The 54887-nt window shown below is 59.4% G+C and carries 60 protein-coding genes, 1 tRNA gene and 3 pseudogenes (1 of these 64 cut by a window edge); 31 read left to right on the forward strand and 33 right to left on the reverse strand.

Features of this window, described 5'->3' with window-relative positions; all coding sequences use genetic code 11:
* Nucleotides 1–47 precede the first annotated feature (47 nt).
* From J1N02_RS29305 to J1N02_RS29345, 9 genes and pseudogenes are all read left to right on the forward strand, one after another.
* Nucleotides 48–1250, forward strand: a complete 1203-nt coding sequence (locus J1N02_RS29305; protein WP_027606626.1) for a trans-sulfuration enzyme family protein — start codon at nt 48–50, stop codon at nt 1248–1250.
* A 142-nt stretch (nt 1251–1392) separates the two neighbouring features.
* Nucleotides 1393–1710 carry a DMT family transporter gene (locus tag J1N02_RS29310; RefSeq protein ID WP_027606625.1) on the forward strand — a complete coding sequence of 106 codons (318 nt, stop codon included), beginning with the start codon at nt 1393–1395 and terminating at the stop codon, nt 1708–1710.
* Between the two features lie 173 nt (nt 1711–1883).
* Nucleotides 1884–2666, forward strand: coding sequence for a transporter substrate-binding domain-containing protein (locus tag J1N02_RS29315; protein ID WP_027606624.1), 783 nt, complete (start codon nt 1884–1886; stop codon nt 2664–2666).
* Between the two features lie 52 nt (nt 2667–2718).
* Nucleotides 2719–3447, forward strand: coding sequence for an ABC transporter permease (locus J1N02_RS29320; protein WP_027606623.1), 729 nt, complete (start codon nt 2719–2721; stop codon nt 3445–3447).
* The gene (locus J1N02_RS29325) at nt 3444–4154 is read left to right on the forward strand and encodes an ABC transporter permease (RefSeq protein WP_027606622.1); all 711 of its coding nucleotides are present in this window, start codon (nt 3444–3446) and stop codon (nt 4152–4154) included. The genes J1N02_RS29320 and J1N02_RS29325 overlap by 4 nt, the downstream gene beginning before the upstream one ends.
* 52 nt (nt 4155–4206) lie before the next feature.
* Nucleotides 4207–4968: an ABC transporter ATP-binding protein gene (locus tag J1N02_RS29330; RefSeq protein ID WP_027606621.1), complete on the forward strand. Its 762-nt coding sequence runs from the start codon at nt 4207–4209 to the stop codon at nt 4966–4968.
* Between the two features lie 12 nt (nt 4969–4980).
* Entirely contained in the window at nt 4981–5484 is a 504-nt protein-coding gene (locus J1N02_RS29335; protein ID WP_405126496.1) for an Lrp/AsnC family transcriptional regulator, read from the forward strand.
* Between the two features lie 35 nt (nt 5485–5519).
* Nucleotides 5520–6551, forward strand: a pseudogene (locus J1N02_RS29340) (cache domain-containing protein); the annotation flags it as partial.
* Nucleotides 6552–6644: 93 nt separating this feature from the next.
* Complete coding sequence (locus J1N02_RS29345) at nt 6645–7409, forward strand: methyl-accepting chemotaxis protein (protein ID WP_371263382.1); 765 nt, start codon at nt 6645–6647, stop codon at nt 7407–7409.
* A gap of 28 nt (nt 7410–7437) precedes the next feature.
* Here J1N02_RS29345 and J1N02_RS29350 read toward each other — a convergent pair whose 3' ends face one another.
* The 4 genes and pseudogenes from J1N02_RS29350 to J1N02_RS29365 all read right to left on the reverse strand — a co-directional run bounded on the left by J1N02_RS29350 (nt 7438) and on the right by J1N02_RS29365 (nt 9405).
* Nucleotides 7438–8073, reverse strand: coding sequence for a LysE family translocator (locus tag J1N02_RS29350; RefSeq protein ID WP_027606619.1), 636 nt, complete (start codon nt 8071–8073; stop codon nt 7438–7440).
* Between the two features lie 214 nt (nt 8074–8287).
* Nucleotides 8288–8410: pseudogene (locus J1N02_RS29355) on the reverse strand (transketolase family protein); the annotation flags it as partial.
* A gap of 345 nt (nt 8411–8755) precedes the next feature.
* A complete protein-coding gene (locus J1N02_RS29360; protein ID WP_092250824.1) occupies nt 8756–9112 on the reverse strand; it encodes a type II toxin-antitoxin system RelE/ParE family toxin in 357 nt (118 codons plus the stop codon).
* Nucleotides 9113–9114: 2 nt separating this feature from the next.
* Nucleotides 9115–9405, reverse strand: a complete 291-nt coding sequence (locus J1N02_RS29365; RefSeq protein WP_092357218.1) for a type II toxin-antitoxin system ParD family antitoxin — start codon at nt 9403–9405, stop codon at nt 9115–9117.
* 303 nt (nt 9406–9708) lie between these two features.
* On the opposite strand from J1N02_RS29365, the gene J1N02_RS29370 reads away from it, so the two are divergent.
* A complete protein-coding gene (locus J1N02_RS29370) occupies nt 9709–10692 on the forward strand; it encodes a 5'-nucleotidase (RefSeq protein ID WP_169899618.1) in 984 nt (327 codons plus the stop codon).
* A 498-nt stretch (nt 10693–11190) separates the two neighbouring features.
* Here the strand turns inward: J1N02_RS29370 and J1N02_RS29375 are convergent.
* Nucleotides 11191–11424, reverse strand: a pseudogene (locus J1N02_RS29375) (Arm DNA-binding domain-containing protein); the annotation flags it as partial.
* A gap of 162 nt (nt 11425–11586) precedes the next feature.
* Nucleotides 11587–11673, reverse strand: a tRNA-Leu gene (locus J1N02_RS29380).
* Between the two features lie 224 nt (nt 11674–11897).
* On the opposite strand from J1N02_RS29380, the gene J1N02_RS29385 reads away from it, so the two are divergent.
* Together J1N02_RS29385 and J1N02_RS29390 are read left to right on the forward strand one after the other, a co-directional pair.
* Nucleotides 11898–12362: a hypothetical protein gene (locus J1N02_RS29385; RefSeq protein WP_065941586.1), complete on the forward strand. Its 465-nt coding sequence runs from the start codon at nt 11898–11900 to the stop codon at nt 12360–12362.
* Nucleotides 12363–12456: 94 nt separating this feature from the next.
* Entirely contained in the window at nt 12457–12648 is a 192-nt protein-coding gene (locus tag J1N02_RS29390; RefSeq protein ID WP_027606617.1) for a hypothetical protein, read from the forward strand.
* Between the two features lie 45 nt (nt 12649–12693).
* Here the strand turns inward: J1N02_RS29390 and J1N02_RS29395 are convergent, their stop codons facing one another.
* Nucleotides 12694–12975, reverse strand: coding sequence for a hypothetical protein (locus tag J1N02_RS29395; RefSeq protein ID WP_027606616.1), 282 nt, complete (start codon nt 12973–12975; stop codon nt 12694–12696).
* Nucleotides 12976–13171: 196 nt separating this feature from the next.
* Between J1N02_RS29395 and J1N02_RS29400 the strand changes: the two genes are divergently transcribed.
* A complete protein-coding gene (locus tag J1N02_RS29400; protein ID WP_414887185.1) occupies nt 13172–13630 on the forward strand; it encodes a GFA family protein in 459 nt (152 codons plus the stop codon).
* Nucleotides 13631–13632: 2 nt separating this feature from the next.
* Here J1N02_RS29400 and J1N02_RS29405 read toward each other — a convergent pair whose 3' ends face one another.
* The 8 genes from J1N02_RS29405 to J1N02_RS29440 all read right to left on the reverse strand — a co-directional run bounded on the left by J1N02_RS29405 (nt 13633) and on the right by J1N02_RS29440 (nt 21803).
* The gene (locus J1N02_RS29405; protein WP_027606614.1) at nt 13633–14160 is read right to left on the reverse strand and encodes a DinB family protein; all 528 of its coding nucleotides are present in this window, start codon (nt 14158–14160) and stop codon (nt 13633–13635) included.
* A gap of 94 nt (nt 14161–14254) precedes the next feature.
* The gene (locus J1N02_RS29410) at nt 14255–15076 is read right to left on the reverse strand and encodes a hypothetical protein (RefSeq protein WP_414887186.1); all 822 of its coding nucleotides are present in this window, start codon (nt 15074–15076) and stop codon (nt 14255–14257) included.
* 19 nt (nt 15077–15095) lie between these two features.
* Nucleotides 15096–15443 (reverse strand): DUF2493 domain-containing protein, encoded by a 348-nt coding sequence (locus J1N02_RS29415; protein WP_027606612.1) that lies wholly within the window; start codon nt 15441–15443, stop codon nt 15096–15098.
* Between the two features lie 65 nt (nt 15444–15508).
* Complete coding sequence (gene mgtA, locus J1N02_RS29420) at nt 15509–18223, reverse strand: magnesium-translocating P-type ATPase (RefSeq protein WP_421148156.1); 2715 nt, start codon at nt 18221–18223, stop codon at nt 15509–15511.
* 725 nt (nt 18224–18948) lie between these two features.
* Complete coding sequence (locus tag J1N02_RS29425; protein ID WP_414887187.1) at nt 18949–19560, reverse strand: LysE family transporter; 612 nt, start codon at nt 19558–19560, stop codon at nt 18949–18951.
* A gap of 84 nt (nt 19561–19644) precedes the next feature.
* Entirely contained in the window at nt 19645–20130 is a 486-nt protein-coding gene (locus J1N02_RS29430) for an arsenate reductase ArsC (RefSeq protein WP_092357934.1), read from the reverse strand.
* A 13-nt stretch (nt 20131–20143) separates the two neighbouring features.
* Complete coding sequence (locus tag J1N02_RS29435) at nt 20144–21427, reverse strand: arsenic transporter (RefSeq protein WP_027606608.1); 1284 nt, start codon at nt 21425–21427, stop codon at nt 20144–20146.
* Nucleotides 21428–21446: 19 nt separating this feature from the next.
* Nucleotides 21447–21803 (reverse strand): metalloregulator ArsR/SmtB family transcription factor, encoded by a 357-nt coding sequence (locus J1N02_RS29440; RefSeq protein WP_092357936.1) that lies wholly within the window; start codon nt 21801–21803, stop codon nt 21447–21449.
* A gap of 176 nt (nt 21804–21979) precedes the next feature.
* Here J1N02_RS29440 and J1N02_RS29445 point away from each other — a divergent pair, with 176 nt between their 5' ends.
* The 4 genes from J1N02_RS29445 to J1N02_RS29460 all read left to right on the forward strand — a co-directional run bounded on the left by J1N02_RS29445 (nt 21980) and on the right by J1N02_RS29460 (nt 23794).
* Nucleotides 21980–22195, forward strand: coding sequence for a hypothetical protein (locus tag J1N02_RS29445; RefSeq protein ID WP_025856028.1), 216 nt, complete (start codon nt 21980–21982; stop codon nt 22193–22195).
* A gap of 71 nt (nt 22196–22266) precedes the next feature.
* Complete coding sequence (locus J1N02_RS29450; protein ID WP_027606606.1) at nt 22267–22962, forward strand: AzlC family ABC transporter permease; 696 nt, start codon at nt 22267–22269, stop codon at nt 22960–22962.
* Nucleotides 22959–23270, forward strand: coding sequence for an AzlD domain-containing protein (locus J1N02_RS29455; protein ID WP_027606605.1), 312 nt, complete (start codon nt 22959–22961; stop codon nt 23268–23270). Before J1N02_RS29450 ends, J1N02_RS29455 begins: the two co-directional genes overlap by 4 nt.
* Nucleotides 23271–23440: 170 nt before the next feature.
* Nucleotides 23441–23794, forward strand: coding sequence for a hypothetical protein (locus tag J1N02_RS29460; protein ID WP_027606604.1), 354 nt, complete (start codon nt 23441–23443; stop codon nt 23792–23794).
* 144 nt (nt 23795–23938) lie between these two features.
* Here J1N02_RS29460 and J1N02_RS29465 read toward each other — a convergent pair whose 3' ends face one another.
* The 6 genes from J1N02_RS29465 to modA form a co-directional block, all read right to left on the reverse strand.
* Nucleotides 23939–24643, reverse strand: a complete 705-nt coding sequence (locus tag J1N02_RS29465) for a YoaK family protein (RefSeq protein ID WP_027606603.1) — start codon at nt 24641–24643, stop codon at nt 23939–23941.
* Between the two features lie 69 nt (nt 24644–24712).
* Nucleotides 24713–26335: an ABC-F family ATP-binding cassette domain-containing protein gene (locus J1N02_RS29470; RefSeq protein ID WP_405125821.1), complete on the reverse strand. Its 1623-nt coding sequence runs from the start codon at nt 26333–26335 to the stop codon at nt 24713–24715.
* A gap of 123 nt (nt 26336–26458) precedes the next feature.
* Nucleotides 26459–27508 carry a DNA topoisomerase IB gene (locus J1N02_RS29475; protein WP_098479463.1) on the reverse strand — a complete coding sequence of 350 codons (1050 nt, stop codon included), beginning with the start codon at nt 27506–27508 and terminating at the stop codon, nt 26459–26461.
* A gap of 79 nt (nt 27509–27587) precedes the next feature.
* Nucleotides 27588–28667, reverse strand: a complete 1080-nt coding sequence (gene modC, locus J1N02_RS29480) for a molybdenum ABC transporter ATP-binding protein (RefSeq protein WP_027606600.1) — start codon at nt 28665–28667, stop codon at nt 27588–27590.
* Nucleotides 28668–28672: 5 nt separating this feature from the next.
* Nucleotides 28673–29353 carry a molybdate ABC transporter permease subunit gene (gene modB / locus J1N02_RS29485; RefSeq protein WP_027606599.1) on the reverse strand — a complete coding sequence of 227 codons (681 nt, stop codon included), beginning with the start codon at nt 29351–29353 and terminating at the stop codon, nt 28673–28675.
* Nucleotides 29354–30127 carry a molybdate ABC transporter substrate-binding protein gene (gene modA / locus J1N02_RS29490; RefSeq protein ID WP_405125822.1) on the reverse strand — a complete coding sequence of 258 codons (774 nt, stop codon included), beginning with the start codon at nt 30125–30127 and terminating at the stop codon, nt 29354–29356.
* A 231-nt stretch (nt 30128–30358) separates the two neighbouring features.
* Between modA and J1N02_RS29495 the strand changes: the two genes are divergently transcribed.
* Nucleotides 30359–34108, forward strand: a complete 3750-nt coding sequence (locus tag J1N02_RS29495) for a hypothetical protein (RefSeq protein WP_421148157.1) — start codon at nt 30359–30361, stop codon at nt 34106–34108.
* On the opposite strand, the gene J1N02_RS29500 is transcribed toward J1N02_RS29495, so the two are convergent.
* From J1N02_RS29500 to J1N02_RS29520, 5 genes are all read right to left on the reverse strand, one after another.
* Nucleotides 34105–35175 (reverse strand): NAD(P)H-dependent flavin oxidoreductase, encoded by a 1071-nt coding sequence (locus J1N02_RS29500; RefSeq protein ID WP_092357949.1) that lies wholly within the window; start codon nt 35173–35175, stop codon nt 34105–34107. The two genes, J1N02_RS29495 and J1N02_RS29500, sit on opposite strands and share 4 nt — an antisense overlap.
* Nucleotides 35176–35280: 105 nt before the next feature.
* The gene (ada, locus tag J1N02_RS29505) at nt 35281–36327 is read right to left on the reverse strand and encodes a bifunctional DNA-binding transcriptional regulator/O6-methylguanine-DNA methyltransferase Ada (protein WP_421148158.1); all 1047 of its coding nucleotides are present in this window, start codon (nt 36325–36327) and stop codon (nt 35281–35283) included.
* A gap of 75 nt (nt 36328–36402) precedes the next feature.
* Complete coding sequence (gene alkB / locus J1N02_RS29510; protein ID WP_027606594.1) at nt 36403–37068, reverse strand: DNA oxidative demethylase AlkB; 666 nt, start codon at nt 37066–37068, stop codon at nt 36403–36405.
* Between the two features lie 4 nt (nt 37069–37072).
* Nucleotides 37073–37240 carry a hypothetical protein gene (locus J1N02_RS29515; protein WP_092357951.1) on the reverse strand — a complete coding sequence of 56 codons (168 nt, stop codon included), beginning with the start codon at nt 37238–37240 and terminating at the stop codon, nt 37073–37075.
* Between the two features lie 25 nt (nt 37241–37265).
* Nucleotides 37266–37568 (reverse strand): DUF1883 domain-containing protein, encoded by a 303-nt coding sequence (locus J1N02_RS29520; protein WP_027606593.1) that lies wholly within the window; start codon nt 37566–37568, stop codon nt 37266–37268.
* Nucleotides 37569–37780: 212 nt separating this feature from the next.
* Here J1N02_RS29520 and J1N02_RS29525 point away from each other — a divergent pair, with 212 nt between their 5' ends.
* Nucleotides 37781–38131, forward strand: a complete 351-nt coding sequence (locus J1N02_RS29525) for a hypothetical protein (protein WP_027606592.1) — start codon at nt 37781–37783, stop codon at nt 38129–38131.
* Nucleotides 38132–38151: 20 nt separating this feature from the next.
* Entirely contained in the window at nt 38152–38382 is a 231-nt protein-coding gene (locus tag J1N02_RS29530) for a hypothetical protein (RefSeq protein WP_368960189.1), read from the forward strand.
* Between the two features lie 9 nt (nt 38383–38391).
* On the opposite strand, the gene J1N02_RS29535 is transcribed toward J1N02_RS29530, so the two are convergent.
* Complete coding sequence (locus J1N02_RS29535) at nt 38392–38673, reverse strand: hypothetical protein (RefSeq protein WP_027606590.1); 282 nt, start codon at nt 38671–38673, stop codon at nt 38392–38394.
* Nucleotides 38674–38814: 141 nt separating this feature from the next.
* Nucleotides 38815–39000 (reverse strand): hypothetical protein, encoded by a 186-nt coding sequence (locus tag J1N02_RS29540; RefSeq protein WP_017528082.1) that lies wholly within the window; start codon nt 38998–39000, stop codon nt 38815–38817.
* Between the two features lie 309 nt (nt 39001–39309).
* Between J1N02_RS29540 and galU the strand changes: the two genes are divergently transcribed.
* Together galU and gorA are read left to right on the forward strand one after the other, a co-directional pair.
* Nucleotides 39310–40149: a UTP--glucose-1-phosphate uridylyltransferase GalU gene (gene galU / locus J1N02_RS29545; protein WP_003212579.1), complete on the forward strand. Its 840-nt coding sequence runs from the start codon at nt 39310–39312 to the stop codon at nt 40147–40149.
* 100 nt (nt 40150–40249) lie between these two features.
* Nucleotides 40250–41608: a glutathione-disulfide reductase gene (gene gorA, locus J1N02_RS29550; protein WP_092357953.1), complete on the forward strand. Its 1359-nt coding sequence runs from the start codon at nt 40250–40252 to the stop codon at nt 41606–41608.
* On the opposite strand, the gene J1N02_RS29555 is transcribed toward gorA, so the two are convergent.
* A complete protein-coding gene (locus J1N02_RS29555) occupies nt 41609–42616 on the reverse strand; it encodes a DNA-binding protein (protein WP_027606588.1) in 1008 nt (335 codons plus the stop codon).
* A 170-nt stretch (nt 42617–42786) separates the two neighbouring features.
* Here J1N02_RS29555 and J1N02_RS29560 point away from each other — a divergent pair, with 170 nt between their 5' ends.
* The 3 genes from J1N02_RS29560 to ahpF all read left to right on the forward strand — a co-directional run bounded on the left by J1N02_RS29560 (nt 42787) and on the right by ahpF (nt 46112).
* Nucleotides 42787–43719, forward strand: a complete 933-nt coding sequence (locus J1N02_RS29560) for a site-specific integrase (protein WP_027606587.1) — start codon at nt 42787–42789, stop codon at nt 43717–43719.
* A 133-nt stretch (nt 43720–43852) separates the two neighbouring features.
* The gene (gene ahpC, locus J1N02_RS29565; protein WP_003173835.1) at nt 43853–44416 is read left to right on the forward strand and encodes an alkyl hydroperoxide reductase subunit C; all 564 of its coding nucleotides are present in this window, start codon (nt 43853–43855) and stop codon (nt 44414–44416) included.
* Between the two features lie 130 nt (nt 44417–44546).
* On the forward strand, nt 44547–46112 hold the full coding sequence (gene ahpF, locus J1N02_RS29570; RefSeq protein WP_027606586.1) for an alkyl hydroperoxide reductase subunit F: 1566 nt from the start codon (nt 44547–44549) through the stop codon (nt 46110–46112).
* A gap of 64 nt (nt 46113–46176) precedes the next feature.
* Here ahpF and gloA read toward each other — a convergent pair whose 3' ends face one another.
* Nucleotides 46177–46698 carry a lactoylglutathione lyase gene (gloA, locus tag J1N02_RS29575; protein ID WP_027606585.1) on the reverse strand — a complete coding sequence of 174 codons (522 nt, stop codon included), beginning with the start codon at nt 46696–46698 and terminating at the stop codon, nt 46177–46179.
* 199 nt (nt 46699–46897) lie between these two features.
* On the opposite strand from gloA, the gene J1N02_RS29580 reads away from it, so the two are divergent.
* The gene (locus J1N02_RS29580; RefSeq protein WP_092357960.1) at nt 46898–47434 is read left to right on the forward strand and encodes a DUF4946 domain-containing protein; all 537 of its coding nucleotides are present in this window, start codon (nt 46898–46900) and stop codon (nt 47432–47434) included.
* Nucleotides 47435–47545: 111 nt separating this feature from the next.
* Here the strand turns inward: J1N02_RS29580 and J1N02_RS29585 are convergent, their stop codons facing one another.
* The 3 genes from J1N02_RS29585 to J1N02_RS29595 form a co-directional block, all read right to left on the reverse strand.
* Nucleotides 47546–47911, reverse strand: a complete 366-nt coding sequence (locus J1N02_RS29585; RefSeq protein ID WP_027606583.1) for a histone-like nucleoid-structuring protein, MvaT/MvaU family — start codon at nt 47909–47911, stop codon at nt 47546–47548.
* A 194-nt stretch (nt 47912–48105) separates the two neighbouring features.
* Nucleotides 48106–49650, reverse strand: a complete 1545-nt coding sequence (locus tag J1N02_RS29590) for an EAL domain-containing protein (protein ID WP_421148159.1) — start codon at nt 49648–49650, stop codon at nt 48106–48108.
* Nucleotides 49651–49681: 31 nt separating this feature from the next.
* Nucleotides 49682–50608: a LysR family transcriptional regulator gene (locus J1N02_RS29595; protein ID WP_169899610.1), complete on the reverse strand. Its 927-nt coding sequence runs from the start codon at nt 50606–50608 to the stop codon at nt 49682–49684.
* Between the two features lie 77 nt (nt 50609–50685).
* Here J1N02_RS29595 and J1N02_RS29600 point away from each other — a divergent pair, with 77 nt between their 5' ends.
* The 5 genes from J1N02_RS29600 to J1N02_RS29620 all read left to right on the forward strand — a co-directional run.
* Nucleotides 50686–51609, forward strand: a complete 924-nt coding sequence (locus J1N02_RS29600; protein ID WP_368960201.1) for a DMT family transporter — start codon at nt 50686–50688, stop codon at nt 51607–51609.
* Between the two features lie 246 nt (nt 51610–51855).
* Complete coding sequence (gene hppD, locus J1N02_RS29605; protein ID WP_027606579.1) at nt 51856–52932, forward strand: 4-hydroxyphenylpyruvate dioxygenase; 1077 nt, start codon at nt 51856–51858, stop codon at nt 52930–52932.
* A 230-nt stretch (nt 52933–53162) separates the two neighbouring features.
* Entirely contained in the window at nt 53163–53726 is a 564-nt protein-coding gene (locus J1N02_RS29610) for a fimbrial protein (protein WP_027606578.1), read from the forward strand.
* A gap of 84 nt (nt 53727–53810) precedes the next feature.
* Nucleotides 53811–54602, forward strand: a complete 792-nt coding sequence (locus tag J1N02_RS29615) for a fimbrial biogenesis chaperone (RefSeq protein WP_414887193.1) — start codon at nt 53811–53813, stop codon at nt 54600–54602.
* A 167-nt stretch (nt 54603–54769) separates the two neighbouring features.
* A protein-coding gene (locus J1N02_RS29620; RefSeq protein WP_421148160.1) for a fimbria/pilus outer membrane usher protein crosses the window boundary here: on the forward strand, nt 54770–54887 show its beginning. Its footprint extends 2456 nt past the window's final position; only the first 118 of its 2574 coding nucleotides appear in the window; it begins with the start codon at nt 54770–54772; its stop codon lies off the right edge, out of view.

Genomic DNA, 54887 nt, shown 5'->3' on the forward strand with positions numbered 1-54887 from the left:
GCAACTCACTCAACTCAAGAATGAAACACACAACAAGAGGAAACGACATGCGCCCCGACAAGCACAATCTTTCGACATTATCTGCAGCGACGCTGGCTGTTCATGGCGGCAATGTCGCGGATGTCACCAGTGGCGCCGTCCGTACACCATTGGTCATGGCAAACTCCTATCTCTTGCCGGAAGATCCGGCGACCATGGACTGGTCGAGCCCGGACGGGCTCGTGTACACACGCAATCAAGGCCACAACCAGGTTTGCCTTGAGAAGAAACTCGCAGCCCTTGAAGGGTGTGAAGACGCGGTGGTATTCGCGACCGGTGTTGCTGCCTTGCACTCGGTATTTTTTTCATTCTTGAAAAGTGGTGATCACGTCATCGTCAGTGACATCACCTACCAGGCAGTCTGGCGGCTTTTCGCCGAACTACTGCCTGAACGTTACGGCATTGAGGCAACCTTCGTAGACGTCGGTGACCTGGAATCGGTACGTAACGCCATTCGCCCCAATACCAAGCTGATCCACACTGAAACGATTGCCAACCCCACCACGAAAGTTGCGGACATTGCCGCATTGGCTGAGATTGCACACGCCCATGGCGCGCTGATCTCTGTGGATGCCACATTCACGCCGCCTCCATTTTTTCGTGCAAGTCAACATGGTGTCGACTTCGTCATCCACTCATTGACCAAGTACATCAATGGCCATGGTGATGCCATGGGCGGGGTGGTGATCGGCTCCAATCCGTTGATCAACAAGATCAAGAATGATGCATTGGTTGACCTCGGCGCGACCATTTCGCCGTTCAACGCGTGGATGATCATGCGCGGTTCGGTCACGTTGCCACTGCGCTTGAAGCAATTGCTGAACACGGCCGAAAAGTTGGCCCAGTTTCTGGATGGCGACGATCGGATTGCCTATGTCTACTACCCCGGTTTGCCTTCCCACCCGCAGCATGAGTTGGCGCGCCGGCAATTTGCGGGCAAAGGCTATGGTGCTGTGATGGCGTTTGCCGTAGAGGGCGATCCTGACACCCAGAATCGCTTTGTCTCGAACCTGCGCATCATCACGTCGGCCGTTTCATTAGGGCATGACGAATCACTGATCGTGCACGTAGGGGCAGAGGGTCGAGGTGGCTTTGACAAGTACCCTGAAGAGTTCCGCGAGTATGGTCATTTGCGCTTTTCTGTCGGATTGGAAGATCCAGATGACTTGATCAAGGATATTGCGTTCGCGCTGGACGCAACATTCAAGTGATTTAGTTGATAGCGTCACGGAACTAGGGTTTGGTCAACCCGTCTTTACCCCCGTCGTCGCGGGGGTCTTTTTAATAACGTTGACGTTTTAATTGCGCCTGGCGCAGACAGTCTTTGCGTTTTTTATTGTTTGGGAGTTGCTCATGGCTTGGGTGAGTTTGATCATTGCAGGACTATTTGAAGTTGTGTGGGCTTTTTCGATGAAACAATCTGAAGGATTTACGCGGTTAGTGCCCACAGTCATTACATTTGTCACTGTGATTGCCAGTTTCGCGCTTTTATCCTTCTCGATGAAGAGCTTGCCGCTGGGTACGGCGTACACCATCTGGACGGGGATCGGCGCTGTGGGCGCTTTTGCGGCGGGTATTTTCTTCATGGGTGAACCCGCCACGCTGTTGCGTATCGTGGCGGCCGTATTGATTGTCAGTGGGTTGTTAATGATGAAGTTGGTGTCTGCTTGAAAGGCGAGCATTTTGCTCGTGATAACGTTCAATTTGCCATATTCGTAAAGTCGTCGTACTCAGGTAACGTTCAAGTCGAGACGCAGGTCTCGCTAAATAATAATGAGTGTCACGGTTAATGCTGACAGATGTTTACTGCCCTTAATCCAACTACAATATCTAGGGATGTAATTATGATTTCGCTAAAGAAACTGTATTTAGTAATGGGCTTGGCGTTGTGCACAAGTGCAGTGTCTGCCAAGGAATACTCCACCTTGCGTTTCGGCGTAGATGCCAACTACGCACCGTTTGAGTCCAAGGCCGCCGATGGCAGCCTCAAGGGATTTGATATTGACTTGGGCAACGCGATTTGCGCCAGGCTTTCAGTCAAATGCATCTGGGTGGAAAGCGATTTTGATGGCCTGATTCCGGGCCTCAGGGCCGGCAAGTTCGACGGCATCCTGTCATCCATGACCGTGACGGCCACTCGTGAAAAAGCCATTGATTTTTCAAACGAGCTTTTTTCCGGGTTCACGTCCTATGTGTTCAAGAAAGGTTCGGGCCTGAGCACAGATGTGGTGTCACTCAAAGGCAAAACGGTTGGCTATTTTCAAGGCAGTATCCAGGAAGCTTACGCCAAGGCCGTGCTGGACAAAGCCGGGGTAAAAATCCAGTCCTATCAGAACCAGGACCAGGTGTATTACGACCTGGTAGCGGGGCGGCTGGATGCATCCCTGCAGGATGCGCTTCAAGCTCAACTGGGTTTTATCAACTCACCCCAGGGCACTGATTACGAAATGAGCCCATCGGTAGAGAGCCCTTATCTTCCCTCCAAGACAGCCATCGGCATCGCCAAGGGCAATGCAGAGCTCAAGGCCCTGCTGGATAAAGCGATCCAGGCCCTTCACGACGATGGCACCTATGATTCGATCCAGAAGCAGCACTTTGGCGATCTGAATCTTTACAGCGGTAAATAACCACCCGGCGCTCGTCCGCTGGATGGGCGTTTTTCGCTATAGGTTGTTGATCATGTTCGAAACACTATTAGGCGCATTGGGGCTGTCTGCATTCAGCTTGCAAGGCTTCGGCCCACTGCTGCTCGAAGGCGCCTGGATGACCGTCAAGCTGTCCCTATCCGCCCTGGCGCTCAGCGTATTGCTCGGGCTGATTGGGGCCAGCGCCAAACTGTCCAGTCTTAGGCTGCTGCGCCTGCCAGCGCAGCTCTACACCACGCTGATTCGTGGGGTGCCCGATCTGGTACTGATGCTGTTGATTTTCTATAGCCTGCAAACCTGGCTGACGGTCATCACGGTGGCGTTGGGCTGGGAGTACATCGAAATCAATCCCTTCGTCGCAGGAATCATCACCCTTGGGTTTATCTACGGCGCCTATTTCACCGAAACTTTCCGCGGCGCCATGCTGGCGGTACCCCGTGGCCAGGTTGAAGCTGCTACCGCCTACGGGTTAAGTCGCACACAGCGTTTTCGCTTCGTGGTGTTCCCGCAAATGATGCGGTTTGCCTTACCGGGTCTTGGCAACAACTGGATGGTGATTCTCAAAGCCACCGCGTTGGTGTCGATCATTGGCCTCGCTGATTTGGTAAAGGCTGCCCAGGACGCAGGAAAAAGCACCTACCAATTGTTCTTTTTCCTGGTACTGGCTGCACTGACCTACCTGATCATCACCAGCGCCTCCAATTTCATCCTGCGCTGTCTGGAAAAATACTACGCCGCCGGTTCACGGGAGGCGGTGCGATGATCGAACTACTGCAGGAGTACTGGAGGTCATTCGTCTACAGCGATGGCCAGCAAATCACTGGTCTGGCCATGACATTGTGGTTGCTCAGTGCATCGCTTTTCATCGGATTTATCGTGTCTATCCCACTGTCCATCGCACGCGTGTCGTCCAGGTTTTATGTGCGCTGGCCGGTGCAGTTTTATACCTACCTGTTCAGGGGTACACCGCTCTATATCCAGCTGCTGATCTGCTACACCGGGATCTATAGCCTGGCCGCAATACGTGCTCAGCCTGTGTTGGATGCATTCTTTCGCGATGCGATGAACTGCACCATTCTTGCCTTCGCGCTGAACACCTGCGCCTACACCACGGAGATATTTGCCGGGGCTATTCGCAACATCGCCCATGGGGAGGTCGAGGCTGCAAAAGCGTATGGCCTCTCTGGATGGAAGCTCTACGCGTTTGTGATTATGCCGTCAGCCTTGCGTCGGTCGCTGCCGTATTACAGCAACGAGGTGATCCTGATGCTGCACTCGACCACTGTGGCATTCACCGCCACGGTTCCGGACATTCTCAAAGTCGCCCGTGACGCTAACTCTGCGACCTTCTTGACCTTTCAATCGTTTGGGATTGCGGCGCTGATTTACCTGGCGGTGACCTTTGCGCTGGTCGGTTTGTTCCGAATTGCCGAACGTCATTGGTTGGCTTTCTTAGGGCCGACTCACTGAGTCCTGTGTCTGACAGGGCCGCTCCCGAACTGCTTAGAGGAAGATTGCGAACATGTACAAATTGACGGTTGACGGGCTACACAAAAGTTACGGTACCCATGAAGTACTCAAGGGTGTTTCCCTGCAAGCCAAAACGGGCGATGTCATCAGCCTGATCGGCGCCAGTGGCTCGGGGAAGAGCACGTTCCTGCGCTGTATCAATTTCCTCGAAACACCCAACGACGGCGCCATGAGTTTGGATGGCAAGCAGATCTGCATGGTTAAAAATCATGCAGGATTACGTGTGGCGGATGACCGCGAGCTGCAACGGCTGCGTACCCGCTTGGCCATGGTCTTCCAGCATTTCAACCTGTGGGGACACATGACCGTGTTGGAAAACATCACCATTGCCCCGCGGCGGGTGCTAGGCGTCAGCAAAAAAGACGCAGAAGATCGTGCCCGGCGGTACTTGGATAAAGTCGGCTTGCCTGCCCGTGTTGCCGATCAGTTCCCTGCGTTTCTTTCCGGAGGTCAACAGCAGCGGGTAGCGATCGCCCGCGCCCTCGCCATGGAGCCCGAAGTCATGCTGTTCGACGAACCCACCTCGGCGCTCGACCCTGAGGTGGTGGGCGAGGTGCTCAAAGTCATCCAGGGCCTTGCTGAAGAGGGGCGCACCATGATCATGGTGACCCATGAAATGGGGTTCGCACGCAAAGTGTCAAACCAGCTGCTGTTTCTTCACCAGGGACTGGTTGAAGAGCAGGGCGGACCTGAGATTCTGGATAATCCCAGAAGCGAGCGCCTGCAGCAGTTTCTTTCCAACGGGCTGAAGTGAAATGCCTTGGCTATGACCTGCGAAAGAAAGAACCACGGGGCCTCTGAGTGTTTGGGACGCATCGACGAGGCCATCGTCGATGTGCTGCGCTGCAACGGGCGCATCACCTATAAAAAACTCGCCTCATTGGTGCACTTGAGCGAGAGCCCTTGTCAGCAACGCGTTCGTAAGCTGGAAAGGCTGGGCGTCATCCGCGGCTACGGGGCATTCATTGACGAGCATAAGCTATCGCCCGGTTTGTCACTGGTGGTTCTAGTGACACTGGCAGACGACAGAGGATGCCGCACGCAAAAGATGTTTGAGGCGCTTGTCAGTGCTTGCCCGCAAGTCATTGAGTGTCACCTGGTGAGTGGTGCGCTTGATTACTGCCTGCGGATACGCTGCCGGGATATGGAGCATTTCCGATCAGTCACTGAGTCCTGGCTGGAGAGCACTGAACTGCACATCGAGAAACTGGTGGCCTATCCACAGTTGGCCGTCATCAAGCCGTCATCAACGCACCTCGGTATCGAATAACAATTACAACACCCCAAGCCTATGGATAAACCATGATGATTGCGAACCTGAAGTTCAGTCATAAGGTATTGCTTGCGGCATCATTCGTTGTTGTCGCAGCGTTTTCGCTTTTTACGCTTTACAACGACTCGATTCAACGCAAAACCATCCGAACGAACCTTGAAAACCACCTCGAGGAAATGAGCAAGATCACTGCTGCAAGTGTTCAGTCCTGGCTCTCCGGGCGAATACTTCTGGTTGATCATGTCGCCCAGACGGTTGCCAATGATCCCGCGTCGCAACACATCACGCGGCTGCTGGAGCAGAAGTCGTTGCTCTCGACGTTCACCTTCACTTATCTAGGCAGTCGTGACGGCAGTTTCGTCATCAGGCCAGAGGACGATCTACCTGCTGATTACGATCCTCGCACCCGGCCTTGGTATACCGACGCAATGGCTGCCGGAGGGACAACGCTGACCGAACCTTACCTGGATGTGACGACAGGGCAACTGATGATGACCATTGCAACGCCGGTCAGTCACGATGGCCAGGCGCTTGGGGTGGTAGGCGGGGACCTGACACTTGAGACGCTGTCGACCATAGTCCGCTCGCTCGACCTGGGTGGAATGGGCTATGCCTTTCTGGTCAACGCAGATGGCAGGGTGCTGGTTCATCCCGAAAAAGAACGGGTGATGAAGCAATTGAACGATATTTACCCGCTGAACACGCCATCCCTTAGCTCTCATATCAGCGAGACGGAGCAGGACGGAAAACCTCAAGTTCTGATGTTCTCGCCGATCAAGGGACTGCCTTCGGTGAACTGGTATATCGGTTTGTGCATCGACAAAAGCAAAGCTTATGCGGCACTTGATGATTTTCGCACTTCCGCCATTTTATCGATGATTGTTGCCGTGGCGACCACGCTGCTTCTGCTGGGGCTGCTTATTCGCGTACTGATGCGGCCCCTGAGATTGATGGGTACAACCATGCGGGATATCGCCCAGGGAGAGGGCGACCTTACCCGCCGCTTGGGTGCACACTCGAAAGATGAGTTCGGAGAGTTGGCCGCAGACTTCAACCTTTTTGTGGAGCGAATCCAGCGCTCAATACGTGAGGTGTCTTCTGCCACCGAGCACGTCAATGAAGTGGTCAGGCACGTAACGCAGACCTCCAGTGCCTCCATGGCAAACTCGGACGACCAGGCCAATCGCACCAACAGTATTGCGGCCGCGATTAACCAACTCGGCGCGGCGGCCCAGGAAATCGCGCGTAACGCGGGTGATGCTTCCCTCCAGGCGTCGGATGCCCGGTGCCAGGCTGAAGATGGCCGCGAGGTAGTGACCCAAACGATAAATGCCATGGGTGCGCTCTCGGGGAAAATCCGCACGTCATGCAGCAACATAGAAGCGCTGAATGGTAAGACGGAAAATATCGGGCGGATTCTTGAAGTCATCAAAGGCATTTCCGAACAGACCAACCTGCTGGCACTTAATGCCGCGATCGAGGCCGCGCGGGCGGGTGAAGCCGGGCGTGGGTTTGCTGTTGTAGCGGACGAGGTCCGCAGCCTGGCTTACCGCACTCAGACCTCAGCCCAGGAGATCCATTCAATGATTGCAGAGCTTCAGATGGGCGCACGTGAGGCGGTACTCACCATGAACGAAAGCGAACGCTACAGTAAGGACGGTGTGATTATCGCCAACCAGGCCGGTGAGCGGCTGGGCAGTGTCAGTCAGCGCATCGGCGAGATTGACGGAATCAACCAGTCGGTAGCGACAGCAACGGAAGAGCAAACTTCAGTTATCGACTCACTGAACATGGACATCACCGAGATCAAAACCCTCAACCAGGAAGGGGTGGCAAACCTGCACGCCACACTGCTTGCCTGTGATGATCTTGAACGACAAGCCACACGACTCCAGCAGTTGGTGGATGGCTTTCGAACATAGGCCATCCCCCACAGAGGGAAGCGTTAAATCAGGTGCGGGAGAGTAGAAGCTTAAAACCTGCGGCGCCAAAGACCAACGCAAGGGTGCCTTCAATCCATCGACGCGCCCTGCGATAACCCCGAATCATCGGCGCCGTAGAGAAAACGATCGCATAACCGCAGAAAATAGAAATGCTCAACACGGCACAGCCAGCCAGGATGATCATAACTGTTTCAGGTGTCGCTTGTGGTCCCAGACCGAGCGTCATCGTGGCGATCCAACCCAGTAAAGCCTTTGGGTTGGTCAGGTGCATAAGCAAGCCCCGCCGATAGAGGCCAAAACCCGAGATAGGCGGTGCTGCGGCCAGCGCTTTCTCAATTTTCTCGTCAGGTGTCAGGGCAGAACGTCCCGCTTTCAGGGCTAGGAACAACAAGTATGCTCCGCCGACGATCTTGAGTACGAAGAGTGCCTCTGCGAATTGAAGCAGAATGGCCGAGACGCCTGTGGCGGCCATTGATCCCCAAAAAAAAGAACCACTGATGACTCCGGCTGCAAGCATCAGCGCAGGTTTTCTGCCTTGGTGCATGGCAACGCCCATGATTCGCATGTTGCTGGGGCCAGGGCTGGCAGCTCCCACAATGTAGGCTGTGAATACCAGCAGTAAGTGGTGCAGATCAAATGACATTGTTAGCCTCTGGAAGAATGCATGGCAGCCAGCAGCTTAAGTGGTTCCAACGTGCACGTCATTCCATCAGTTGCCCAAATCTGACCCGTTCTCCTCTAGTTCTTCTCGGAAATTTTTTGTTCGGTACAGCCTTTTCAGGCATAACGCTTACCCCAAAACAGACTGTCGGTGTTCAAGGGGGATGATTCAGCCCCTGCAGTTTTAAATCCTATAATCAACCCTTGATCTGCACGCGCACAGCATGGGTAGAAATACCGTAGCGATCGTGTAACGTCGGAAGCGCACCAACAACGAGAAACGTGTCCTGCAACACTATTTGTCTGAACGTCGGCGTAACCTGGCGTTAAAGGCTCTCAGGGTCGCCGAAGAACATTTTGACAGGGCTCTAGGACAATATTTTCAGCTCAAAAAATCTAAAATATGCCCCCAGATCCGCCCCCACTCGCATCGGGTGTGCGAGCGATCGCGAATGGTGACTTCTGACACGGACCTCGGTGGCCGTGGCGGGTATTCAGTGCGCCTCCGTATACTGGATGAGTAACCCGTATCTGGCAAACCCTTGCTCGTTCGGAAGAGGACATGGGTAATGAGTCGATACCTTTAAGCGGTGTTGTCGGGTCTGTTTTTCAGCATCTATCCTTCGCTGTTCATGGCCAGTTAACCTTTTGGGCTAGCTCGGTGATCAGTCATTAGGCAAGTGCAACTGCACTTCCATGGCGTCATGAAGGAGTCTGACGACCTCGATCACGTCGTCGTTTGCCACACGATAGAACACGATATGACGTGGGCTTTTGACCGTTCCATGGGTTTGTTTGGCCTGCTGGCGTGAATAGATGAGGTGATAGCTGCGAAGGCCCGGTGCAAGCTCATCGCGGTCGTGGCTGCCAATGCGATAAGGCGTGTCGGCAAGCGCTTGCAGCGCCGCGAGGATCAGTGCCTGGTAGCGCTGGCGTGCTTGATCGCCGAACTGTGTCTGGGAGAGCCTGAGGATGTCAACAATGTCGGCGCGCGCCGGGTTGGAAATCCGATACTGCGGCATGCTCAGTGTTTCTCGCGCGCGGGGAGGGTTGCCTCCAGGCTCAAGCCCTCGAGGTAGTGCTCCAGATCTCCTTCGTTCACCTGAGTAAAGCGCCCGCGCTCAAGATCCATGATGCCGATTGAGGTCGCCTGACGCAGTGCCTCAATTTTGGCGGTGTCTTCGGCGACGCGCTGTTCCAATAGCCGCAAACCTTCTCGCATCACTTCGCTGGCATTCTGATAACGGCCGGACTGTACCAAGTCATGGATAACCTGTTCCTGGTGAGGGGTGAGCACAACGTTTCGCGTCGCCATAACTAGCTCCAGTTCCATGCAAACAGGTACTTTTGATTGTTGGCATATTATGCCATTTTCGTTCAGGAGAATAGTTTGGGGCCGACATTCGGCGATCAGGTGATAGCTGACTCGGCGCTAATCAGCAAGATTCAAAGTGATCCACCCATTAATAAAACAACCTGTAGATTGATTTGAAGATTGATATGCCTGACTGTGCGTGGGAGGAGGCGCGCGATGTGTGCTTCTTGATCCGCCCTGAAATCGAGCGGCATGTTCGATGCCCATCAATATTTGCGTTTAGAGGCATCAAGAGAGGTTCCAATGCCCTACGAGTTAGAAAATCGCCTGGTGATCGGCGTCGCTTCCAGCGCTGTGTTTGATTTGCTGGCATCGGACGCAGTATTTCAGAGTCAGGGGGAGGAGGAGTACCGCAAGTTTCAGCAAAAAAATCTTCACGACCCGCTTCCTAAGGGGATAGCGTTCCCCTTCATCAAGCGCTTACTGTCAGTGAATGACCTTAGCGTCGATCCTACGGATCCGCTCGTCGAGGTAATACTTCTTTCGCGCAATGATCCCGACACTGGGCTGCGCGTGCTGAAGACTATCGAGCATTATGGCCTTGGGATGACAAGGGCGATTTTCATGCAGGGAAAATCCCCTTATGAATACATACCAGCACTGAATATCGCTTTATTTTTGTCGGGTGACAAAAAAGACGTGGAAGCGGCAATCAAGGCCGGGTACCCGGCTGGCCAGGTGCTCGATTCAAAATTTGAAGACGACGAAGCTGATAAAACCCTACGTATCGCATTCGACTTTGACGGCGTACTCGCCGGCGATGAGTCCGAAACAATCATGCAGGCCTCTGGGTTGTCTGAGTTCCATGCGCACGAAGTGAAAAACGTTATGCAGCCCCATAACCCGGGGCCGCTGAAGGAGTTCATGGTGCGGATATCCAAAATCCAGTCGGTCGAGGAGAAGCACAAAAAGCTCAATCCTAAATACGAAAACCGCATACGCGTCTCGATCGTCACAGCCCGCAATGCTCCGTCTCATGAGCGTGCGATGAATACACTCAAGAGTTGGGGTGTCATGGCCAATGACGCATTCTTCCTGGGTGGCATCGAGAAAGGCAAAATTTTAGGCGTATTGAAACCACACATCTTCTTCGATGACCAATCAGGGCACCTTAAATCGACTAGCGCCGTTGCTCCATCCGTGCACATTCCTTTCGGCATCACCAACCATGTCGCTACTGTGGATGCGCTAGAGCCTGAAGCGGATCAGGTCCAGCAGGTGGTGTAACACGGTGGCTTGAGCGCGTAGTACTACAGGAACTCGTATCGGTTCTGTACTGCGTACCCGTTCCAGCCTTGATGACGACGTTGTCTCGTCGATTTGCAACCAGTCACCAACGTGCTCGATAGCGAATCCATTTCCCGAACGATGAACCCCAAGGTGGATAGGGTACAACGTGAGTATCGATTCGGTAATTTCCGCCCGGTCTGGTCTGATCGGAGCGGTACCATTGACAGGTTGGGGGATGAGAGGACACGGGTGCATCCAGTGCCTTACTATGCCCCAACTGACATAGCGTTTTTTCCATCCATGGCCAAATTCTTTCCAGCACTCGATCATGCGGAATTCCGCAGCAAAGGCGAATTTACGCTTTTTCAGGAACTAGCGGCACTTGACGATGGGTTTGTCGTCATCCACTCGCTACCTTGGCTACGCGGCCGGACAAAGCGGGTGTACTCGCAGGATCTGCAGGACTACCTGCGAGTTTCTTTAGAGAGGAGGCACCTTGAGCTCCAAACGTTTGGCTCGTGCATCTGTCAGGCTGACAACAGGATAATTGCCGAAAGCCGTGAGTCCTTGCTTGCCATTGGGTTTGGTGTATCGAAAGCGCCATCCCTTTCGGCCGTTAGGCTGGATTAGCAGAAAAAGACCATCACCATCGAACAGACCGTATGGGTGATCTTTAGGCTTGGCCGTACGGCAAGCAGCGTCAGTGAGGGGAGCAGTGGTACGTGGCATAAGTATACAACCCATTATCGAACTGGCTTGTATCTCTAAAGCTATACCTAAAAAGCCTGGAACTCGACAGAAACCGACGGAACGCCATAAACGAAAAAACCCGCCAAGTGGCGGGTTTTAAAGGGTTCCATGGACTTTACTGGCTGTCAGTGGAACTAGAGATGGTGCCCGAACCCGGAATCGAACCGGGACGCCCTTACGAGCGGGGGATTTTAAGTCCCATGCGTCTACCAGTTTCGCCATTCGGGCGGTAGCGCGTTGTAACAGGGTTGGGAATATATAGATCCAGGCGCTTCGACGCAAGGTCGGTCTGCCGCTTTCTTGCATGGACTGCGCCTGAAAAAGCTTGGCAGATCAGTGGTCTACATCGGCTTTAACAGGCGAACCAGAGGATTCCTACGACACGGGAACAAGCGGCATAAATGACAGTCATAGCGATATGCCATCCCGGCAGTCTGGAAAGGAATCAGTTGATGCTCAGTGTTCGCAGGCGCTATTGGATGGTCATTGCAGGTGTCGTGGGACTGTTGGCCGGTACGGCACAGGCGGGGAGTGCGGTGAAGTGGGGGGATTTCAGCGCGTCAGGCGGCGACCGGTTGACGGGAGCTTCGCTGGAGGCGGGCAACCAGTATGTGTTGAAGGCGTCGAGCATTTCGGTGGGGGATATTGAACAGCTGCAGGCTGCGCAGAAACGTACCGAGAGTGAGGTACAAGGCCTGAAAGGCAAGCTGGAGGGGCAGGACCGCGCGTTCGATGAGTTCAAGCGCAGGGACGGTTCGAGCGCCAGTTCCAGTGACAGCCAGTTGGCGAGCCTCAAGCGCACAGTCGAGGATCAGAACAGCACGATCGAACGGCAGAAAAGCGATATCGACGGTTTGAAGCGCAGCCTGGATGATCTCAAGCGCAGCCTGGATACTTTGAGCAGCAAGGTCAAGTAGCCTGGCCGCCGCGACATGCGGTCAGTCATGAGCCTGGATGCGGGTGTAAGGTAGGGCGTGCAACGCTGGGAAATCTCAGGAAAGCGAGGTGACTATGAGCGCTCCACTGCTGAAGAAGCTGCACCTGAATGGGTACGACATCGTGCAGGTCAATTTCGGGCCATGGCGGGTGTGTACGCCCCAGGATCGGCTGGCGTCCTTCAATTCCCGTGAACAGGCACTGGCGTATGCCGCCACGTTGCCGGGTTACCAGGCACGCAACAGGCCGGTGTCCAATGATGATTGATTGAAAACGAAGCCCCGGTTTGTCCGGGGCTTCTGCGTTTCTGGCTTATACGAAAGGCTGTGCGCCGAAGCCGCGGGGCAGGCGTTGCCGCCCTGGCAGGTCGGTCAGGCGCTGCGTCCAGGCACTGCGCCAGTCGGTGCTGGTGTGGGTCTTGGCCTGGCGCGAAGCACGGCGTGCGGCGTTGCGCTGGTTGCGGCGCGCTTCCTTGTAGGCATCGGTGTTGCGGCAGGTGCGGCACTTGACCCGATTCAGCTCGGTGCTGGAGGGCAGGCTATTGCCGTGATGGCCGCAGGCCAAATGCCCGGCAACCTTGAAGTGAATGACCATGTAAGCGTCTCCTTCTTATTGGGTACGCACATCGGTAAACCCACAATGCACGCGGGGAGGGCGGGGCTGAAAAGTCCCGGCACCTGAGGTTACGACCCCATGGGCGCAGCAGCGTTCGGTTTTGCCCCCGGACCTGTTCAACACCCCCGCCTCGGCGCTACCCTGCCACGCCACTGATCATGAAAAGGAGTGTGTGATGAGCGTCGAAACCCTGCCCCTGGAAGGCAGTTGCCGTTGTAACCGGGTGCGCTTCAGCGTGAGCCAGGCGCCGGTGATTACCATGGCGTGCCACTGCACCGGCTGCCAGAAGATGACCGCCAGTGCGTTCTCCCTCAGTGCACTGATTCCCGCCAGCGCGTTCACGGTGACCCAGGGCTGCCCGGTGGTCGGCGGCCTGCACGGGGTCGATCGTCACTATTGCTGCCCGCACTGCATGAGCTGGCTGTTTACCCGCCCCCATGGCATCGATGAGTTCGTCAACGTGCGTGCGACGTTGTTGGATAATGCCGCGGAGTACGTGCCCTTTATGGAAACCTGGACCCGCGAAAAACTGGCCTGGGCTACCACGCCGGCAGTCGAAAGCTTCGAGCGGTTGCCGCAACCCGAGGACTTTGCACGGTTGCTGCAGGCCTATGCCGAATTCAGCGCTCGCTGAGTTCAGTCAATCAAGGCGAGCAGGTCCGTATCGCCCACGTCCTGCCCGGCCTGGGTCAGCAGCGTGGTGGCCTGGCCTCGATGGTGGGTCTGGTGATTGAAAAAATGCACCAGCAGGGCGCCGAACGGCTTGCTGGCCGCCGCGCCGCGCATGTTGTGGTAGTGCAGGCGATGGTCGAGGTCGGGTTCGCGCAGGGTGTGTACCCAATCGATGATCAATTGGTCCAGCCAACGCCGCCGGGCGGCGAGTTCATCCAAGTCGGTGAACGCCAGTTGCTTGAGGTCCGACGGCGCGGCGAAGCTGTTCAGCGGCGCCAGCGCCGCGTAGCCGGCGGGGTGCAGGGCAAAGCGTTTGAGCCAGACGGTGTCGCCCAACGTGAGATGGTTGAGCGTGCCGAAGACCGAACCGAAAAACGCTTGGCGGTCCACGCGCAACTCATCGTCCGTAAGCCTGGCAGCCGCGTCATAGACCTTGTGGTTCATCCACTGGTTGTAGGTCGCCAGCAGCGTCATTTGTTCGATACGGTCCACGTGCTTTACCCCTCGTTGGCAATGGTGCCGCCATCATAAGGCAATTACCTGGACGACCCGCCACGGCAACTGCACCGGGAGCAGCAGGCCAGGCCTAAAACCTGAGCGTCGCACCGGTGGTCAGCCATTGATTGCGTTCACCGCCCAGGTCGCGCCCGAGCACCAGGTCGACGTCGACAAATTCCCCGAGGTGCAGGCGCGGCCCTGCTTGCCAGGCCTGGTCACCGCCTTCCTGGCCGTAACGTTCAGCGATCAGCGTAAGGACATCCATCAGTTGATACTCGACGCCGGTGCCCCAGGTCAGGCGCTGGGTTGGCTCGCCGTCGTTGTAGGCATGGGCCCAGCCGGTATTCAGGTTCAAGCGCAGGGGTGCCAGCGGTTGCCAGGTCAAGGGGAGGGTGAAGTCGGCGCCGTCGAACCCGTGTCGTCGATCAAGGGCAAGATGCGCCCCGGCGGAGATCGCCATTTCCAGCCCCAGGTCTTGCCGTGACAGCACCTGCGCCTTGAGTTGCGGACTCACCTGGGTCTCGCCCCGGCCTGCGCTGTCGGCCCGTGACAGCGCCGCGCCCCACTGCACCGAAGGCAGTGCGCTGAATGTGCACGCGGGAGACAGCGTTGCCGTGTGCGTGTTGCCGGCGTGCCGGTCGGCGCTGTACCAGGCGTCGAGATTGCAGACACCCGGTGCGTTGATTGCGCCGTCATCGACCACATAGGCGCCACCGGCGGCATGGGCCTTGGACACCAGGGCGATTAACAGGATCGAACCCAGGGTGATACCGATAAACAGCAGGTTGCGCCGCAGCGCTCGCTGTTTTGCCGGCGGCAACAGCAGCAGGGTCTGGCGCGCGCCGCGATAGTGCCGCGCACGGTATTTGGCAAACCCGTCCGGGCGCTTCGGGGTGTGTTTGTTGTGCATGATGCACCTCGCTTGAATATCAGTTCTCTACGCTCAGCACCGAAATGCCGCTGGCCCTGGCCTGGCAGACCAGCTCCGACGTGTCGTCACCACCTGGCAGCGCGATGACCACATCCGCGCGGCTGTCGGTCAGCATGAAATGGTTGCGCTGGCGCTCCGCCTGCTTGCCGTGGCGTTGCCAGTTGGGCGGGTAGCGCACCACGTCGATGCCGAGTTCCCGCGCCCAGTCCTCGATGGCGCTGCCGAGGAACTGGTTGCCGCCGTGAATCAGCACCTGCACCGGGCGCAGGCGGTGGTAAGCGTCCAGCACTTGGCGGGACTTTTTGCAGTCGGCGTAATGACGACCGGCACAGATCAAGACGCGCATGATCCTATTCCTTGTAATGCACGGTGGCGGCCGGGCGACCGCCACCGTTTAAACGGCGGGGGAACTCAGTACCACTGCTTGAAGCGGCGGATGTAGAGGGTTTTCATCAGTTGGGCCACGCAGCAATAGCTGAGCAGCGTGCCGACCAGCCACGGGAAGTACGCCAGCGGCAGCGGTTGCAGGCCTACCAGGGCGCCCAGGGGCGAGAACGGTACGTAGATGCCCAGCGCAATCACCACTCCGGTCATCATCAATACCGGCCATGCGGCCGTGCTCTGGAAGAACGGAATCTTGCGGGTGCGCAGCATATGCACCACCAGGGTTTGCGAAAGCAGGCCCTCGATAAACCAGCCGGACTGGAACAGGGTCTGCATTTCCACGCTGTTGGCGGCGAACACGTACCACATCAGGGCAAAGGTGGTGATGTCGAAGATCGACGAGGTCGGCCCGATCCAGATCATGAAGCGGCCGATGTTCCTGGCGTCCCACTTGCGTGGTTTGGCCAGGTACTCCTTGTCCATCTTGTCCCACGGCAGGGCCAGCTGGGAGATGTCGTACATCAGGTTCTGCAGCAGCAGATGGATCGACAGCATCGGCAGGAACGGGATGAATGCACTGGCCACCAGCACCGAAAACACGTTGCCGAAGTTGGAGCTGGCGGTCATGTTCAGGTACTTCATGATATTGCCGAAGGTTTCGCGGCCTTTGAGCACGCCTTCTTCCAGCACCATCAGGCTCTTTTCGAGCAGGATGATGTCGGCCGATTCCTTGGCGATGTCCGTGCCGCTGTCCACCGAGATACCCACGTCGGCATCCCGCAATGCCGGTGCATCGTTGATGCCGTCGCCGAGGAAGCCGACGGTGTGGCCGTTGGCTTGCAGGGCCTTGAGCACTCGGGATTTCTGCAGCGGCGTGAGCTTGGCAAATACCGTGCGTTCTTCCACATGGCGCGCCAGGGTGGCGTCGTCCATAAGCTCGATCTCCACCCCCAGCAGCGGCCGGCCTGGCTCGAGGCCGACCTGGCGGCAGATCTTGCTGGTGACCACGGCGTTGTCGCCGGTAAGGACTTTGACCGCCACGCCGATCTGCTGCAGGGCTGCAATCGCCGGGCCGGCGGTTTCCTTGGGCGGATCGAGGAAGGTCAGGAAGCCCTGGATCACCAGGTTGCGCTCATCGGCGGTGGTGTACTGCTGGCGGGCCAGGGCCTTGGGAATGTTGCGCGTGGCCACCACCAGCACGCGGAAGCCGTCTTCGTTGTAGTCATTGGCGATCGCCAGCAATTCCTCGCGGCGGCGCTCATCCAGAGGCACTGCACTGCCGGCCTCCATCACGTGGGTGGCAATGTCCAGCATCTCCTCGACGGCGCCTTTGCACACCAGCAGGTGGTCGTGGGCAGCGTCCTTGACCACGATGGACAGGCGACGGCGTACAAAGTCGAACGGCAATTCATCGACCTTGCTGTAGGCAAACGGCACCTGGAACCTGGGGTTCTGCTCCGAGAACTGCACCACGGCCTGGTCCATCAGGTTTTTCATGCCGCTCTGGTGGTAGCTGTTGAGCCAGGCCAGGGACAGCACCGCATCATCGCGCTGGCCGAAGGCGTTGACGTGATGCTCGAGGATGATCTTGTCCTGGGTCAGGGTGCCGGTCTTGTCAGTGCACAGCACGTCCATCGAGCCGAAGTTCTGGATCGCGTTGAGGCGCTTGACCACTACTTTGCGCTTGGCCATCGCCGTGGCGCCCTTGGCCAGGTTGGCGCTGACGATCATCGGCAGCATTTCCGGGGTCAGGCCCACGGCGACCGCCAGGGCGAACAAAAATGCATCGCCCCAGTCGCCCTTGGAGAAGCCGTTGAGGAAGAACACGATCGGTACCATCACCAGCATGAAGCGGATCAGCAGCCAGCTGACGCTGTTCACCCCGCGATCGAATGCGGTCTGTACCCGGGAGCCGACAATCGCCTTGGCCAGGGAGCCAAAGTAGGTGCGCGGCCCGGTCGCCACCACCACGGCTTTGGCGCGGCCGCTGACCACATTGGTGCCCATGAAGCAGATGTTCGGCAGGTCCAGCAGGTTGCCCTGGTCGGCGGCTACCGGCCCGGCGGATTTTTGCGTGACGTCGCCGAGGGTGTCGTACTTCTCCACCGGCAAGGCTTCGCCGGTGAGCACCGCCTGGCTGATAAACAGGTCGCGGGACTCGATCAGGCGGATGTCGGCAGGGATCATGTCACCAGCCGACAACTGCACGATATCGCCGGCCACCAACTCGCGCATCGGCACTTCGCGCAGGGTGGGCTGGCTGCCCACTTGCTCACGGCGCAGCACCGTGGCAGTGGTGCGAACCATGGCTTTCAAGGCTTCGGCGGACTTGGCCGAACGGTGCTCCTGCCAGAAGCGCAGCAGGCTGCTGAGCAGGACCATGGTCATGATAATGACGACCTTGGTGGGGTCGGCTTCCTCGCCGTCCTGCATCGGCAGCCAGCAGTCGGTGAAAAAGCTGATGCCGCCCAGGGTCAGCAACACGTAGATGAACGGGTTGTTCAGGGCCTGCAGGAATTGCACGATGGCGTGAGGCGGCTTGTCATGAGCCACTTCGTTGTGGCCTTCCCGGTGCAGGCGGGCAGTGGCGTCCAGTTCGGTCAGGCCATCCTGGGTGGCGCGTACGTTGGCCAGGGTGGCCGACAGGCCGTTGCGGGCTTCGCGGGCGGCACGCATCGACAGTTTGGTGTCGCTGGCGGTGCCGGTTTTCTTTTGCAGTGGCGTGTTTTTTACGGCGCTCATTGTCTGTGCTCCTGTCGCCAATTCTCGACAAAACATACCCGGTACTTGCCTGAATACAGGCGAGCGAAAGCATGCCGAGTCGCTGACTTCGCGATCGGTTTAAATAAGGTGCTTGGATAACTTCTACTGGCGCGTTAGTTATAAGGCGCGCAGCGAACTACAACTGGAAAGTTTCATAAAGAACTCCAGGGACTTGATCAGGAAGTTATTGTTTCAGCGGGATTGAACGGCGCGGGCGCTCTGCACTATCCCAGGCTGAAAAGCGGCGGTCTCTGCGGGTCTTTGGGGGAGGGGGCAACGCCGGGCATGCGTCGTGGCAGAAAAACCACGCGGGCATGGCAACGCTTGGCTCGCAAGGCTGCGGCCAGTGTGGGTACATCGGGCAAAGCAAGGGTTGGGAAGGTCATAACACACCTCGGGACCGGACGGGCGACCGGCGAGGCAGTTACGGCGGAGCATCAAGCTCCAGCGCAGCTTACCGGACCGGGGAGGCGAGTCCTGTCATGTTCTGGATTGGGCGCCCGATGCCCGCCAGGGCGGTGCTCGGACAGCGACTGGATACTGTGTCCATTGGCTTCTTTTGTGAGGGTTAAAAAAGGCCCCAGTTGCGGGCAGGGGCAATCTACTCAGGCAGTTACAAAATGTCAACGCATGATTAATTAAATAGCCCGGCGTTCAGAGTTCATTCAGACAAGAGGCACTCGAAAGTTACCCGATATATAACTTCATACACCCTGTGCGGCGAGAACGGCCAGATAGATCAATACCAACCCGCAGGCGCCATAACTGATGCGTTGCCACATGGACGATGCATTCTTGCGCAGCAGGTTCACCAGTGCGGCGATCAGAAAACATGACAGTACCGAAGCCAACATGAAGCCGGCGAAAAACATCAGCGTCTGCCCATGGCTGGGCGTAGCGCCGACGATGCCTGACAGCGCACTGCCCAGCGCCCCCCAGTAGACGATGTTTTTCGGGTTGGCCAGGGAAATCGCCGCACCCACGGCCAGCGCGTTTTGCCGAGTACTGGCCGGCGCATCATCGGCTTCGGGCAAGTGCCAGGCGTCGATCAGGCTGCGTACGCCCAGCCACGCCAGGTACAGCGCGCAGATGATCGTCAGCGGCACGCGCACGGTGTCATGTTGGATCAACAGTGCGATGCCGGTGAGGCCGATCACCGCCCACACGGCATCGCCTACCAGCGAGCCAAACTGCACCAGCAAGGCGGGTGTGAAACCGTGGAGCAAGCCACGGCGCAAGGTCTCCGCCAGCACCGCGCCGGGGGAGAGGCAAAACACAAAACCGAATACCAGTGCGTAAAAAAAGATCGTCAGCATGCCCGCGTCCTTTCAGGAAAGTGCGAGAGCATACGCTGGCAGAGGGCTGGGAATCCATATCGCCGCAGCGGATCCATCCAGCCGTCAGGGTGTGTTCATGTCCAGCAGCGCTATGCGCTCGAGTTCGACCTTCAGCTCGCCAGGGCTGAGGCGGGCAAAGGGCAGGGCGAAAAACGCCCGGCAACGGCTGGCGATGGTCTCCAGCGTGGCATCGAATGCCGCCTGGATGCTGGCCTGGTCACCTTGAACGTCCGAGGGATCTGCCAAGCCCCAATGCGCCTTCACCGCCGGCCCGAAATACACCGGGCAGGCTTCCCCCGCCGCCTTGTCGCAGACGGTGATGACCACATCCGGCGGGCTGCCTTCAAACGCATCATTGCCCTTGCTGTACAAGCCTTCGGTGCGGATGCCCGCTGCCTGCAACGTGCTCAGGCTGCGCGGCAGGACCTGGCCCTTGGGAAAGCTGCCGGAGCTGATCGCGGCAAAACCCTGGGGGGCCAGGTGGTTGAACATCGCCTCGGACAAGATGCTGCGACAGCTGTTGGCGGTGCACATGAACAGGACTTTCATTGCGGTTTCTCCGTTAGATGCTCAGGCGCAACGCGAGGGCGGCGAGGGTGATCAGCAGCACCGGCAAGGTCAGCACAATCCCGACCTTGAAGTAGTAGCCCCAGGTGATGGTGATGCCCTTGCGCGCCAGGATATGCAGCCACAACAGGGTGGCCAGGCTGCCGATGGGGGTGATTTTCGGGCCCAGGTCGCTGCCGATCACGTTGGCGTAGATCATCGCGTCCTTGACCACGCCCACGGCATGGCTGGATTCGATGGACAACGCACCGATCAGTACCGTCGGCAGGTTGTTCATCGCCGAGGACAACAAGGCCGTCAGCACGCCGGTGCCCATGGCCGCACCCCATACGCCGTAAGTGGCAAAGGTATCGAGCCAGGTCGCCAGGTAGGTGGTGAGGCCGGCGTTACGCAAGCCGTAGACCACCAGGTACATCCCCAGGGAAAACACCACGATCTGCCACGGGGCTTCCTTCAGCACCTTGCGCGTGGAGATCTTGTGGCCCTTGGCGGCGATCACCAGCAGGAGCACGGCGCACACCGCGGAAATCGCGCTGATGGGAATGCCCAGGGGTTCCAGGGCAAAGCAGCCGATCAGCAGGATGCCGAGCACCCACCAACCGGCGCGGAAGGTGGCGCGGTCGTGGATCGCGCTGGCGGGGTCTGCCAGGTCGGCGGGGTCGTAGGCCTGGGGAATATCGCGGCGGAAGAACCACAGCAGCACCGCCAGGGTGGCGGCGACACTGACGACGTTGACCGGCACCATGACCGCGGCATATTCGTTGAAGCCGATCTTGAAATAGTCCGCCGAGACGATGTTCACCAGGTTCGACACCACCAGCGGCAGGCTCGCCGTGTCAGCGATAAACCCCGCGCCCATCACAAACGCCAGGGTCGCCGCCGGCGAAAAGCGCAGCGCCAGCAGCATCGACATCACGATGGGGGTGAGGATCAGCGCCGCGCCGTCGTTGGCAAACAGCGCCGACACCAGGGCGCCGAGCAGCACCATATAGGCAAACAAGCGCCGGCCACGCCCGCGCCCCCAGCGCGCCACATGCAGTGCCGTCCAGGCAAAGAACCCGGCTTCGTCCAACAGCAGGCTGATGATGATCAGTGCGACAAACGTCCCGGTGGCATTCCAGATGATGTGCCAGACCGCCGGGATATCCGCCAGGCTGATCACGCCACAGGCCAGGGCCAGGATCGCGCCCATCGTGGCGCTCCAGCCCACTCCGAGACCCTTGGGCTGCCAGATGACCAGGACGATGGTGAAGATAAAAATGGCGACTGCGACAAGCATGAATTAACGCTCCGGTGGCTCAGCAGCAGGTGCTGGCTCGTTGTGGTCTGTCGCCCATGGCATCCAGACGCTGTGTGTCGTTGTGCAGCCATGGCTGGTTGGCTTGCAGGGTGACGTCCAGCACCTGGGTTACCCAATCGGGCAGTGCCGGGTTGACGCGGTAGTAGATCCATTGGCCCTGGCGACGATCCAGCAGCACACCGCAACTGCGCAGTTGCGCCAGGTGGCGGGAGATTTTTGGCTGGCTGTCGTCCAAGGCATGGATCAGTTCGCACACGCAAAGTTCGCCTTCACGCTGAATCAATAGCGTCAGGCGTGCGCGAGTGGCGTCGGCCAGGCATTTGAACAGGGTGGGCGGTGTAAGGGGTTCCGACATGACCATTGCCTACATACATATGGAAATTCGAATATACGTATATCCATATGTTTTGGTCAAATCCTGTTTCAATTGATATGGATCAAACCTCGGGAAAACTGCCACAAGTGATTGAAATTAAAATGAAACACGAATGTCCTAAAGTGCCTCCCCATTGCTGATGAAGGAAGACCCGCGTGACCCGTGCCACTCGCAACCTGCGCAAAACCCTGGATTCCGTCGCGGAAAATAACGAAACCGCGGCATTCGACCTGATGCGTGCCGTTGAAAAGCTCGGCGATGAAGTGCTGCGCCAGCGCTTGCTCAACACCATTCACCGGCTCAACCAGGACGCTCACGAACTGCGTGAAGCGCGGGACTCGGTGGAGCAGGTGTCGGTCAGGCTCGCCTGAGCAAGATCGTTCAAGACAAGCTCCATCCTACGCTGGCATGCTTGTGGACTGTCTGTCGATGAGCCGTTTCCATGCCTGCTGCCTTACCTCATTACGCCTTCGCTCGCGGTGCAATCGCCGTCATTCCCCTGTCCCTGGCCTGTGCACCCTGGGGGCTGCTGGCCGGCTCCATGGCCATCGATGCGCAATTCACGCCACTGCAAGCCCAGGGCTTGTCCGCCATTGTATTTGCCGGCGCTGCGCAGTTGGTCGCCATTGGCATGGTCAAGAGCGGTGCCAGCCTGATTTCCATCGTGTTGACCACCTTGCTGCTGACCTCCCAGCACCTGCTGTATGGCATGCACCTGCGCCCGATTCTGTCGCCGCTCAAGACGCGCTGGCGCATGAGCCTGGGCTTTCTGCTGACCGATGAGTTCTTTGCGCTGGTCAACCACTATGACCGTGAAACCTTCAATCGCTGGTATGCCCTGGGCGTTGGCCTGACGTTTTATATCGCCTGGAACCTGTTCACCCTGGCCGGTATCGTGCTGGGCAAAAGCATCCCAGGCCTTGATCAGTTGGGCCTGGAGTTCTCCATCGCCGCCACCTTTATCGCGCTGATCACCCCGGTGGTGCGTGATGTGCCAACGGTGGTCTGCGTGGCGGTGTCGTTGTTGTTTTCGGTATGGCTGAGCTTCCTGCACTGGGAGTCGGCGGTGGTGGTGTCGGGTGTGCTCGGCATGAGCGCAGGGTTTTTCTGCAAACGCCTGGGGGTTGGGCAGCGATGATTTACCTGATGATTGTGGCCATGGGCCTGGTGGTTTTTTTCAACCGTTATCTGTTTATCGAGCCGCGCCTGCCGGTGCGCCTCAGCCGTGGGGCACGGGAGTTTCTCGGGTTTGCGGTGCCGGGCATGCTCACGGCGATCTGCGGGCCGATTATTTTCCTGGCTGATCACCAGCTCAACCTGAGCCCGGCCAATCCGTACTTGCTGGCCGGTATCTGCGCCGTGGCGCTGATGTTCTGGACGCGCAACGTATTGATGACCGTGCTGCTGAGCATGGCGTTGTTCTACCTGTTTCGCTGGTGGCTCTGAAGCGCAGGCGAAAAAAAGCCCGCGGGAGGGCGGGCAGAAGGACACTTCTAAAAATGAGCCAGGCCACTATAGGCGGCATATTCTCCCTCCACAGTGAAACAAAATTCATGGGGGCGTCAGTCAGCCTTGCGGCAATGGTACAGTCGCGTTTTTTCCAACGAGGCAAGGGCATGCACAAGGTGGTAATGGGCGCATTGGTATTGACGGCACTGGCCGGTTGCGCGGGTTCGAAGATGAACGAGGCGCGCCTGGGGGCTCCCTACAAGGCCATGGCATCGGACAAGGCCACGCTGGTGGTTGCCGAGTGCATCCAGTTTGGCTGGCAGGATGAAAGCGTGTTTGGCGTCGACGCCGGTGGCTTCAAAGAGCCGAACGGGGCCGGTGGTTTCACCGTCTATACCACGGGTGGCGATTACTTCGTCGACGTGCAAAGCGCCGGTGCCGGTTCGTCCGTCAAGTACTACGCCGTTGAAGATACGATGCCGGCCAAGCGTCGTTTGGCCGCACTTGCGACCTGTCTGTAATCCGTTGCCTTAGTCATTTCAGGAAACGCCCGGCGGGACAGCCGCCGGACATTCGCTTATGATTCAATCCGCCCGCCCGACATGATGGCTCTTTACCAGTACACGGACGTCAAGGCCTTACCGTCGGGCGGGCACCTTTAGTCCTTATCGCGGCATAAAACCCAAATGCCAGCGCCGGGGAATCTTCAGCGACACCAGCCCCAACACGCCGGCCAATACACCGCTGACCACCAGCGCCCTCAGCCCCATGTGCTGCTCCAGCAGCGCGCCAATCACCGCGCCGACAAACATCCCCGCCCACGGAATCAGTTGCACCCGCCAACCGTTGCGGCGCTCCCCCAGCATCCAGCGTCCCAGCCCGCGCCCAAAGCGTGACAGTGCCCCGGTCACGTAGGTCAGCCCCACCGGCAAGCCGTTGACCTCTTCCACGGCTGCGTTGAGCATGCCCATCGCAATGATCGCCGCCAGCAGCGCCGGCAAGGTGTCGGCGAAGGGCAGCAAGGCTGCGCCGCAGAGCAAGGTGGCGATACACAGCAACAGGGGCAGGGCATGGCGCCGGCTGAGACGGCCGACCACTACACCCAAGGCGTTACCGGCGACAAATGTGGCGACCAGCAACAGCAGACGTGCGGTCAAGCCGAGATCCCCCACACTGATGGCCACTGCCAGGCGCGTGGTGTTGCCGCTCATGAACGATACAAAGTCGCCGCTGGCCATAAAGCCGATGGCGTCAGTCATGCCCGCCAATACCGAAAGGCTGGCCACCAGCATCAGGCCGACGCGGCCGCGCCAGCGCTTTTGATGGGCCAGTGCGGCATTGGCATAAGGCTTGTTGGGCGAAGGCAGCATAGGGCCGGGTTCCTCGGTGAGATTATCCGGCCACTACCCTAGGACGCTTTGATTGCGCGCGCAATGACCTCAGACACACTCCAGGCGCCAACCCTCAGGTTGCCAGAGCAAACGGTGGGTTGGCCCGAACGCCTGGATGAACGCCTCATCATGGGATACAACCATCATTGCCCCGCTGAAGCCCTGCAGCGCCTGTTCAAAGGCGATCACCGATTCCAGGTCCAGGTGGTTGGTGGGCTCATCAAGCAACAGCAGTTGCGCGGGTGTTTCACCCCACAGGGCAATCGCCATCGCGGCTTTCAACCGCTCGCCGCCGCTGAGCTGCGCGGTCGGTTGGGTGACCCGCCGGGCATCCAGTTGCAGCAAGGCCAGGCGCGTACGCAGTTCGGCTTCGGGCAGCGGTGTGTCGAGCAGGTTGAGCTGTTCGACGAGGGAGCGTCGGTCATCCAGCAGCGCCTGGTGCTGGTTGATATACGCGCAGGGCACCGGCACCGAGCACTCACCGCTGGCGGGCTGCAATTGGCCGGCCAGTACCTTGAGCAGGGTGGATTTGCCGCAGCCGTTCGGTCCCTGCACGGCCACGCGCACCGGCCCTGTGAAGTTGAGTGTGAGGGCGGGATGCTCCAGCCAGGGCAACCGGACCTCCGTCAAGGCCACGACCTGTCGGCCATTGGGCACGACCGACCCCGGCAACGCCAACAGGGTCGGCGTCTCATCTACCACGCGCTCGTAGGCTTGGCGCACCTGCTCATCCAACGTGTGTTTGTACGCGTGATGGGCACTGCGCACGGTGCCGACGACTTCGGTGGCGGCGCTTTTCCAGCGCGCCTTGGTAAACCGGTCCACATTGGCCGTCTCGGCGTGCTTGCGGGAGCGCGCCGCCTGGCGTTGCAGGCTGTCATGGTCTTTCTGCACGCGCCGGCGTTCGCGGTTGCGCTCAAGGCGTGCGTGTTCCAGCGCCGCGACGGCGGCGTGCTGTTCGGTGTCGCGCTGCAGGCGATAGGCATCATAGTTGCCGCCGTAGACGTGAGGGCCGAGTGGGGACAGTTCAATGATGCGCCCGAGGGTGTTGAGTATTTGCCGGTCGTGGCTCACCACCACCAGGCCGCCGCGCCATTCCTGCAACAGGTGCAGCAGCCACCGGCGGCCGGCGCTGTCGAGGTGGTTGGTGGGTTCATCGAGCACCAGCAGTTGCGGTGCGGCCAGCACGGCGCCGATCAGCCTGAGCCGCGCCAGTTGCCCGCCACTGAGCTGATCGGCCGGCGTATCCACACCCAGCTGCGCAAGGCCTGCTGCATCGAGTGCGGCGCGCAAGCGTTCGGCAAGGTCCCAGCGATTGTCGATCAACTCAAGGTCATCGACCTGCGCTGTCCCTGCCGCCATGCGTGCCAGTGCCGCCAGCACGGGCGTGGTGCCCGTCAGGTCAGCGACGGTGTCTTCCGCTGCAACCGCCATGTCCTGGGGGACATAGGCCACGCTGGCCGAGCGCTTGAGCGAGCCGGAGGAGGGGGGCAACACGCCGGCGATCAATTGGGCGAGGATACTTTTGCCCCGTCCATTGCGTCCCACAATCCCGATGGGCGTGTGGTCGATGGACAGGTTCAGGTCGTCCAGCAGGGTCTCGCCATTGGCGAACTGGAAGCACAGGTGTTGCAGGGAAACCAATACGGGCAGCCGGTTGACGTCAGTCATCAGCACCTCCAAAAAATGTCGGACAGGCCAACAAGCGCGCCAGGCGGCTCGTTGCAGGTACATTCTGGAAGGCTTAGTGATTCACGTCGGCGGTCGTCCCGGAAGTCAGAAGGGAGCCAGAGCCTAACCCGCCTTGGCATTGCCGGGCAAGTCGGCGGCCAGTTGTTCAAGGAACATCGCCAAGGCGACTTCCTCGGCCTTCAGGCCTTTGCGCACCCGCGGCTTGGGCAACCTGGACAATTCGCCCAGGCTGAAATGCTCGAGTACGGCCGGGTGGATATAGCACTTGCGGCACACCGCAGGCGTGTTGCCCAGTTGCCTGGCGACATCCTTGACCATCGCCACCACATGCCGCTTGGCGTCGGATTCCGGTTGCCATTCCAACTCCCGCAGCACCGCCAGCGCCATGGCGGTGCCGGCCCAGGTGCGGTAATCCTTGGCAGTGAAGTCGGCACCGGTAAGGTCGTGCAGGTAGGCGTTGACGTCATGGGAGCTGACGGTGTGCCGCTCGCCGTCTTCATCCAGGTACTGGAACAGGTTCTGCCCCGGTAACTCCAGGCAGCGCTTGACCACCGTGGCCAGGCGCCGGTCCTTGACGCTGAGCTGGTGCTCCACGCCACTCTTGCCGCGAAACTGGAACTGGATTTCGCTGCCTTTGACATCCACATGGCGGTTGCGCAGGGTGGTCAGCCCGTAGGATTTGTTGTCTCGCGCATATTGGGTATTGCCGACGCGGATCAGCGTGGCGTCCAGCAGCAACACCACCGTGGCCAGGACTTTTTCGCGCGTGAAGCCGGGTTCGGCGATTTGCGCTTCGAGCTGCTTGCGCAGTTTCGGCAGGGCGTTGCCAAACTCCTGCAGCCGCGCGTACTTGTCGCTGTCACGCACCTCACGCCAGCGCGGGTGATAGCGGTATTGCTTGCGTCCACGGGCATCGCGGCCGGTGGCTTGCAGGTGCCCGCGCGGGTCGGCGCAGATCCACACATCGGTATACGCCGGAGGGACGGCGAGGGCGTTCAGGCGCTTGATCTCATCGGCATCCCGGATGCGCTCGCCCTTGGCGTCGAAGTACTGGAACTTGCCGCGCACTCGCTTGCGGCGGATGCCGGGCTGGGTGTCGTCAACGTAATGCAGGTCGCGGGGCAGGTCGGCGGGCAGCGCGGAGTCGGGCATGGTGCGGGTTCCTTTGGCAACGGATCAGGCCGGTATTCCTGATTGACCGCAGCCGTGTGCGGTCGTGCCAAAAGGTTTCTTATGCCAGCACGGCCACCGCCTTGATCTGCGCCCACAGCGCCTGGCCGGGCCGCAATTGCAACTGGTCGCGGGAGAACCGCGTGATCCGCGCCAGCAACGGCGTGCCATCCGCGTCCAGGCGCACCAGCACATGGGCGCTGTTATCCGCCGCGATCTCCTGGGTAACCGTCACCGGCAGGCGGTTGAGGATGCTGCTGTGCTCTTCGGCCTGCAGGCTGAGGCTGACGTCGCGCGCCTGTACCTTGACCCGCAACACCTTGCCCAACGCCAGCGGTGCATGGGCCACGCGCAGGTGCTGGGCGCTGTCGGGCAGTTGCAGCGTGAGCAGACGGTAGTGATCGTCATAGGCGCTGACGCTGCCATTGATCACCACGCCCGCGTCGTCCCCCAACGCCAGGGGCAGGTCGAGCCGTGCCAGGGTTTCGCCGATGGGACCACTGGCCAAGGCCTTGCCGTCGCTGAGCAAGACGATGTGATCGGCCAGGCGCGCCACCTCATCCTGGGCATGGCTGACGTACAGCACGGGGATGTCCAGTTCGTCGTGCAGGCGTTCCAGGTAGGGCAGGATTTCGCCTTTGCGCTTGCTGTCGAGGGCGGCCAGGGGCTCATCCATCAACAGGAGTCTTGGGCTGGTGAGCAGGGCACGGGCGATACCGATGCGCTGGCGTTCGCCGCCGGACAAGTGTTGGGGGTGACGCTCCAGCAGATGGCCGATCCCCAGCAACTCCGTGGCCTGGAGCATATCCACCCGGCGTTGCGAGCGCGGGATGCGCTTGAGGCCAAACTCCAGGTTGGCCCGCACCGACAGGTGGGGGAACAGGCTGGGCTCCTGGAACACGTAGCCGAGCGCGCGCTTGTGCGGGGGCACGAACAGGCCGTTGCGGCTGTCTTGCCAGACTTCATCGTTGATCTGGATAAACCCATCTTCGGCCCGCTCCAGCCCGGCAATGCAGCGCAGGCAGGTGGTCTTGCCGGAGCCGGAATGCCCGTACAGCGCAGTCACCCCTCGGCCGGGCACATGCAGGTCCACGTCCAGGGCAAAGCCTGTGTACTTCAAGTTCAGGCGCACATTGATCATCGGCATCAACTCCAGCCCATCCTGGTTTTACGGCTGGAGTAGAGCGCCAGCAACACGAGGAACGCGAACACCACCATGGCGCCGGCCAGCCAATGGGCCTGGGCATACTCCATGGCTTCGACATGATCGTAGATCTGCACCGAGACCACGCGGGTCTTGTCGGGGATATTGCCGCCGATCATCAGCACTACGCCGAATTCTCCGACGGTATGGGCAAAACCCAGGATGGACGCGGTGATAAACCCCGGGCGCGCCAGGGGCAGGATCACCGTGAAGAAGGTATCCCACGGATTGGCGCGCAGGGTCGCGGCCACCTCCAATGGGCGCGTGCCGATGGCGGAAAAGGCGTTCTGCAACGGCTGCACCACGAACGGCATGGAATAGATCACCGAACCGATCACCAGCCCGGCGAAGCTGAAGGTGAGGGTGCCCAGGCCCAGCCATTGGGTGAACTGGCCGAAGTAGCCGTGGGGGCCCATGGTCAACAGCAGGTAGAAACCGATGACGGTGGGTGGCAGCACCAATGGCAAGGCCACCACCGCGCCAATGGGGCCGCGCCACCATGAACGGGTGCGCGACAGCCACAGGGCAATCGGAGTGCCGATGATCAGCAGGATCACGGTGGTCAGTGACGCCAGTTTGAGGGTCAACCAGATTGCGGAAAAATCGGCACTCGACAGGGGCATTTACTTGCTCAGTTCATAACCGTAGGACTTGATGACGGCAGCGGCTTTCGGCCCTTTGAGGTACTCGACCAGTGCCTTGGCTGCAGCGCTGTCCTTGCCCTTGTTAAGGATCACCGCGTCCTGCTTGATCGGGTCGTGCAGGGCGGCCGGGACGATCCAGGCCGAGCCGTTGGTGACTTTGCCGTCTTTATAGATCTGCGACAAGGCCACAAAACCCAACTCGGCGTTGCCGGTGGAAACGAACTGAAAGGCCTGGGTGATGTTCTGGCCTTCGACGAGCTTGTCCTTGACCTGCTCGGTCAACCCTTCCTTGGCCAATACCTGGGTGGCGGCGAGGCCGTAAGGCGCGGCTTTCGGGTTGGCGATGGACAGGTGCTTGAAGTCATTCTTCTTCAATACCTCGCCCTTGGCGTCTACATAACCTTCCTTGGCCGACCACAGCGCCAGGGTGCCCACGGCGTAGGTGAAGCGCGAGCCCTTGACCGTGTCGCCTTCGCTTTCGAGCTTTTGCGGGGTGGTGTCGTCGGCACTCAGGAACACTTCGAACGGCGCGCCGTTCTTGATCTGGGTGTAGAACTGCCCGGTGGCGCCGTAGGCTGCGACCAGTTTGTGGCCGGTGTCTTTTTCGAAGTCGGCGGCAATCGCCTGGATCGGTGCGGTGAAGTTGGCCGCTACGGCCACTTGGACTTCATCGGCGTGGGCCGCTGCGGTCGCGAGCAACGCAACCAATGCCGCCAGGCACGCGGGTACAAAGCGAGGGGTATTGAAAGTCATGAACGGCTCCGTTTGAGAAGGTGCAGAACCTGGTGCCGATTATAGGGACGGGCGCTGCCAGGCGCTGTATGTATAGGTATATAGCGTAAAAATGGCAAGGGAAATCCATCCTTGGAATCGATGTCGGCGCGCGGTCGAGATTTCCTCCCGTCGACGCACCCATGGCTGACAGCCAGGCGCTGGTCGCAACGCGATAGTGAGCGGCGTATTGATCTGAAACGGAAGCACATCATGGGCAAGGAATACGCTTACATCGACGTGGGCGCGACAAACACCGAGAGCAGCGAGGCTTACACGCAGGCATGGATAGAGCGTGTAGTGGCTCAATCCACGCTGGAACCCCAGGCCAAGGCACTGATCCGGGCAGACGCCCTGATCCCCGTCGAATTCTCGATATTCGATACCGATGACAGCCAGCGACAGCCGATCATCGTCGAGCACGATTCGTTGCCGCTGTGGCACATCCTCAACGATCGGTTTCCCTGGCAGGCATATGCAGGCAAACAGCAAAACACCGACAGCGTACAAACCAAAGTCCTGATGCCGTATTTCTATGGCGAGGTGGCACGGGAGCTGAATTTCACGCGATTTTTTCTCGGTCGCATTCAGGTCGGGGGGCAGATCCACGCGGGCTTTTGGGTGCAGCATGAGTTGATGATGCCTAACCAGGCGGTACTCAAGACCGAGGTGGTGGTGCTATCGGTGTGGAACACCCACGCCGAAATGATGGCGGAAATCTGGTTCGACCTGCCTCCCACATCCCGGGGGGCCAACCAATGGCCCAAGGCGATCAGCCTGGAGTGGCCGGGCATGCGCATTGGTGCGCAATCAGGCAGCCGCTTCGATTATTCAGCCGATACGAGCCAGAACCGGCTGTGGCTCAAACCCTTCGAAGAGCCGGTGGGGGTTGCGATCTTGAGTATCCTTCCGCGGTGGACACTCAAGGACGTGCAGCTGCCAGACACTCACATAGAGCCCAATCAATTGCTCAAGGTGACCCTCGGCAATCTTCCCGGCGGTGCGCCGGCGCTGGAATACTCGATCACCGTCGCCCAGGAATATCGAGCGTCAGGACGCTGGCAATATTATCTTGCGGTCTATTTGAATCACCGTTGTCCCTGGGTGAACTGCGGGGTGATGGATGAAGAGGGCGTGATCCGCGCACAGAGTGACCAGCAGAATTTCTGGTTCGTGCGCAGCGACGCCTCCCAGGCGTCTTTTTCGATACAGATACTGCCTGGGGACCTGGCACAGTGGCTGGAGGGCGTGCCGACGTCGACACAGCCGGTTACGCCCCCCAAGGCCTGGCAAAAATGGGACAACCTGCTGAACAGTGTGTGGAACGCCGAACTCTCCAAGGACTATATCCAGAACCTTATCGAGCGCTGCCTGAACAAGTCCGGGCTGCCGCAACGTACCCAGGATCGGTTCAGGGACGAAAAACGGTTTCGCTATAAATACCAGGTGGGCTACCCGGTCTATTCGGCGGGCATGACCGCCTATGCGCCACCGCGCTACAAGCATTTTTCTTTCCTGCAAGTGCTGACGGGCGAGCCGCAGCGCACAGCGTATTTCCAGGAAACCATCGCCAACATCCATGTCAGCGGGGAACCGCTGTCGAGCGTGGAAGTGCGCACCCTGGGCCGCTTGCGCGACATCCTGTATGAAACCTTTGTCGCCGATATCGACGAACTGGCGCGCAACACCGACTACAAACAACTGTTTGGCGAAACCTGCGAGGCCTTGGCCAAGGTCCGCGCGGCACAATTCCTGGTCGATGATGCTGAGCAGGATGTGTCCCTGCGTGAACTCGCCCATCGTTTTCTCAAAGGTGAAGTCAAGCCGCGCCTGCTGCTGTTCCGGGAAAAAGTGGTGCCCAATGCGTTGGTGCTCAAGCTCAGTTCACAGAAGGCGCTGCTCATCTCACTGAACATGGCAGAGCTCACTTGGGCGGTGTGGCAGCCCAGCGGCGTGTCGGGGCAACCCAGTGACGACTTGATGCGGTTTATCACGCACCACCTGCCATTTCCGGAAAAACTCAGCGTGGAGCGCTCGGATTTCTATCCGCAGAAAAAGCGCTACGGCTACCACTACCGCCGCGTACCGCCGCAGCCGGTGTCTTTCCGGGAGGTGACGAACATCAACGATGCGCTGTATGAGATCGGTATCAGCGAACTCAAGCACATGATGAATTACGCGGTATTTTCCTCCGATGAAGAGCGGCGCCTGGCGAAATGGGGCATGTTCAAGGTCGCTACCCGCGCGGTGTCCAGCCTGGTGATAGCGGCGGTCGGTCCCGCATCGGGCGTCGGGGCGTTGCTGTTGTCCGGCGGTGTTGGCCTGATCGCCAATGTCGCGGACGCAAGCTTCTCCTACCAACTGGCCCGCAGCATGGACCGACCCGAGGATTACGCCGCCTATGTGTATGAGTGCAAGTTGGGCGTCTTGCTGGGCGTGGTGGAGCTGGTTGCCGACGTTACCCTGGCCCGGGGGCAACTGCGCACGCTGTTGAAACGGTCGGCCCAGACCGGGAAGTTGCTGTTGCCGGCCTTGAGATCCCGTGAGCGCCCGGACCCCCCTGTTTCCCTGGAACAGGCAAGCGCCTCCACGTTGTTCCTGCCCACATCAGCGGATCTGCTGGGCATGCGCGGTCGTCTGGAAAAGCTGTATCGCGACGCCAATAAACTGGCCGAATTGGCGGGCGACTCCGAGGCTTCTACTACAGGCGGCTTCGTTGAGTCCAAGCGCTGTGCGGACTACCTGTCAAGCCAGTCCTGGGACGTCCAGGCTATCGGCGTCTTGCTGTTCGCCGAACCGAACGACCCGCGTCCCCAATGCCATTTTGCCCTGTCGGTTCGCAATGAAAGTGATGCGGCGGTGCTGGACACGGGGTTGGGGCGCCTGGACCCTTCGGCGCAGCAACTGGCCTATTTTGATTCCATCGCCGGCTGGGAGCAGCGCGTGCAGCAAGCACCGGCGTCGAGCGGCAAATTGGTGGTCTACAAGCTCTACGCCAATGTCATCGAGGCCAGTCTTGAGCTCAACACGGTGTTCCGGCTGGGAGTGAGTTGGGGGCGTTTCTTCAATACCGGCAGCTATTCGGTCCTCGCGTGTCCGCCGCGATTTATCACCGCTATCCAACGGCAACTGCCGAGGCTATGGGATGTACTTTCCCGGGAGCTGCCACGGGGCGCGTCGCAACTGACAACGGCGCTGCAAAGCACGCCGCAGCCGTTCGATCACGCCGGCCTGTTGTTGCAGGTCAGTAACCTGCGGGGCTTGATCGATGAGTCCGAGGATATGTTGCGCCGTACCGTTGGAGTGCCGGTCGTTGGCAACCTCAGGGCGCATCTGCTGGGGGCTTTCCGGAGCTGGCGCCACGAGTCGCTGGAAGAGTATGTGGAGCTGATGGACAGCGTTATCGCAGAAGAGGCGGAGTTGGTGCGCGGGGCATTGGCTCACCTGGATCAGTTGCAATCGGGCCTCGCCAGCCCGATTGCCAAGGCGGAGAACGCCCTGGTCGATTGCGTCGACTGGATCGCACTGCGGGCCGGCCAGGAAGACGACGACTGGCGCAGTTTGCTGCGCAGCGAAATCGAACGCTATGTCACGGGGGATCGCGCCAGTGCGGAACTGTGTACAAGGGCGCAACTCGATTACCTGCACCAGACGCTGGCCGCCCATCGCGAAGTGCAGATACACCACGTACTGGGGGCCAGCTACGAACGACTCTCCATGAGCACCGGTCAGGCGCTGTTTGCTATCGGGTTGAAGTTGATCAACGCCATGGCCACCCATCGGCAGTCCGATTGCTTCTTCGCCCTGATCATGACCTGCCAGCCCTACGAGAACAGTAACGAGCACTTCGCCCGCATCATCTACGGTATCCACGCCCTGCGGCAAAAGCGCTTCATGGTACTGACCCAGGCCCACGAAAACCGCCTGAGCGGGCTACGACCTGCGGAACCTGTACCGCTCTAGTCCGGCGTGCGGGTAAGCGTCTTGAGGACTTGCGCGGCGAGCAGCGTGGTCAGTTCGCGCGTCGACAGTGCGTGCTTGAGCCCGACGGCCTGCCCGGCCCACTGACTGCCAAAACCGGCTTCCTCCCTGGCCTTCAATGGCATCAGCGCGCCGCCTGCCAGAGGAAAGGCCGGCGCCGCCGGGTTCACCGGGCCCAGCTCACGCATCAGGCGATTCAAGAGGCCACGGGCAGGGCGCCCGGTGAACAGATTGGTCAGCGCTGTGCCACTGGCCTGGGCCGTCAGCAAGGCCAGATGGTGGGCCCGGCTGAGCGTCGCCTCCGGGGTGAACAGGTACGCAGTGCCGATCTGCACCGCCGAGGCCCCGAGGGCGAAGGCCGCGACAATACCGCGCGCATCGCCGATTCCACCGGCGGCGATTACCGGGATGCGCACTGCGTCCACCACTTGCGGGACCAGGGCCAGCGTGCCGATCTGGCTGCTCAGGTCCGAAGCCAGGAACATTCCCCGATGCCCGCCGGCCTCATACCCCATGGCGATAATCGCGTCGCAGCCGTGCCGCTCCAACCAGATCGCTTCCTCGACCGTGGTGGCCGAGGACAGCACCTTGGCTCCGGTCGCCTTGACACGTTCCAGCAGGCTTTTTTCCGGCAGGCCGAAATGAAAGCTCACGACCTCGGGGCGGTGTTGCTCCACCACTTCGCAACTGGCCGCGTTGAACGGGGCGCGATTGGAGACCGGTGTCGGCGCATCAAAATCGGCGCCCAGTTCGCGGTAGTAGGGTTCCAGCAAGGCTTTCCAGTGGCGATTGCGCTCCTCGTCCGGCTCCGGCGGCTGGTGGCAGAAGAAATTGACGTTGATAGGCCCGCTGCTGGCATGGCGCACGGTGGCCAGGGTTTCGTGCAGTTGCTCGATGCTCAGCATCGCCGCAGGAATCGAACCCAGCGCGCCGGCCTGGTTGGCGGCAATCACCATGGCGGCGCTGGTCGCACCGGCCATCGGTGCCTGGATGATGGGCACGTCGATGCCCAGCAGGTCGAGAATACGGGTGTCTGGCCAGGTGCTCATGGGACGTGTCTCCAGTATCAGTGAGGCTTGTCGCTGTTTTAACAGGGCCCTTGGCACCCGGCCAGTCTGTTTTATTCACTGGACGAGGGACGTTTTTCGTGCGCGTCAGTGGTCTCTTTCCCGCTCCAGCAGCTGCCGCTTGCGTTCAACCCCCCAGCGATAGCCGGATAGATCGCCATTGCTGCGCACCACCCGATGACACGGAATCGCCACCGCCAGGCTGTTCGCCCCGCAGGCCTGGGCCACCGCGCGAAAGGCCTTGGGCGCGCCGATGCGTTGGGCGATCTGCCCATAGCTGGCCGTGCTGCCCACCGGAATCTCGCGTAAGGCCTGCCACACCCGCTCCTGGAACGCGGTGCCACGCAAGTCCAGTGGCAAGTCCAGGCCCAGGGCCGGCGCCTCGATAAAGCCCACCACGTGCGCGATCAATTGTTCGAAACGGCGGTCGGCGCCCACCAGGTTGGCCTTGGGGAATTGATCCTGCAGGTCGCGCACCAGTTTGTCCGGGTCATCCCCGAGCAGAATCGCACACACGCCACGGGCGCTCTGCGCCACCAGGATTGCCCCCAGCGAGCATTGCCCGACGGCGAACAGAATATCGTTGTTGGTGCCGCCGGCCTTGTAGTCGCTGGGCGTCATGCCGAGCCGTTGGTTGGCTGACTCATAGAAGCGGCTGTTGGAGTTGAAGCCGGCTTCATACAGCGCATCGGTTACCGAATGCGGGCCCTTGAGCCCCTCGCGGACCTTGCGTGAGCGATGGGCGCTGGCGTAACCCTTGGGGGTCAAGCCGGTCACGCCTTTGAACACCCGGTGGAAATGGAACGGGCTCAGGCCGGCCCAGCTCGCCAGCGTGTTGAGGCTGGGCGCGGTGTCGGCGTGTTCGATCTGCCGGCACGCGTCAGCCACCAATTGCGCATGCTGCGCAGCCAGTTGTGTCTGGTCACCGGCTGCGCGTTTGCTGGCGCGATAACCGGCGGCCTCGGCCTGTGCCGGGGTGTCGAAAAACTCGATATTTTCCGGGCGAGGCAATCGCGAGGCGCTGCTCGGGCGGCAATACACACCGGTGGTTTTCACGCCGTAGACGAACAGCCCATCGGCTTTCGGATCGCGGGCAAGAATCGCAGCCCAGCGCGGATCTTGTTCGGTAGTCATGGTTGGCACTCTTGACGGATCCTGGCCAGATTAGCCGTGCTGCAGTGGCCTGGCACTCCGAAGCTTGCGGTCAAATCAGCCGGCGGTGCGAAAAGTGAGGTTGATACGTTGCGGGCCCATGATCGGGTGCACGCCTTCCTTGATCGGCATCACCCCATGAAAACGCAGCCGATCGACCCCGCCCCAGACCACCACGTCACCATGGAACAGCGAGACCTTGCGGGTCTTGTCGCTGCGGGCGTGGCCACCGAACAGGAAAACTGCCGGCAACCCAAGGGATATCGACACGACGGGCTCGCTGTAGCGACGTTCATTCCTGTCCTGGTGCAAGGACATTTTCGCGCCCGGAACATAACGGTTGATCAGGCAGGCGTCGGGGGCAAAGTCGACAAACCCGGCGTCTGCCGCGGCTTCTATGGCCAGTTGGCGCAAGGTGTCCGGCAGCGCTGGCCAGGGTTGCCGGGTGCGAGGGTCCAGGGGCGTGTAGCGGTAGCCGCTGGTGTCGCTGGTCCAGCCCAGCGCGCCGCAACTGCTCAAGGCCGCCGACATGGTAAAGCCACCGGGCGTAACCATTTGCCGAAATGGCGATTGCGCCAGCACACGACGCAGTTCTGGCAGAAGGCGCTCAATCCAGGGCAGGGCATAGCCCCTTAGCACGTAGGACTGTTCGCCGATCTGCTCACGTGCTGCGGGTTGTTGCAGGGCGTCATCGGCGAACAGGTCATCAGTGGGGCCGGGCATTGCCTTACAGCGCCTTGCTCACGTTGATGTCGGTGATGACATCGCTGGCATCGTGGATTTTCGCCAAGGCCTGCAAGGCCTCTTCCACGCTATTGTTCGTCAGTTGGGCGAACTCGAAGCGGCGTTCGCCGTTGAGCTTGTACTTGATTACGTATTTGGTGGTAGCAGTCACGGTGATTTCCTCTGGCGTCTTCGAGTCAGCTCAGCTTGGTGCTGGTGCGACGTACGATGCGAATCTTGTGGGACAGCGCCGGCTTGCGGGTGACGCTGATCGCGCGACGCGTCACCACGTCCAGGGTGATGTTCCAGAACCCGGTGCTGGGTGCGGTGATCTTGGCGGGGAACGTGTCGAAGGCGCCGCCGTGGTATGTGTGGCGACCGCCATTCTTGAAGCTGCGAAAGTTCGCGTCGCTCATCAGGCGAATATTGCAAGTCTGCGAGCATTCGATGACGACAATGTCTCCCTCGTTGAGGTGCTCGCGCTGGTGGATAAATTTCATGAGGGTGTCTCCAGAAGGGCTTTTTCTGCAAAATCAGAATGATACGTAGGTTAAGATAGAGTTTATCAGCCCCAGCGCGTTTATTATCGGCCCGTCTTCAATGGCGTCGACAATTTAAAACAGTTATTTACCGAGTTATCAGGGATAAATCCTACGTGGGCGGGAGAAAATTACCATCTCCGCTGTCGTAGGGTCTTTATTGGAGGTTTTGTATGAAGTGGAGTGTGTTGGTTCTGGCCTTGGCGATAGGTGGGTGTGCTTCGGTTGCAGATATCAAGCAGACCCCGCCGACGTTGGCCGTCATTTCCGGGAAAAAACCCCAGGAGTATGCCGCGTGTGTGGTAAGGAAACTGTCGGCTACTCGTCGGCCGCCGCAGATTGAACCGCATAAAGATGGTGTGCAGGTTATCGTGCCGCAGAAATTTTCCGCCGATCCTTCGGCTATTTTCGAAATTGAAGAGCGCTCCAGCGGTAGCAGCATCAAGCTCTACGAGAGCATGTCCAACGTGCCGATCCGCCCGGGTGATGTGAAAAAAGCCGGGGAAGAGTGCATTTCCGGTTGAGGCCGCTGGGGAAAGCCGATATGAAGCGTGAACACGTCAAGGCCCGCCATGCCGAGGGTGAAATCTCGGCCACCCATGTCATCCAGAACCCCGCCGACCTGGGCGACTGGATCGTCTTCTTCAAGAAAAGCGGCGGTCGCAGCTTTTTTCTGGTGGATGATCAGGATGAAGTCGAATCCTTTGCCAGTCTTGACGAGCTGAGCGAAATCCTTCGGGAACTGGGGATCAAATTCGCCGAGATCCACCTGTAACCCCCGGAGTTACTTGCAGACCACCACCACACTGCGACTTTTGTAGTTGCCCACATCCTGGCCCAGGGTCTTGTCGCTTTCCTTCAGTGATGGCGTGCCCTCGGTGCCGACAATGCGATAGCCGGTGCCTGCGCAGGAGGCATCGGCTTTTTCGTAGCAACTGGCCCAGGAGTTGGCTTCGCCTGAACAGTCGATGGTCAGGCCTTGCTCGCCGTTCTTGAGGTAGACATCGGAAGTGGTGGTGCAGCCGGCGAGTGCCAGTACCGCAGTCAGTGCCAGAAATTTGTTCATGTGTGTTCGTCGTCGAGGGTGTGGGAGGGGCGCTGACACTGTCGTGGGGCGTTTCTTGAAGATTATAGCGAACTGCCATCTAGGTACAGGCAAAACCAAAAAAGCCCCGTGAGTCGGGGCTTTTGGCGCAGGGCTGCAGGCTTACTTGCCCTTCGGCCTTTTGCTCGACGCGTGGCCCGCTTCGTCAACAAACACTTCGGCGACCGCGATCGCCATGCTTTCGGTCTCGAAAACGCCCGCGACGCTGTCTCCATGGAAATTGATCAGGTGCCAGCCGTCTGCTCGCTTGGTGATCAGGTAGCCGTTCACGCCTTTTGGTTCTGACATCTATTAACAATCTCGTGGTCTGATTCAAGGATGCAATGATAGCGCCAAATGTTCCAGGACCGCGCAAGTTATTCCAAGTCAGTGTTCTGGGCTGAAAAGCGTGTTAAAAGGGTTGCAACCCCTTTAAACATGAGGGGACGGACTTTTTTAGCGTGCCGGCGGGGCTGCTCTTTGTGAGATCAGCGGAACTTACGCCGACATTTTTTCTCTATGATGACATCGCAACGCCAGCAGGACCCATTGTAAGGTGACTGCGGCCTGATTAGACTGCGCCGAATTCCGTACGCACAGCCCTTTGTAAGGACTTATATGATCAAGAAATGCTTGTTCCCAGCAGCCGGTTACGGCACTCGCTTCTTGCCAGCGACCAAGGCCATGCCCAAAGAGATGCTGCCGGTGGTAAACAAGCCACTGATTCAGTACGGCGTCGAAGAGGCATTGGATGCCGGTCTGAACGAAATCTCTATCGTCACCGGTCGCGGTAAGCGCGCACTGGAAGACCATTTCGACATCAGCTACGAGCTGGAAAACCAAATCAAGGGCACCGACAAGGAAAAATACCTGGTCGGCATCCGCAAGCTGCTGGACGAGTGCTCGTTCTCCTACACCCGCCAGACCCAGATGAAAGGCCTCGGCCACGCCATCCTGACCGGCCGCCCATTGATCGGTGACGAGCCGTTCGCCGTAGTACTCGCGGACGACCTGTGTGTGAACCTGGAAGGCGACGGCGTACTGACCCAGATGGTCAAGCTGTACCAGAAATACCGTTGCACCATCGTTGCGGTTCAAGAGGTCGATCCTCAAGAGACCAACAAGTACGGCGTGATTGCCGGTGACGACATTGGTGATGGCCTGATCCGCGTACGCGACATGGTCGAGAAGCCGGCGCCTGAAGATGCACCGTCGAACCTGGCGATCATCGGTCGTTACATTCTGACCCCGGACATCTTCAAGCTGATCGAAGAAACCGAGCCAGGCAAGGGTGGCGAGATCCAGATCACCGACGCCCTGTTGAAGCAGGCCAAAGACGGCTGCGTGATCGCCTACAAGTTCAAGGGTCGTCGTTTTGACTGCGGTGGCGCCGAAGGCTACATCGAAGCCACCAACTTCTGCTACGAGCACTTCTACAAGACTGGCAAGGCTTACTGATTCACGCAGGCCTGCCTTTGAAAAAGCCACCTTCGGGTGGCTTTTTCGTTTTTCAGTCCCATGTAAGTCGGTATGCTGATGTCCTGCCGAGGAGAATGAAATGGCCTACGATTTTGACCTGTATGTAATTGGCGCCGGTTCCGGCGGTGTTCGCGCGGCGCGCTTTGCTGCGGGCTTTGGGGCCAAGGTGGCCGTGGCGGAAAGTCGCTACCTGGGTGGTACCTGCGTAAACGTTGGCTGCGTGCCGAAGAAACTGTTGGTGTACGGCGCACATTTTGCCGAAGACTTCGAGCAAGCCAGTGGCTTTGGCTGGTCCCTGGGTGAAGCGAGTTTTGATTGGGCGACCCTGATCGCCAACAAGGATCGCGAGATCAATCGCCTCAATGGCATCTACCGCAACCTGCTGGTCAACAGCGGCGTGACCCTGCATGAGGGGCATGCGCGCCTGGTTGATCCGCACCAGGTGGAAATCAATGGCGAGCGCTTTACGGCCAGGCACATCCTGATCGCTACCGGGGGCTGGCCGCAGATTCCGGATATTCCGGGACGTGAGCACGCCATAGGCTCCAATGAGGCGTTCTTTCTCAAAGAGTTGCCCAGGCGTGTGCTGGTGGTAGGTGGCGGCTATATCGCGGTTGAGTTCGCCGGGATTTTCCATGGCCTGGGCGCGCAGACGTCATTGCTGTATCGCGGCGACCTGTTCCTGCGTGGCTTTGATGGTTCAGTGCGCACACACCTTAAGGAAGAGTTGACCAAGCGCGGCCTCGACCTGCAATTCAATGCGGACATCGAACGCATTGAAAAGCAAGCCGATGGCAGCCTCAAGGCGACCTTGAAAGACGGTCGCGTGCTGGAGGCCGATTGCGTGTTCTATGCCACCGGCCGGCGTCCGATGCTGGATAACCTGGGCTTGGAAAATACCGGCGTGGAACTGGATGAGCGCGGTTTCGTCCAGGTGAACGACCAGTACGAGACCACCGAAGCGTCGATCCTAGCGATCGGTGATGTGATCGGCCGTGTGCAACTGACGCCGGTGGCCCTCGCCGAGGGCATGGCCGTAGCGCGTCGCTTGTTCAAGCCCGAGCACTACCGCCCGGTGGATTACGCAATGATCCCGACAGCGGTATTCAGCCTGCCGAATATCGGCACGGTCGGCATGACGGAGGAGGAGGCGAAGAAAAACGGGCACAGGGTGCAGATCTTCGAAAGCCGTTTCCGCCCGATGAAGCTGACCTTGACCGAGTGCCAGGAAAAAACCTTGATGAAACTGGTGGTCGACGCCGACACCGACAAGGTGTTGGGCTGCCACATGGTCGGTCCGGACGCGGGCGAGATCGTCCAGGGCCTGGCGATCGCGCTCAAGGCCGGCGCGACCAAGCAGCACTTCGATGAAACCATCGGCGTGCATCCCACGGCGGCGGAAGAGTTCGTCACCATGCGCACGCCTGTGGCTGACTGATCAGGCTGGCGGTGTTGCCTCTGGCGCCGTCGCAACGGCGGCGGCCAGGCGCAACGCTTCGATAGTGGCGTGGGCCTTCATAAGCTCCAGTTCCAGGCGCTTGTTGGTGTGCCCGTGCTCAGCCAGCGCTTGTTGGCGTGACTCACTTTCAAGCAAGGCCACCCGCAGGCGCTCCTGAAGGAGAGTGCGCTCGCTGTCGATCTGGCTCACGTGTTCGCTCAGTTTCAGTTGCTGGGCCTGACCTTTGCGGGTTTCCTCCTGCAGCGCAGCCAATTCCTTTGCCGTCACTCGGTGCTCGATCAGCAGGCGCTCGTTGTCGCGGTGCAGCTGGGTAATTTCGTCCTGGCGAACCATTGCACTTTGCTGGGCTTGGCGCAGCTCTGCCTGTACTTGCTGCAGCTGGCCTTCGTGGCGCCGTTGCTCCTGCTCGCGCTGCTCCTTGATCGCATTGCGATAGTGCTCCAGTGCCTCGCGGGCATGCAGGTGCTTTTCTTCCAGCGAGCGAATCTGCTCATCCTTGTCATTGATCCGCAGTTCGTAATCACTGCAGGCCTGGCTGAGGCCGGCGTTGCGCGTTTGCTCAGTTTGCAGGCTGGTACTGGTGGTTTGCAGGGCAGCGCTTTCTTCTGCCAGTGCAGCCGCCTGAATATCGAATTGTTGCTTGAGTTCGCCGTGAGCTTCTTCAAGTGCCTCGATCTGGGCGAGCAGGGCGGTTTTTTGCTGTTCGAACTGCGCCAGGGCCAGGTCAATCGGCTCTTGAGCCTTGTCCTTCAAGCGCTGCGCCAGGCGTGCAACCAGTTCGCCCAATTCGTCGTCAATCGGCGCTTCGGTGATGGTCAGGCGGGCTTCGCTGTCGTCCAGCTCCTTCAAATAGCGGTGGATGGTGGTTTTCGAGCCGGTATTGCCCATCTCGATGCGTACCGCGTCGATGCTGGGGTTCTCGCCACGGGCGAGGATCGCCAGGCGTGCCGTTTGAACTACTGCTTTATTAATGCCGCCGCGAGCCATGGGGTCTCCGTCGATTTAGTACTGTGGTATGTATTATGTAGATACATACTTTATCACGAATAAAAACCTGTTCAAATTCATGATTTAACAGATGGGATATTGGCGTATTATCCCGTGTCATAAGCGACTGGAGCGCTTACATCTCTGCCAGCAGTACAAATAGGCCTCCCATGAGCGATCTGGACCTTTACCTCAACGCAGCCACCCGCGATAACACGCGCCGCAGCTATCGTGCGGCGATCGAACACTTCGAAGTCAGTTGGGGCGGATTTCTGCCGGCCACCAGCGATAGCGTGGCGCGTTACCTGGTGGCGCATGCCGGCGTGTTGGCAGTCAACACCTTGAAGTTGCGGCTCTCGGCATTGGCGCAATGGCATACCAGCCAGGGCTTTCCCGATCCGACGAAAGCGCCGGTGGTGCGCAAGGTGCTCAAGGGCATTCGTGCCGTGCACCCGGCGCAGGAGAAGCAGGCCGAGCCGTTGCAGCTCAGGCATCTGGAGCAGGTCGTGGCCTCCCTCGAGGCTGAAGCGCGAGAGGCCGTTGAGGCACATGACCAGCCGCGATTGCTGCGGGCCCGGCGTGACACTGCACTCATTCTGCTGGGCTTCTGGCGTGGTTTTCGCAGCGATGAGTTGTGTCGCTTGAGCATCGAACATGTACAGGCCACACCCGGTGCAGGCATCCGCCTGTACCTGCCGCGCAGCAAAAGTGACCGCGACAACCTAGGCAAGACCTATCACACGCCGGCGCTGCTGCGCCTGTGTCCGGTGCAGGCCTACAGCGAATGGCTCAGCGCCTCGGCCCTGGTGCGCGGTCCGGTATTTCGCGGTATCGATCGCTGGGGAAACCTGGGGGAGGGGGGCTTGCACCCCAACAGCGTGATACCGCTGCTGCGCCAGGCGCTTGAGCGTGCGGGCATCGCCGCCGAGCAGTACACCAGTCACTCGCTGCGCCGGGGCTTTGCCACCTGGGCCCATTCCAGCGGGTGGGACTTGAAGTCGTTGATGAGTTACGTCGGCTGGAGCGACATGAAATCCGCCATGCGCTATGTTGAAGCGACGCCCTTTCTCGGCATGACATTGGCTACTCAACCGCTGCTTTGAGATTTCTTCTATTAATACCGTCACCTGATAGGGAAAACCAATCGTCAGCATCAGGTTTGCCAATGAGCCATCCGCCGGGAGAGTGGGTAGGATTCACCTCATCAACTTCTTAACCCCTGACGGAGAGTCAACGATGCCTATCATCAACAGCCAAGTAAAACCGTTCAAAGCAACTGCATACAAAAACGGCAACTTCGTAGATGTGACCGACGCTGACCTGAAAGGCAAATGGTCGGTCGTGTTCTTCTACCCAGCCGACTTCACCTTCGTTTGCCCAACCGAGCTGGAAGACCTGGCTGACAACTACGCCGAATTCCAGAAACTGGGCGTGGAAATCTACAGCGTGTCCACCGACACCCACTTTGCCCACGCTGCCTGGCACAACACTTCGCCAGCCATCGGCAAAATCCAGTACACCATGATCGGCGACCCGACCCTGACCATCTCCCGCAACTTCGACGTCCTGATCGAAGAAGCTGGCCTGGCTGACCGCGGTACCTTCGTGATCAACCCGGAAGGTCAGATCAAGATCGTTGAGTTGAACGACGGCGGTGTTGGCCGTGACGCTTCCGAGCTGCTGCGCAAGATCAAGGCCGCTCAATACGTGGCTGCCCACCCAGGCGAAGTCTGCCCAGCCAAGTGGAAAGAAGGCGAGGCCACTCTGGCGCCGTCCCTGGACCTGGTCGGCAAGATCTAAGTCTGTGAAGACGTATCAAGGGCGGAACTCCGCACTTAAGTAAGCTGCATCCGCCCTCAAAACGCCCGGGCGATAGTCGCTCGGGCGTTTTTTTGTCTGCAATAAACCGAATTAATAGGAAATCGCCCGTATGTTGGACGCCAATCTTAAAGCTCAGTTGAAGTCATACCTGGAACGGGTCACCCAGCCGATCGAGATCGTCGCCTCCCTCGACGACGGCGCGAAATCCCAGGAAATGCTCGCCCTTCTGCAGGACGTAACCAGCCTCACCACGCTGATTACCCTGAAGACCGATGGCGATGATGCGCGTAAGCCATCGTTCTCCATCAACCGCCCGGGTGCCGATATCAGCCTGCGTTTCGCCGGCATCCCCATGGGCCATGAATTCACTTCGTTGGTGCTGGCCCTGCTGCAAGTCGGTGGCCACCCGTCGAAGGCCAGTGTCGAAGTGATTGAACAGATCCGCGCCCTTAAAGGCGAGTTCAGCTTCGAGACTTACTTCTCGCTGTCCTGCCAGAACTGCCCGGACGTGGTCCAGGCGCTGAACCTGATGGCCGTGCTCAACCCGAATATCCGCCACGTCGCCATCGACGGCGCGCTGTTCCAGGCTGAAGTCGACGAGCGTCAGATCATGGCGGTGCCGAGCGTCTACTTGAATGGTGTGAACTTCGGCCAGGGCCGCATGGGCCTGGAAGAAATCCTCGCCAAGCTCGACACCAGCGGCATTGAAAAAGCCGCCGAGAAAATCAGCGCCAAGGAGGCTTTTGATGTGCTGGTCGTCGGCGGTGGCCCAGCCGGTTCCGCAGCCGCCATCTACGCCGCACGTAAAGGCATCCGCACCGGTGTTGCCGCCGAACGCTTTGGCGGCCAGGTGCTGGACACCATGTCCATCGAGAACTTTATCTCGGTGCAGGAAACCGAAGGGCCGAAACTGGCCAGCGCCCTGGAAGCCCACGTGCGTCAGTACGACGTGGACATCATGAACCTGCAGCGCGCCAGCAGCCTGGTGCCGGCGAAGAATCCCGGTGACCTGCACGAAATTCGCTTTGAAAGCGGTGCGACCCTCAAGTCAAAGACCGTGATCCTGGCCACCGGCGCCCGCTGGCGCGAAATGGGGGTGCCGGGCGAGCAGGAATACAAGGCCAAGGGCGTGTGCTTCTGCCCGCACTGCGATGGTCCGTTGTTCAAGGGCAAGCGTGTGGCGGTGATCGGCGGCGGTAATTCCGGTGTTGAAGCAGCCATCGACCTGGCCGGTATCGTCAGCCATGTGACCTTGCTGGAGTTTGACAGCAAGCTGCGCGCCGATGCGGTATTGCAGCGCAAGCTGTACAGCCTGCCTAACGTTGACGTGATCACCAGCGCGCTGACCAGTGAAGTCAAAGGTGATGGCCAGAAAGTGACAGGCCTGGCCTACAAGGACCGCGATACCGGTGAGTTCAAGACCCTCGACCTGGAAGGCATCTTTGTACAGATCGGCTTGCTGCCCAACACCGACTGGCTTAAAGGCACTGTGGAACTGACCCCCCGTGGCGAGATCATTGTCGATGCCCGTGGCGAAACTTCACTGCCAGGGGTATTCGCCGCCGGTGACGTGACGACCGTGCCGTACAAGCAGATCGTGATTGCAGTAGGCGAGGGCGCGAAGGCTTCCCTGAGTGCTTTCGATCACTTGATCCGCACCTCCGCTCCGGCCTAAGCCCAGGTCCTGAAACGAAAAACCCCATGAGTGATCATGGGGTTTTTCGTTGTGCGTTAGAAACTTACAGCGGTGCTGGCTGAATAATCTCAACCCAGTACCCATCCGGGTCCTTGATGAACGCCAGGCTTTTCATGCGGCCATCGCTCAGGCGTTTCTGGAAATCGCAGCCCAATGCTTCGAAGCGTTCGCATGCGGCGACAATATCGGGCACCGAGATGCAGATATGGCCGAAGCCCCGTGGATCGGTGTTGCCGTTGTGGTAGGCGAAGTCGGCATCGTTTTCGGTGCCGTGGTTGTGGGTCAGTTCCAGGATGCCCGGGATCGACTTCATCCATTGGGTGCGCGCGGCGGCGTCGGCCGGGATCTGGGATTTGTCCACCAGGGCCAGGAAGTACAGGCTGAATTCGGCTTCCGGGAAGTCGCGCTTTTCAACCAGGGAAAAACCCAGGACGCGGGTGTAGAAGTCCAGGGACTTGGTGATGTCCTTGACCCGCAGCATGGTGTGGTTGAACACGAAGTTCGAGGTGGCGGTGTCAGGTTGGGCGGTGACGCCCGGGAAGGTGTTCAGTTCGTGCAGGCTCATGGGCCCTCCAGAAAAAAATGGGGCAAACGCGGCTCCAGGTGCGAGGAGCGTTCCCTTGGCTTGCGGCTGGCGTCCGTGCAGCCGGGCCATGATACGCAAGGCCCGCTTGCTGCGCCAAATGAAAAAGCGCGCGCAGGTCTTGCGACCGGCCGGTGGCGGGGCTCACACTTTGTCGCTTGAACCTTGGGTGTCTTTTGCAATGATCGAATGTCGTATACCGCTGTTGAGCGCTCTGTGTTTGCTGTTGGCCAGCCCCTGGGTGTGGGCGGGCGACCCGGAAATTCACTGGCCCAGCGGCTGGCAGGTCGAGGAAGTGGTGCCCGACGGCGCCGCGCCGGCCACCCCGCAGCCGGTCTCGCGGCAGCGTGCGATCAAGAACGACGAAAATGGCAACACATTGATGGTGATGGAGTTGACGGGGACGCCGATCGAGGCCGGGCATAACGTTAATCTTCAGGGCGTATTGCTGGAGATGCGCAAGTCCATCCAGAAGGATTTTGCCCAGGGCGGTTACCAGAGTGTGTGCAGCAAGATGCACTCGACAACACTGAGTCGCCTTGAGGCCGTGGAAACTACCTGTGTGATTACCGAGAATGGACGGCACGTCCTTTCGCAAACATTGGTGGGGGCTGTTGATACCGATAAAGCGTATGTTTTTTCATACGCGGGTCAAGCCGACGCTTACGAAGCCAGCAAGGATGAAGTCAGTTCGGTGCGCGCCAGCCTCAAACTTTAAGTGCGTTTCGCCCGTCGATTCTCAACAAAGTGAAATGTTATTTAAGTTCGGTTTCGAGCCCTTGAATAAAAAAGCCCCGCATGTGCGGGGCTCTTTGTTAGTGCGCTGCGATCAGCCGCGAAGCCAGGAGTCTACAGTGGCCGCGCCATACTGTTCTTTCCAGGCCTTGAGGCCACGGTGGTTACCGCCCTTGGTTTCGATCAGTTCACCAGTGTGCGGGTTGTGGTAAACCTTGACCACGCGCGCACGGCGCTGTTTGGGTGCGCTGGCGGCGGCAGCGCTGGTCTTGCCCGGGTTTGGATCAAGGATCAGGATAATGTCGCGCAGGCCTTTGCCGTAGGTTTTCATCAGTCCTTGAAGCTTTTCTTCGAATTCGATTTCTTTCTTCAGGCCGGCGTCGTTCTTCAGGGACTCCAGCTGGGCGAGCTGCTCTTGAAGGGCTTTTTCTGCTGCGCGAAATTCGGCGAGTCTGGACAAAATCTATACTCCAATAGTGTATTTGGCTGATGTCAACTACAGACAAAGCTATAAGCCAATAGCGTTAAGGCGACTCACAGAAGAAGTCGTCCTGCGAGTTCTGCACAGGCAAGAAAAATTGTAGTAGTTAATCCGCCACGAGTAAATCACGTCTTTTGTCGTATTAACATTATTTCAACGCCGCTAGTGCATGGCTATTGAATGGCTGGCCAGATTTTAATGAATTCATCGCTGGGTAATGGCTTTCCAAACAGGTAGCCCTGGAGGAAATCCACGCCGTGAGCGGCCAGGTATTCGCACTGCTCGGCAGTCTCTACACCCTCGGCAACGATGCCCAGGTCCAGCTTGCCGGACAATTCGATGATGCTGTCCAGAATATGCCGCGATAGTGCATCGGCACCGATCATGGCGACAAAACTCTGGTCGATCTTCAAGTAGTCCACATTGAAGTTACGTAAATAACCCAGGCTGGAGTGACCGGTACCAAAGTCATCGATGGCAATCATCACGCCCAGTTGATGCAGGGCGTCGAACAGTCGACGGGTAATATCCGTGGGCTCGATCAACTCGCGCTCGGTCAGCTCCAGCACCAAGGTCACCTGGCCTGGCGCAAAGGCGGCGAGAAATTCACGGCAATCCTCCACCAGTGCAAGGTCGTGGCAATGGCGCGCGGTGATATTCACGCCGATATGGAAGCCCGGGGTGAACTGCGTCGCATGGGGCGCCAGTTGGGCGGCGGTCTGGCGCAGCAGGGCGCGGGTCATCGGTACGATCAGGCCGGAATGTTCGGCCAGCGGGATAAACAGATCGGGCCGGACCAGACCTTCCTTGGGGTGCTGCCAGCGCATCAGCACTTCGCAGCCGGCCCATTCGCGGGTGTCACCGCGCACCACCGGCTGGAAGTACGGGATGAACTCATTGGCCCCCAGCGCCCGCTGCAGCTCATGGGTGGGCGCCGAGGAGCGCTTTTGCAGCCAGTGCGCAAGCAGGCCCGCGAGCACGCCAAAGAACACCACCAGGCTGAACAGCGCCGGGTAACGTGCCTGCATATAGCGCCACACCTCACCGGCCGGCATGCCGGCGTCGACGCTGTAGCGATAGCGCTCGGACGCCAGATGATGATGGGCCACGGCAAATACCGGGACGGCGGTGTCGTGCACGTTGCCATCGGCGCCGAGCCAGTGAGGCCCGACTTGCAGCACAAGCTGGGCATAGCGGCTGATCAGGCGCAGGGCGTTGGTCAGGTGATAGCCGTCGATCGAGGCAAACGCCGCTTTGTCCCCGTCGACCAGGCGGTAGACCAGCAACGCGGTATCCGGTGTAACCGGGTTGCCGTTCATCAGCCACAGGCGGCCATCGACGTAGTCATCCGGGTTTACCGGTGACTCGTAGTTGCTGCCGAACAGGGAGCTGCAATAGATATTTTTCTGCCAGGACAAGGTCGTCGCCCGCACGAACGGCCGGCGCGTGACCTGTTCACGCAGCGCCAGTTGCGCGCCACTGTCACACGGTTGTCCGGCCAGGGGCAGCAAGGCCTGGGCGGCGAGGGCGGTATTGTCGAGCATCAGGTCGAATTGACGTACGGCTTCCTGGGCGGTTTGCGCCGTGCTTTGTTCGAGGGTGCGTTCGGCTTGCCAATACAGGATGGCCGCACCCAGCAGGATCGGCAGCACACCCGCCAACAGGCTGATCGCATAGCGGGTAAGAAGTCTTCGCGGGCCTTTGACAGTGAGGGGCATGGGTTCAGGCCTGTTGCGCAGGGAGAGGGCTTTACCGGCAGGCCGGCGGGGAATGTTCCGATGATAGATGGCCCGCTTGGAATTTGCTCGCCCTGACAAGGCCTTGCGCAATCTCGATAAAGGCCAGGGTAGCCGGTGACGACTGCCGACGATCCAGCACCGCCAGGCCGATCTGGCGCGGCACACGGGGCGAGAGCGGTCGCTTCACATAGCGCAGATCAAGTGCCTGGGGCAGCGACGCTTCGGCGACGATGCTCAGGCCATCGCCACGGCTGACCGCTTCCAGGGTGCTCAGCAGTTGTGCGCAGCGATAACGAATCCTTGGTCGCAGTTGTCCGGCGTCGAACAGGCGGGTGACCAGTTCCGAGGAGCCGGCTTCGGTCAGGATAAAGGCATCGTCGCACAAGTCCTGCAGGGCCAGGGTGTCCCGCGCAGCCAATGGATGATCTGCCGGCAGCAGCGCCACCATCTGGTCCTCGAACACGGTAAAGGTGTCGTAGCGCTCCTGTTCCAGCACCACAAAGCCCACATCGATCCGTCGCTCATCCAGCCACTGCAGCACCTGGCGGTCGGGGCCTTCGTCCACATGCACCTCAATCCCCGGATGGGCGCTGCGAAACTGGCTGAGGATGGCGGGCAGCAGGCGAATCGACGCGGTCGGCCCGAACGAGCCGATGCGCAAGGTACCGCGTCGCATGCCACGGGCATCGGCCGCTTCTTGTTGCAGGGTGTTGGCCAGGCCGAGCATGGCACGGGCACGTCCGAGTAATTGCCGGCCGATGTCGCTGAGTTCTACCTGCGACTGGTGGCGGCGAAACAGCTCCACACCGAGCTCCTGCTCCAGGGCCTTGATGGCATGGGACACCGCCGACTGGCTGATGCCCAGGCGGTGGGCGGCACTGGTGAAGCCCTGCAACTCGGCGACCAGCGAGAAGATTTCCAATTGGGTCAGGGTCATGAGTGAAAGCTCATTTTACGATGATCAGTTATTAGCTGAAGAATACGCCAATTCTCTCCGTACCTAGAGCCATCCCCATGCATCCCGCCTCCGATTACCTGACTTATTGCAAGCTCGCCGCCGTCACCATGATCTGGGGCGGTACCTTTGTCGCCGGGCGCTTCCTGGCCGACCACCTCAATCCGCTGCTGGCCGCCAGCCTGCGTTTTATCCTCGCCAGCCTGGCGTTGTTGCTGTTCATGGCCTGCGCGCGTATTCGACTGTTACGCCCGAACCTTCGGCAGTTTGCGCAACTGGCGGTGCTGGGCTTCTGCGGGATTTTTTTCTACAACCTGTGCTTCTTCTATGGGTTGCAGTACATCAATGCGTCGCGGGCTTCGCTGATCGTGGCGTTGAATCCGGCGGTGATCGGCCTGGCGAGCTGGCTCTTATTCAAGGAGCGGCTGAGTCGGATCAAGCTGCTGGGGATCCTGCTTTGCCTGGTCGGTGCCGGGACGGTCATTGTCAGCCGTAACCCGCAGGTGTTGCAGGCCACCGCCGATGCCTGGATCGGCGACCTGCTGATCCTCGGCTGTGTGGCAGGGTGGGGCGTTTATTCGCTGTGTGCCCGTGGGCTCAACCAAAGCCTGGGGCCATTGCAGACGGTCACCTGGTCGGTGCTGCTGGGCACGTTGATGTTGACCAGTACCGCGTTTGTTACCGCAAGCGTCAGCGTAGAAGCGCTCGGCCGCTTGCAGCTCACCCAGTGGCTCAGCCTGGCCTACCTCGGCGTGTTGGGCTCGGCGCTGGCGTATATCGGTTACTACGACGGCATCCGGCGCATTGGCGCGACGCGCTCCGGCGTGTTTATCGCACTCAACCCGCTGACGGCAGTGATCTGCGGTGCCTTGCTGCTGGGGGAGCAACTGACGGCGCCCATGCTGGCGGGCGGGGCCGTCATCCTGCTGGGCATCTACCTGTGCAACAAACCCCTTGCACAGCCCAGGGCAATGGGGATTTGATAAGAGTACGGACAAATACCGTTACGCTGTGTAGAATCGATTTACGCATACAAGAATATGGACTTGCGCTCACGCAAGCCTCGGCCGTCAGAGACTGATGTAACCATGAAGCTACTCGGCTCCCCCCTCATCTTTGGTGACTTCCTCGCCCGCAGTGTGCGAGGCCTTTCCTGCGCGCCGCCCTCCGACCTCATCCTTGCTCGCACATAACCAATTGCTACCCACAAGAATGATGAGGCGCCGGCCATGACCGACCACTATGAAAACCCAATGGGCCTGATGGGCTTTGAATTTATCGAATTCGCATCGCCGACCCCGGGCACCCTGGAGCCGATCTTCGAGATCATGGGCTTCACCAAAGTCGCGAATCACCGCTCCAAGAACGTCCAACTGTTCCGCCAGGGCGAGATCAACCTGATCCTCAACAACGAGCCCAACAGCATCGCCTCCTACTTCGCCGCCGAGCATGGCCCGTCGGTGTGCGGCATGGCGTTCCGCGTCAAGGACTCGCAAAAAGCCTACAACCGCGCCCTGGAACTGGGGGCCCAGCCCATCCATATCGAAACCGGCCCGATGGAGCTGAACCTGCCGGCCATCAAGGGCATCGGCGGCGCGCCGCTGTACCTGATCGACCGTTTCGGTGAGGGCAGCTCGATCTATGACATCGACTTCGTCTACCTCGACGGCGTCGAGCGCAACCCGCAAGGCGCCGGCCTCAAGGTCATCGACCACCTGACCCACAACGTCTATCGCGGGCGCATGGCCTACTGGGCCGGCTTCTACGAGAAACTGTTCAACTTCCGTGAAGCGCGCTACTTCGATATCAAGGGCGAATACACCGGCCTGACGTCCAAGGCCATGAGCGCCCCGGACGGCATGATCCGCATCCCGCTGAACGAAGAGTCGTCCAAGGGCGCCGGGCAGATCGAAGAGTTCCTGATGCAGTTCAATGGCGAGGGCATCCAGCACGTCGCGTTCCTCACCGACGACCTGGTCAAGACCTGGGACGCACTCAAGAAGATCGGCATGCGCTTCATGACCGCACCGCCGGACACCTACTACGAAATGCTCGAAGGTCGCCTGCCGAACCACGGCGAACCGGTGGATCAGCTGCAGGCGCGGGGCATCCTGCTGGACGGCTCGTCCATCGAAGGCGACAAGCGCCTGTTGCTGCAGATCTTCTCGGAAACCCTGATGGGCCCGGTGTTCTTCGAGTTCATCCAGCGCAAGGGCGATGATGGGTTTGGCGAGGGCAACTTCAAGGCGCTGTTCGAGTCCATCGAGCGGGACCAGGTACGTCGTGGTGTGTTGACCGCCGACTGATCCATGTGGGGCCTGGCAGGCTGCCCAGGTGCTTGACGAACATGCTCCGTATCCCAACGTACGGAGCATTTTTTTTGCCTGCCAATTCAGAACGAGCTTGAAACAAACGACTTTTCCAGGCCTGGGAACCCGATTGATCGCGATATCCACACATGGGGGGCGCAAGAGCTGATGTTCTCCTGTGTCGCAACCGTGCATTCCGCGAACCCAACTTTAAGGAAAGACTGACTATGACAAAACAAACTCTGGCGGCTGCAGTGCTGGCCTTTTGCGGCTTTGCCGCCAGCTCCGCTTATGCGGCAGACGGTACCATCACGATCACGGGCTCGGTCAGTGGCACCACCTGCACCATCAGTGGCGGTACCGGGGCCTCGCCAGGTTCGGGCGCCAACTTCCCGGTAGTGCTTGACCGAGTGCAAACCTCGGCCCTCAAGGCCGCAGGCGATACGGCCGGCGCCAAGCGCTACTTTGTCTATGTCGGCGGCTCGGGCGGATGCCCGAACGGTACCAAGGTCGCCGTACGTTATGAGCCGACCAGCCCTGGCATCAACCCGGCAACCGGCAACCTGCGTAACACGGCCACGGCAACGCCGGCCTCGCGGGTTGAGGTACAAATCCTCGATGGTGCGACCTCCACGCCGATGGACTTGCGCACCGGCAACAACTCGACCGTTGCCACCGTTACCAATGGCCTGGCGACCTTGCCGTTCTACGCACGCTATATCGCCAACGGTGGCGCGGCGGGCGCGGGTAATGTCACCAGCAGTGTGCAGTACTCGGTCACCTTTCCTTGATGCAGCCACGCAGATGACCATCGCCTGAGATCCTCGCTCGACCCGGCGGTCGGGCGCAGGACAACTGTTATCAAGGATTACCCGATGCAGGATTTACTGATGATCTTAAGTCGTCGAGCGATGTGCGTGGCGCTGAGCCTGTCCTTGGGGATGGCCTCGCACATGGCTCACGCGGGCGTGGTTATCGACGGTACGCGACAGATTTACCCCGAGCAGCGACGCGAGGTCACCCTACGAGTGACCAATGATGACAAACATGCACCCCGCCTGGTCCAGGCATGGCTGGACGCCGGTGACCCAGAGGCAGCGCCGTCGCTGAGCGATGTGCCTTTCGTGCTGTCTCCGCCGGTATTTCGCCTGGACTCAGGCAAAAGCCAGTTCATGCGCCTGTCCTACACCAAGGCACCGCTGCCTGCGGATAGAGAGTCGCTGTTCTGGTTGAATGTACTTGAGGTCCCTGGTGCGACCAGTGAGTTTGATCCCACGCTTGAAGACGATCAGCGGAACCACTTCAAGTTCGCGTTCCGTATCCGCACCAAAGTGTTTTTTCGTCCGGCGCAGTTATCCGGAACACCCGAGGAGGCGCCCGGGCTGTTGCGCTGGTCCCTGGCGCGGGTCGCCCAGGGCAACGAGATACAGGTGCATAACCCATCGGCGTATCACGTCACCTTCAACGACATTGCCCTGCTCATGGGCGCCGATCCAAACGCGAAAAAACTGATCCTGCCGGAAGGGATGGTGGAACCAGGAGGCACGTTGAAGGTACCGGTGCCGAAAGCCGCGAAGGCAATACCTGCCGATGCACGGGTGAGTTTCACCTACATCAACGATTTCGGCGGCTTTTCATCGGCGCAGCCTGCTGTGTTGCACCGCTGAACGCGTCCCCGGAACGTTGATGATGGCAAGCAAACGTACATTTCCCAGCGTCCACTGAAGTCATAACTATGCCTAGTCACATCCAGGTAAGGGTGCATCGTTGCGCCCCGATTTTGCCATTCCAGCCTCGCACGATGATGTTGGGTGGTTTGATGAGTGCGGCCGTGATGGCAAGCGATGCCGCGCTTGCGTCTGAGTTGAGCTTTGATCTGAACGCATTCTCCAGTGGCCTGGCGTCGTCGGTCGACACGTCACGGTTCAACACCGGCAACCCGATGAGCCCCG

The organism is Pseudomonas sp. NFX5 (genome assembly GCF_049132125.1).
Lineage (GTDB): Bacteria > Pseudomonadota > Gammaproteobacteria > Pseudomonadales > Pseudomonadaceae > Aquipseudomonas > Aquipseudomonas marginalis.

Bases quoted from the DNA above. Each gene is read 5' to 3' on its own strand.
- J1N02_RS29305 (WP_027606626.1), top strand. From the start codon at position 48: ATGCGCCCCGACAAGCACAATCTTTCGACATTATCTGCAGCGACGCTG.
- J1N02_RS29310 (WP_027606625.1), top strand. From the start codon at position 1,393: ATGGCTTGGGTGAGTTTGATCATTGCAGGACTATTTGAAGTTGTGTGG.
- J1N02_RS29315 (WP_027606624.1), top strand. From the start codon at position 1,884: ATGATTTCGCTAAAGAAACTGTATTTAGTAATGGGCTTGGCGTTGTGC.
- J1N02_RS29320 (WP_027606623.1), top strand. From the start codon at position 2,719: ATGTTCGAAACACTATTAGGCGCATTGGGGCTGTCTGCATTCAGCTTG.
- J1N02_RS29325 (WP_027606622.1), top strand. From the start codon at position 3,444: ATGATCGAACTACTGCAGGAGTACTGGAGGTCATTCGTCTACAGCGAT.
- J1N02_RS29330 (WP_027606621.1), top strand. From the start codon at position 4,207: ATGTACAAATTGACGGTTGACGGGCTACACAAAAGTTACGGTACCCAT.
- J1N02_RS29335 (WP_405126496.1), top strand. From the start codon at position 4,981: ATGACCTGCGAAAGAAAGAACCACGGGGCCTCTGAGTGTTTGGGACGC.
- J1N02_RS29345 (WP_371263382.1), top strand. From the start codon at position 6,645: ATGGCAAACTCGGACGACCAGGCCAATCGCACCAACAGTATTGCGGCC.
- J1N02_RS29350 (WP_027606619.1), bottom strand. From the start codon at position 8,073: ATGTCATTTGATCTGCACCACTTACTGCTGGTATTCACAGCCTACATT.
- J1N02_RS29360 (WP_092250824.1), bottom strand. From the start codon at position 9,112: ATGCCGCAGTATCGGATTTCCAACCCGGCGCGCGCCGACATTGTTGAC.
- J1N02_RS29365 (WP_092357218.1), bottom strand. From the start codon at position 9,405: ATGGCGACGCGAAACGTTGTGCTCACCCCTCACCAGGAACAGGTTATC.
- J1N02_RS29370 (WP_169899618.1), top strand. From the start codon at position 9,709: ATGCCCTACGAGTTAGAAAATCGCCTGGTGATCGGCGTCGCTTCCAGC.
- J1N02_RS29385 (WP_065941586.1), top strand. From the start codon at position 11,898: ATGCTCAGTGTTCGCAGGCGCTATTGGATGGTCATTGCAGGTGTCGTG.
- J1N02_RS29390 (WP_027606617.1), top strand. From the start codon at position 12,457: ATGAGCGCTCCACTGCTGAAGAAGCTGCACCTGAATGGGTACGACATC.
- J1N02_RS29395 (WP_027606616.1), bottom strand. From the start codon at position 12,975: ATGGTCATTCACTTCAAGGTTGCCGGGCATTTGGCCTGCGGCCATCAC.
- J1N02_RS29400 (WP_414887185.1), top strand. From the start codon at position 13,172: ATGAGCGTCGAAACCCTGCCCCTGGAAGGCAGTTGCCGTTGTAACCGG.
- J1N02_RS29410 (WP_414887186.1), bottom strand. From the start codon at position 15,076: ATGCACAACAAACACACCCCGAAGCGCCCGGACGGGTTTGCCAAATAC.
- J1N02_RS29415 (WP_027606612.1), bottom strand. From the start codon at position 15,443: ATGCGCGTCTTGATCTGTGCCGGTCGTCATTACGCCGACTGCAAAAAG.
- mgtA (WP_421148156.1), bottom strand. From the start codon at position 18,223: ATGAGCGCCGTAAAAAACACGCCACTGCAAAAGAAAACCGGCACCGCC.
- J1N02_RS29425 (WP_414887187.1), bottom strand. From the start codon at position 19,560: ATGCTGACGATCTTTTTTTACGCACTGGTATTCGGTTTTGTGTTTTGC.
- J1N02_RS29430 (WP_092357934.1), bottom strand. From the start codon at position 20,130: ATGAAAGTCCTGTTCATGTGCACCGCCAACAGCTGTCGCAGCATCTTG.
- J1N02_RS29435 (WP_027606608.1), bottom strand. From the start codon at position 21,427: ATGCTTGTCGCAGTCGCCATTTTTATCTTCACCATCGTCCTGGTCATC.
- J1N02_RS29440 (WP_092357936.1), bottom strand. From the start codon at position 21,803: ATGTCGGAACCCCTTACACCGCCCACCCTGTTCAAATGCCTGGCCGAC.
- J1N02_RS29450 (WP_027606606.1), top strand. From the start codon at position 22,267: ATGCCTGCTGCCTTACCTCATTACGCCTTCGCTCGCGGTGCAATCGCC.
- J1N02_RS29455 (WP_027606605.1), top strand. From the start codon at position 22,959: ATGATTTACCTGATGATTGTGGCCATGGGCCTGGTGGTTTTTTTCAAC.
- J1N02_RS29460 (WP_027606604.1), top strand. From the start codon at position 23,441: ATGCACAAGGTGGTAATGGGCGCATTGGTATTGACGGCACTGGCCGGT.
- J1N02_RS29465 (WP_027606603.1), bottom strand. From the start codon at position 24,643: ATGCTGCCTTCGCCCAACAAGCCTTATGCCAATGCCGCACTGGCCCAT.
- J1N02_RS29470 (WP_405125821.1), bottom strand. From the start codon at position 26,335: ATGACTGACGTCAACCGGCTGCCCGTATTGGTTTCCCTGCAACACCTG.
- J1N02_RS29475 (WP_098479463.1), bottom strand. From the start codon at position 27,508: ATGCCCGACTCCGCGCTGCCCGCCGACCTGCCCCGCGACCTGCATTAC.
- modC (WP_027606600.1), bottom strand. From the start codon at position 28,667: ATGATCAATGTGCGCCTGAACTTGAAGTACACAGGCTTTGCCCTGGAC.
- modB (WP_027606599.1), bottom strand. From the start codon at position 29,353: ATGCCCCTGTCGAGTGCCGATTTTTCCGCAATCTGGTTGACCCTCAAA.
- modA (WP_405125822.1), bottom strand. From the start codon at position 30,127: ATGACTTTCAATACCCCTCGCTTTGTACCCGCGTGCCTGGCGGCATTG.
- J1N02_RS29495 (WP_421148157.1), top strand. From the start codon at position 30,359: ATGGGCAAGGAATACGCTTACATCGACGTGGGCGCGACAAACACCGAG.
- J1N02_RS29500 (WP_092357949.1), bottom strand. From the start codon at position 35,175: ATGAGCACCTGGCCAGACACCCGTATTCTCGACCTGCTGGGCATCGAC.
- ada (WP_421148158.1), bottom strand. From the start codon at position 36,327: ATGACTACCGAACAAGATCCGCGCTGGGCTGCGATTCTTGCCCGCGAT.
- alkB (WP_027606594.1), bottom strand. From the start codon at position 37,068: ATGCCCGGCCCCACTGATGACCTGTTCGCCGATGACGCCCTGCAACAA.
- J1N02_RS29520 (WP_027606593.1), bottom strand. From the start codon at position 37,568: ATGAAATTTATCCACCAGCGCGAGCACCTCAACGAGGGAGACATTGTC.
- J1N02_RS29525 (WP_027606592.1), top strand. From the start codon at position 37,781: ATGAAGTGGAGTGTGTTGGTTCTGGCCTTGGCGATAGGTGGGTGTGCT.
- J1N02_RS29530 (WP_368960189.1), top strand. From the start codon at position 38,152: ATGAAGCGTGAACACGTCAAGGCCCGCCATGCCGAGGGTGAAATCTCG.
- J1N02_RS29535 (WP_027606590.1), bottom strand. From the start codon at position 38,673: ATGAACAAATTTCTGGCACTGACTGCGGTACTGGCACTCGCCGGCTGC.
- J1N02_RS29540 (WP_017528082.1), bottom strand. From the start codon at position 39,000: ATGTCAGAACCAAAAGGCGTGAACGGCTACCTGATCACCAAGCGAGCA.
- galU (WP_003212579.1), top strand. From the start codon at position 39,310: ATGATCAAGAAATGCTTGTTCCCAGCAGCCGGTTACGGCACTCGCTTC.
- gorA (WP_092357953.1), top strand. From the start codon at position 40,250: ATGGCCTACGATTTTGACCTGTATGTAATTGGCGCCGGTTCCGGCGGT.
- J1N02_RS29555 (WP_027606588.1), bottom strand. From the start codon at position 42,616: ATGGCTCGCGGCGGCATTAATAAAGCAGTAGTTCAAACGGCACGCCTG.
- J1N02_RS29560 (WP_027606587.1), top strand. From the start codon at position 42,787: ATGAGCGATCTGGACCTTTACCTCAACGCAGCCACCCGCGATAACACG.
- ahpC (WP_003173835.1), top strand. From the start codon at position 43,853: ATGCCTATCATCAACAGCCAAGTAAAACCGTTCAAAGCAACTGCATAC.
- ahpF (WP_027606586.1), top strand. From the start codon at position 44,547: ATGTTGGACGCCAATCTTAAAGCTCAGTTGAAGTCATACCTGGAACGG.
- gloA (WP_027606585.1), bottom strand. From the start codon at position 46,698: ATGAGCCTGCACGAACTGAACACCTTCCCGGGCGTCACCGCCCAACCT.
- J1N02_RS29580 (WP_092357960.1), top strand. From the start codon at position 46,898: ATGATCGAATGTCGTATACCGCTGTTGAGCGCTCTGTGTTTGCTGTTG.
- J1N02_RS29590 (WP_421148159.1), bottom strand. From the start codon at position 49,650: ATGCCCCTCACTGTCAAAGGCCCGCGAAGACTTCTTACCCGCTATGCG.
- J1N02_RS29595 (WP_169899610.1), bottom strand. From the start codon at position 50,608: ATGACCCTGACCCAATTGGAAATCTTCTCGCTGGTCGCCGAGTTGCAG.
- J1N02_RS29600 (WP_368960201.1), top strand. From the start codon at position 50,686: ATGCATCCCGCCTCCGATTACCTGACTTATTGCAAGCTCGCCGCCGTC.
- hppD (WP_027606579.1), top strand. From the start codon at position 51,856: ATGACCGACCACTATGAAAACCCAATGGGCCTGATGGGCTTTGAATTT.
- J1N02_RS29610 (WP_027606578.1), top strand. From the start codon at position 53,163: ATGACAAAACAAACTCTGGCGGCTGCAGTGCTGGCCTTTTGCGGCTTT.
- J1N02_RS29615 (WP_414887193.1), top strand. From the start codon at position 53,811: ATGCAGGATTTACTGATGATCTTAAGTCGTCGAGCGATGTGCGTGGCG.